The sequence below is a fragment of the Streptomyces parvulus genome (genome assembly GCF_014648855.1).
GTDB classification, from domain to species: Bacteria; Actinomycetota; Actinomycetes; order Streptomycetales; family Streptomycetaceae; genus Streptomyces; species Streptomyces parvulus.
Genome location: NZ_BMRX01000010.1, coordinates 313,521 through 368,403 on the forward strand (window position 1 = coordinate 313,521; position 54,883 = coordinate 368,403).

General features: G+C 73.6%; 55 protein-coding genes (1 of these 55 running past the window's edge). 26 read left to right on the top strand and 29 right to left on the bottom strand.

Going from position 1 to position 54,883, the window contains the following annotated elements:
* Positions 1–10 precede the first annotated feature (10 nt).
* Positions 11–955, bottom strand: a complete 945-nt coding sequence (locus tag IE108_RS21740) for a hypothetical protein (RefSeq protein WP_064727070.1) — start codon at positions 953–955, stop codon at positions 11–13.
* A gap of 255 nt (positions 956–1,210) precedes the next feature.
* Between IE108_RS21740 and IE108_RS21745 the strand changes: the two genes are divergently transcribed.
* The 6 genes from IE108_RS21745 (at position 1,211) to IE108_RS21770 (ending at position 5,741) form a co-directional block, all read left to right on the top strand.
* Positions 1,211–2,104: a DMT family transporter gene (locus IE108_RS21745; protein WP_064731684.1), complete on the top strand. Its 894-nt coding sequence runs from the start codon at positions 1,211–1,213 to the stop codon at positions 2,102–2,104.
* A gap of 24 nt (positions 2,105–2,128) precedes the next feature.
* Complete coding sequence (locus IE108_RS21750; RefSeq protein WP_064727071.1) at positions 2,129–2,665, top strand: NUDIX hydrolase; 537 nt, start codon at positions 2,129–2,131, stop codon at positions 2,663–2,665.
* 9 nt (positions 2,666–2,674) lie between these two features.
* Entirely contained in the window at positions 2,675–3,067 is a 393-nt protein-coding gene (locus IE108_RS21755; protein WP_064727072.1) for a YidH family protein, read from the top strand.
* A 2-nt stretch (positions 3,068–3,069) separates the two neighbouring features.
* On the top strand, positions 3,070–3,381 hold the full coding sequence (locus IE108_RS21760; protein WP_079163460.1) for a DUF202 domain-containing protein: 312 nt from the start codon (positions 3,070–3,072) through the stop codon (positions 3,379–3,381).
* Between the two features lie 113 nt (positions 3,382–3,494).
* A complete protein-coding gene (locus IE108_RS21765; protein WP_064727073.1) occupies positions 3,495–4,520 on the top strand; it encodes a phosphotransferase family protein in 1,026 nt (341 codons plus the stop codon).
* A 6-nt stretch (positions 4,521–4,526) separates the two neighbouring features.
* On the top strand, positions 4,527–5,741 hold the full coding sequence (locus IE108_RS21770) for an acyl-CoA dehydrogenase family protein (protein ID WP_064727074.1): 1,215 nt from the start codon (positions 4,527–4,529) through the stop codon (positions 5,739–5,741).
* 52 nt (positions 5,742–5,793) lie between these two features.
* Here IE108_RS21770 and IE108_RS21775 read toward each other — a convergent pair whose 3' ends face one another.
* Genes IE108_RS21775 through IE108_RS21785 form a run of 3 tightly spaced genes read right to left on the bottom strand, consistent with a single transcriptional unit; the run spans position 5,794 to position 8,869 of the window.
* Positions 5,794–6,387 (bottom strand): TetR/AcrR family transcriptional regulator, encoded by a 594-nt coding sequence (locus IE108_RS21775; RefSeq protein ID WP_064727075.1) that lies wholly within the window; start codon positions 6,385–6,387, stop codon positions 5,794–5,796.
* A 35-nt stretch (positions 6,388–6,422) separates the two neighbouring features.
* Entirely contained in the window at positions 6,423–8,102 is a 1,680-nt protein-coding gene (locus tag IE108_RS21780) for a class I adenylate-forming enzyme family protein (protein WP_064731686.1), read from the bottom strand.
* A complete protein-coding gene (locus IE108_RS21785) occupies positions 8,099–8,869 on the bottom strand; it encodes an SDR family oxidoreductase (RefSeq protein WP_064727076.1) in 771 nt (256 codons plus the stop codon). The genes IE108_RS21780 and IE108_RS21785 overlap by 4 nt, the downstream gene beginning before the upstream one ends.
* Before the next feature lie 187 nt (positions 8,870–9,056).
* Between IE108_RS21785 and IE108_RS21790 the strand changes: the two genes are divergently transcribed.
* The gene (locus IE108_RS21790; RefSeq protein ID WP_189397728.1) at positions 9,057–10,313 is read left to right on the top strand and encodes an exo-beta-N-acetylmuramidase NamZ family protein; all 1,257 of its coding nucleotides are present in this window, start codon (positions 9,057–9,059) and stop codon (positions 10,311–10,313) included.
* Positions 10,314–10,329: 16 nt separating this feature from the next.
* On the opposite strand, the gene IE108_RS21795 is transcribed toward IE108_RS21790, so the two are convergent.
* A complete protein-coding gene (locus tag IE108_RS21795; RefSeq protein WP_064727078.1) occupies positions 10,330–13,137 on the bottom strand; it encodes a penicillin acylase family protein in 2,808 nt (935 codons plus the stop codon).
* Positions 13,138–13,358: 221 nt separating this feature from the next.
* Here IE108_RS21795 and IE108_RS21800 point away from each other — a divergent pair, with 221 nt between their 5' ends.
* Positions 13,359–13,964 carry a hypothetical protein gene (locus tag IE108_RS21800; protein WP_064727079.1) on the top strand — a complete coding sequence of 202 codons (606 nt, stop codon included), beginning with the start codon at positions 13,359–13,361 and terminating at the stop codon, positions 13,962–13,964.
* A gap of 105 nt (positions 13,965–14,069) precedes the next feature.
* Entirely contained in the window at positions 14,070–14,807 is a 738-nt protein-coding gene (locus IE108_RS21805) for a 3-keto-5-aminohexanoate cleavage protein (protein WP_064727080.1), read from the top strand.
* Positions 14,808–14,832: 25 nt separating this feature from the next.
* Here IE108_RS21805 and soxR read toward each other — a convergent pair whose 3' ends face one another.
* Positions 14,833–15,342, bottom strand: a complete 510-nt coding sequence (gene soxR / locus IE108_RS21810) for a redox-sensitive transcriptional activator SoxR (protein ID WP_064727081.1) — start codon at positions 15,340–15,342, stop codon at positions 14,833–14,835.
* Between the two features lie 113 nt (positions 15,343–15,455).
* On the opposite strand from soxR, the gene IE108_RS21815 reads away from it, so the two are divergent.
* A complete protein-coding gene (locus tag IE108_RS21815) occupies positions 15,456–15,917 on the top strand; it encodes a MaoC family dehydratase (RefSeq protein ID WP_064727082.1) in 462 nt (153 codons plus the stop codon).
* Here IE108_RS21815 and IE108_RS21820 read toward each other — a convergent pair.
* The 3 genes from IE108_RS21820 to IE108_RS21830 all read right to left on the bottom strand — a co-directional run bounded on the left by IE108_RS21820 (position 15,908) and on the right by IE108_RS21830 (position 18,153).
* Positions 15,908–16,552, bottom strand: coding sequence for a TetR/AcrR family transcriptional regulator (locus tag IE108_RS21820; RefSeq protein ID WP_064727083.1), 645 nt, complete (start codon positions 16,550–16,552; stop codon positions 15,908–15,910). The two genes, IE108_RS21815 and IE108_RS21820, sit on opposite strands and share 10 nt — an antisense overlap.
* 60 nt (positions 16,553–16,612) lie before the next feature.
* Positions 16,613–16,927 carry a YiaA/YiaB family inner membrane protein gene (locus IE108_RS21825; protein ID WP_064727084.1) on the bottom strand — a complete coding sequence of 105 codons (315 nt, stop codon included), beginning with the start codon at positions 16,925–16,927 and terminating at the stop codon, positions 16,613–16,615.
* A gap of 74 nt (positions 16,928–17,001) precedes the next feature.
* Positions 17,002–18,153 (bottom strand): acyl-CoA dehydrogenase family protein, encoded by a 1,152-nt coding sequence (locus IE108_RS21830; protein WP_064727085.1) that lies wholly within the window; start codon positions 18,151–18,153, stop codon positions 17,002–17,004.
* Between the two features lie 103 nt (positions 18,154–18,256).
* On the opposite strand from IE108_RS21830, the gene IE108_RS21835 reads away from it, so the two are divergent.
* The 3 genes from IE108_RS21835 to IE108_RS21845 all read left to right on the top strand — a co-directional run bounded on the left by IE108_RS21835 (position 18,257) and on the right by IE108_RS21845 (position 20,752).
* Positions 18,257–18,898, top strand: a complete 642-nt coding sequence (locus IE108_RS21835; RefSeq protein WP_064727086.1) for a TetR/AcrR family transcriptional regulator — start codon at positions 18,257–18,259, stop codon at positions 18,896–18,898.
* A gap of 47 nt (positions 18,899–18,945) precedes the next feature.
* Entirely contained in the window at positions 18,946–19,659 is a 714-nt protein-coding gene (locus tag IE108_RS21840; RefSeq protein WP_064727087.1) for an ArsR/SmtB family transcription factor, read from the top strand.
* Positions 19,660–19,774: 115 nt separating this feature from the next.
* Positions 19,775–20,752 (top strand): DMT family transporter, encoded by a 978-nt coding sequence (locus tag IE108_RS21845; protein ID WP_064727088.1) that lies wholly within the window; start codon positions 19,775–19,777, stop codon positions 20,750–20,752.
* Here the strand turns inward: IE108_RS21845 and IE108_RS21850 are convergent.
* The 10 genes from IE108_RS21850 to IE108_RS21895 all read right to left on the bottom strand — a co-directional run bounded on the left by IE108_RS21850 (position 20,744) and on the right by IE108_RS21895 (position 33,165).
* Positions 20,744–22,069, bottom strand: coding sequence for an MFS transporter (locus tag IE108_RS21850; protein WP_064727089.1), 1,326 nt, complete (start codon positions 22,067–22,069; stop codon positions 20,744–20,746). The two genes, IE108_RS21845 and IE108_RS21850, sit on opposite strands and share 9 nt — an antisense overlap.
* A gap of 261 nt (positions 22,070–22,330) precedes the next feature.
* On the bottom strand, positions 22,331–23,428 hold the full coding sequence (locus IE108_RS21855; RefSeq protein ID WP_064727090.1) for a Zn-dependent alcohol dehydrogenase: 1,098 nt from the start codon (positions 23,426–23,428) through the stop codon (positions 22,331–22,333).
* 20 nt (positions 23,429–23,448) lie between these two features.
* On the bottom strand, positions 23,449–24,837 hold the full coding sequence (locus tag IE108_RS21860; protein WP_064727091.1) for an aldehyde dehydrogenase family protein: 1,389 nt from the start codon (positions 24,835–24,837) through the stop codon (positions 23,449–23,451).
* Between the two features lie 123 nt (positions 24,838–24,960).
* Positions 24,961–26,298, bottom strand: a complete 1,338-nt coding sequence (locus IE108_RS21865; RefSeq protein WP_064727092.1) for an ABC transporter ATP-binding protein — start codon at positions 26,296–26,298, stop codon at positions 24,961–24,963.
* 201 nt (positions 26,299–26,499) lie between these two features.
* Positions 26,500–26,691 carry a hypothetical protein gene (locus IE108_RS21870; protein WP_064731687.1) on the bottom strand — a complete coding sequence of 64 codons (192 nt, stop codon included), beginning with the start codon at positions 26,689–26,691 and terminating at the stop codon, positions 26,500–26,502.
* Positions 26,692–26,693: 2 nt separating this feature from the next.
* Positions 26,694–27,947, bottom strand: a complete 1,254-nt coding sequence (locus tag IE108_RS21875) for an MFS transporter (protein WP_064727093.1) — start codon at positions 27,945–27,947, stop codon at positions 26,694–26,696.
* A gap of 67 nt (positions 27,948–28,014) precedes the next feature.
* Complete coding sequence (locus IE108_RS21880; RefSeq protein ID WP_064727094.1) at positions 28,015–29,457, bottom strand: CitMHS family transporter; 1,443 nt, start codon at positions 29,455–29,457, stop codon at positions 28,015–28,017.
* A gap of 140 nt (positions 29,458–29,597) precedes the next feature.
* Positions 29,598–31,877: a molybdopterin-dependent oxidoreductase gene (locus tag IE108_RS21885; RefSeq protein WP_064727095.1), complete on the bottom strand. Its 2,280-nt coding sequence runs from the start codon at positions 31,875–31,877 to the stop codon at positions 29,598–29,600.
* 93 nt (positions 31,878–31,970) lie between these two features.
* Positions 31,971–32,588, bottom strand: a complete 618-nt coding sequence (locus IE108_RS21890; RefSeq protein WP_064727096.1) for a TetR/AcrR family transcriptional regulator — start codon at positions 32,586–32,588, stop codon at positions 31,971–31,973.
* A 7-nt stretch (positions 32,589–32,595) separates the two neighbouring features.
* Entirely contained in the window at positions 32,596–33,165 is a 570-nt protein-coding gene (locus IE108_RS21895) for a hypothetical protein (protein ID WP_064727097.1), read from the bottom strand.
* A gap of 209 nt (positions 33,166–33,374) precedes the next feature.
* Between IE108_RS21895 and hmgA the strand changes: the two genes are divergently transcribed.
* From hmgA to IE108_RS21910, 3 genes are read left to right on the top strand one after another with little or no spacing between them, the layout of a single operon-like run.
* Entirely contained in the window at positions 33,375–34,700 is a 1,326-nt protein-coding gene (gene hmgA / locus IE108_RS21900) for a homogentisate 1,2-dioxygenase (RefSeq protein WP_189397730.1), read from the top strand.
* Between the two features lie 26 nt (positions 34,701–34,726).
* Positions 34,727–35,476, top strand: coding sequence for a GntR family transcriptional regulator (locus IE108_RS21905; protein WP_064727099.1), 750 nt, complete (start codon positions 34,727–34,729; stop codon positions 35,474–35,476).
* Between the two features lie 22 nt (positions 35,477–35,498).
* The gene (locus tag IE108_RS21910) at positions 35,499–36,659 is read left to right on the top strand and encodes a type ISP restriction/modification enzyme (protein ID WP_064727100.1); all 1,161 of its coding nucleotides are present in this window, start codon (positions 35,499–35,501) and stop codon (positions 36,657–36,659) included.
* A gap of 279 nt (positions 36,660–36,938) precedes the next feature.
* On the opposite strand, the gene IE108_RS21915 is transcribed toward IE108_RS21910, so the two are convergent.
* The 3 genes from IE108_RS21915 to sigK all read right to left on the bottom strand — a co-directional run bounded on the left by IE108_RS21915 (position 36,939) and on the right by sigK (position 38,656).
* Positions 36,939–37,208: a hypothetical protein gene (locus tag IE108_RS21915; RefSeq protein WP_064727101.1), complete on the bottom strand. Its 270-nt coding sequence runs from the start codon at positions 37,206–37,208 to the stop codon at positions 36,939–36,941.
* A gap of 114 nt (positions 37,209–37,322) precedes the next feature.
* Positions 37,323–38,117, bottom strand: a complete 795-nt coding sequence (locus tag IE108_RS21920) for an anti-sigma factor (RefSeq protein ID WP_064727102.1) — start codon at positions 38,115–38,117, stop codon at positions 37,323–37,325.
* Positions 38,114–38,656, bottom strand: coding sequence for an ECF RNA polymerase sigma factor SigK (gene sigK / locus IE108_RS21925; protein WP_064727103.1), 543 nt, complete (start codon positions 38,654–38,656; stop codon positions 38,114–38,116). The genes IE108_RS21920 and sigK overlap by 4 nt, the downstream gene beginning before the upstream one ends.
* A gap of 242 nt (positions 38,657–38,898) precedes the next feature.
* On the opposite strand from sigK, the gene IE108_RS21930 reads away from it, so the two are divergent.
* Entirely contained in the window at positions 38,899–40,548 is a 1,650-nt protein-coding gene (locus IE108_RS21930) for a serine/threonine-protein kinase (RefSeq protein WP_064727104.1), read from the top strand.
* Here the strand turns inward: IE108_RS21930 and IE108_RS21935 are convergent.
* Positions 40,518–41,324 carry an SGNH/GDSL hydrolase family protein gene (locus tag IE108_RS21935; RefSeq protein ID WP_064727105.1) on the bottom strand — a complete coding sequence of 269 codons (807 nt, stop codon included), beginning with the start codon at positions 41,322–41,324 and terminating at the stop codon, positions 40,518–40,520. The two genes, IE108_RS21930 and IE108_RS21935, sit on opposite strands and share 31 nt — an antisense overlap.
* 553 nt (positions 41,325–41,877) lie before the next feature.
* Here IE108_RS21935 and IE108_RS21940 point away from each other — a divergent pair.
* The 5 genes from IE108_RS21940 to IE108_RS21960 all read left to right on the top strand — a co-directional run bounded on the left by IE108_RS21940 (position 41,878) and on the right by IE108_RS21960 (position 46,538).
* Entirely contained in the window at positions 41,878–42,762 is an 885-nt protein-coding gene (locus IE108_RS21940; protein ID WP_064727106.1) for a glycosyltransferase family 2 protein, read from the top strand.
* Complete coding sequence (locus tag IE108_RS21945) at positions 42,759–43,769, top strand: glycosyltransferase family 2 protein (RefSeq protein WP_064727107.1); 1,011 nt, start codon at positions 42,759–42,761, stop codon at positions 43,767–43,769. Before IE108_RS21940 ends, IE108_RS21945 begins: the two co-directional genes overlap by 4 nt.
* Positions 43,762–44,571: a polysaccharide deacetylase family protein gene (locus IE108_RS21950; protein ID WP_064727108.1), complete on the top strand. Its 810-nt coding sequence runs from the start codon at positions 43,762–43,764 to the stop codon at positions 44,569–44,571. Before IE108_RS21945 ends, IE108_RS21950 begins: the two co-directional genes overlap by 8 nt.
* Positions 44,572–44,692: 121 nt before the next feature.
* Positions 44,693–45,787 carry a DUF5925 domain-containing protein gene (locus IE108_RS21955; RefSeq protein WP_064727109.1) on the top strand — a complete coding sequence of 365 codons (1,095 nt, stop codon included), beginning with the start codon at positions 44,693–44,695 and terminating at the stop codon, positions 45,785–45,787.
* 16 nt (positions 45,788–45,803) lie between these two features.
* The gene (locus IE108_RS21960; RefSeq protein ID WP_064727110.1) at positions 45,804–46,538 is read left to right on the top strand and encodes a DUF72 domain-containing protein; all 735 of its coding nucleotides are present in this window, start codon (positions 45,804–45,806) and stop codon (positions 46,536–46,538) included.
* 71 nt (positions 46,539–46,609) lie between these two features.
* Here the strand turns inward: IE108_RS21960 and IE108_RS21965 are convergent, their stop codons facing one another.
* Positions 46,610–46,978, bottom strand: coding sequence for a GntR family transcriptional regulator (locus IE108_RS21965; protein WP_064727111.1), 369 nt, complete (start codon positions 46,976–46,978; stop codon positions 46,610–46,612).
* Positions 46,979–47,058: 80 nt separating this feature from the next.
* Between IE108_RS21965 and IE108_RS21970 the strand changes: the two genes are divergently transcribed.
* Together IE108_RS21970 and IE108_RS21975 are read left to right on the top strand one after the other, a co-directional pair.
* Complete coding sequence (locus tag IE108_RS21970) at positions 47,059–47,985, top strand: GNAT family N-acetyltransferase (protein ID WP_064727112.1); 927 nt, start codon at positions 47,059–47,061, stop codon at positions 47,983–47,985.
* Positions 47,966–48,466 carry a ribonuclease FAU-1 family protein gene (locus IE108_RS21975; protein WP_064727113.1) on the top strand — a complete coding sequence of 167 codons (501 nt, stop codon included), beginning with the start codon at positions 47,966–47,968 and terminating at the stop codon, positions 48,464–48,466. Before IE108_RS21970 ends, IE108_RS21975 begins: the two co-directional genes overlap by 20 nt.
* Before the next feature lie 33 nt (positions 48,467–48,499).
* On the opposite strand, the gene IE108_RS21980 is transcribed toward IE108_RS21975, so the two are convergent.
* Positions 48,500–49,129, bottom strand: a complete 630-nt coding sequence (locus IE108_RS21980; protein WP_064727114.1) for a class I SAM-dependent methyltransferase — start codon at positions 49,127–49,129, stop codon at positions 48,500–48,502.
* Positions 49,130–49,281: 152 nt separating this feature from the next.
* On the opposite strand from IE108_RS21980, the gene IE108_RS35135 reads away from it, so the two are divergent.
* A complete protein-coding gene (locus IE108_RS35135) occupies positions 49,282–49,416 on the top strand; it encodes a hypothetical protein (RefSeq protein WP_107420101.1) in 135 nt (44 codons plus the stop codon).
* A 31-nt stretch (positions 49,417–49,447) separates the two neighbouring features.
* Here IE108_RS35135 and IE108_RS21985 read toward each other — a convergent pair whose 3' ends face one another.
* Positions 49,448–49,906, bottom strand: coding sequence for a GNAT family N-acetyltransferase (locus IE108_RS21985; protein ID WP_064727115.1), 459 nt, complete (start codon positions 49,904–49,906; stop codon positions 49,448–49,450).
* Between the two features lie 178 nt (positions 49,907–50,084).
* Here IE108_RS21985 and IE108_RS21990 point away from each other — a divergent pair, with 178 nt between their 5' ends.
* Positions 50,085–51,173 (top strand): lytic polysaccharide monooxygenase auxiliary activity family 9 protein, encoded by a 1,089-nt coding sequence (locus IE108_RS21990; protein ID WP_064727116.1) that lies wholly within the window; start codon positions 50,085–50,087, stop codon positions 51,171–51,173.
* A 95-nt stretch (positions 51,174–51,268) separates the two neighbouring features.
* On the opposite strand, the gene IE108_RS21995 is transcribed toward IE108_RS21990, so the two are convergent.
* From IE108_RS21995 to IE108_RS22005, 3 genes are all read right to left on the bottom strand, one after another.
* The gene (locus IE108_RS21995) at positions 51,269–52,153 is read right to left on the bottom strand and encodes an esterase/lipase family protein (protein ID WP_064727117.1); all 885 of its coding nucleotides are present in this window, start codon (positions 52,151–52,153) and stop codon (positions 51,269–51,271) included.
* Between the two features lie 308 nt (positions 52,154–52,461).
* Entirely contained in the window at positions 52,462–53,466 is a 1,005-nt protein-coding gene (locus tag IE108_RS22000; RefSeq protein WP_064727118.1) for a DNA polymerase Y family protein, read from the bottom strand.
* Positions 53,463–54,883 carry the final stretch of a DNA polymerase III subunit alpha gene (locus tag IE108_RS22005; protein WP_189397733.1) on the bottom strand. Its footprint extends 2,059 nt past the window's final position, so 1,421 of the gene's 3,480 nt are visible here — the last part of the coding sequence; its start codon lies beyond the right edge, outside the window; its stop codon occupies positions 53,463–53,465. The genes IE108_RS22000 and IE108_RS22005 overlap by 4 nt, the downstream gene beginning before the upstream one ends.

The following is a 54,883-nucleotide window of genomic DNA, read 5'->3' on the forward strand; positions in this document are numbered from 1 at the left end:
GGGGGGGTGGTCAGGTGGTGCCGAGCGCGCTCGCGCGGGCCGCGCGGAAGGCCGCGGTCGGGTCCCGGTCCGGATAGGCCCAGGGGGCGGGCGTGACGTGCTCGCCGATGCGGTGGAACAGGGCGGCGGCCTCGGCGCCCCGGCCCTCGCAGCACTTGGCGTGGGCGAGGAAGTTGAGGTCGATCAGCCGCCGGGGGTGGCCGTCCTGCTCCCATTCGAGCCACCAGTCGAAGGCGGCCTTCATCACCAGCCGGGCGCGGCGCCCCACCCAGTGGCCGGCGGCCCGCGGGTCGGCGCTCTCGTGCCCGGCCCGGGCCAGGACGCGGTAGCGCTCGGCGTGCGCGACGACCGGGAGGATGGCCAGCGGGGAGTCGGCGGGGGCCTGCTCGGCGGCCCAGTTGGCGAAGTCGTACACCTCGTGCAGCGGGTCGGGGCCGGCGCCGCGTTCGGCGAGGCGGGCCACCATCAGGTGGTGGGCGTGGTGGTGGTCGGCGTAGCGCACCCGTACCTCGTCGAAGACCCGGACCACGTCCTCCTCCGCGCCCAGCGAGCGCTCCAGCAGGAGGAGCCCGAGCCAGGGTGTCGGGTCGCCGGGCACGAGGGCGGCGGCGTCCCGGCAGGCCTCCCGGGCCCGCGGCGGCTTGTCCTTGCCCCGCAGGGCGCGCCGGACCAGGGCGAGCGCGAGCAGCACCGTCGCGTCGGCGGAGTCGGGTTCGGCGAGCAGCCATTCGCGGGCCCAGGGGGCGCAGGAGGGCTCCTTGGCCAGGACGGTCATCCGGTGGCCCCGGCGGTCCCAGTCGTCACCCGTGTGGACCAGCAGGGACCGGGCGGACTGCCAGCGCCCCTGGGCCAACGCCGCGCGCGCTGCCACGAGTTCGGCGTCGTCGAGGGCCTCGTCGAAGGCCTGGGCCGCGCGTCTGCGGCCTCGGCCGAACGGAGGCGGGGGTGGGGACACCGCGGGAAACTTCCTCACGCGACGCGGGGGGTCGTCGTAGCCGGACTGCCATGAATCGATCACGCACAGCAAACCGGCCGCCAATGCTTGACGTCAAGAGGATTCCGTTCGTTACACGCGTCAACTGGGTTCCCACTGGCGGGACTTGACTCCGACTCCACCCCGAATGCCCCACTCGCCCGGCGGCCGGGTCCCGCCGACAGTAGAGTCGGCCCCGACGCACCCGTGACCCGACTGACGATCGAGGTACGCAGCGTGTCGGTTCTGGTTCTGGTTCTCGCCGTGAGCGCCGCGTGCTGCCTGGGCTTCGGTTTCGTCCTTCAGCAGAACGCCGCGCAGCGCGCTCCGCTGGGCGACTTCCTCTCGCCCCGGCTGCTGCTCGACTTGGTCCGGGTGCCCCGCTGGCTGGCCGGCATGGGGCTGATGGTGGCCGGCATGGCGCTGGGCGCGGTGGCGCTGGGCGGCGGCGAACTCACCCTCGTCGAGCCCCTCCTGGCGACCAACCTCCTCTTCGCGCTCGCCCTGTCCCGGATCCAGACCCGGCAGCCGCTGGGCCCGCAGGGCTGGGCCGGGCTCGCGCTGCTCGCGGGCGGGGTGACGGCGTTCATCCTGGCGGGCGAGCCGCGCGGCGGCAGTGCGGTGACCGACCCGCTGCGGCACTGGCTGATCATCGGCGTGATGGTGGGCGCGGCCCTCGTGCTCACGGCGTGCGCCGGCCGCTCCCGGCTGACCTGGGGCCCGACGCTGCTGGCCCTGGCCGCCGGGCTGCTGTACGGGGTGCAGGACGCGCTGACGCGGGTGAGCGGGCGGCGCTTCTCCGCGGGCGGTGCGGCGGAACTGCTGACCGGCTGGCAGCCCTACGCGGTCGTGGTCCTCGGGATCACCGGTCTGGTCCTGGTGCAGAGCGCCTTCGAGACGGCTCCGCTGCGCAGGTCGCTGCCCGCCCTGACGGCCGCCCAGCCGCTCGCCGGCATCGCCTGCGGGGTCGGATTCCTCGGCGACCGCCTGCGCACCGACGCCGGGTCGCTGGCGTGGGAGGCGGGCGGTCTGGCGTCGGTGGTGGCCGGCATCGTGCTGCTCGGGCTGCACCCGGCGATGCCGCAGGGCACCGGTGAGAGCGGGCGGGAGCGGGCCCTGCAGCGGCGCTGACCGGCCGCTGCTTGGATGGCCGGTATGAGCGCTGCTGACGAGATCCTCGACATCGTCGACGAGAACGACCGCGTGGTCGGACAGGTCCCGCGGGGCGAGGCCTACGCCCGCGGACTGCGCCACCGCTGCGTGTTCGTGTGGGCCAGGGACCCCGAGGGGCGCATCTTCGTGCACCGCCGCACCGCGACGAAGCTGGTGTTCCCCTCCCTGTACGACATGTTCGTCGGGGGCGTGGTGGGCGCGGGCGAGTCCTACGACGACGCGGCGCTGCGGGAGGCGGAGGAGGAACTGGGTGTCGCCGGGCTGCCGCGGCCGGACTTCCTCTTCAAGTTCCTGTACGACGACGGCGCCGGGCGCACCTGGTGGTCTGCGGTGTACGAGGTGCGCTGCGCGGGGCCGGTCGCGCCCCAGGAGGAGGAGGTGGCCTGGCACCGGTTCCTGCCGGAGGCGGAGCTGGATCGCCGGCTCGGGGAGTGGGAGTGGGTGCCGGACGGGTCGGCGGCGTACGCGCGACTGCGGGCCTGGCGGGGGTACGGGGGCGGGGCGGACGCGGCCCGATAGGGTCCCCGGGTGATCGAATTCGTGCGGAACGTCCGGCTCTGGTTCGTGCCCGGGGAGGTCCGGGAGGAGGGGCGGACGCCCGACTACCGCTTCTCCCTGGCGAACGAGCGCACCTTCCTGGCCTGGCTGCGCACCGCGCTGGCGCTGATCGGCGGCGGCTTCGCGGTGGACCAGTTCCTGCCCGACCTCCGCGGGAGCTGGCGGGTCGGGCTCGCGCTCGCGCTGCTCGCCTCCGGGGTGCTGTGCTCGCTGCGCGCCGTGAACCACTGGGTGCGCTGCGAACGCGCGATGCGCCGCGGCGAGGACCTCCCCGCCTCCCGCTTCCCCGCCCTGCTCGGCCTGGTCGTCGCGGTCGTCGCCGTGGCGATGGTGGTCGTCGTCCTGGTCGACTGGGAGGGCTGAGCGTGAGCACGGACCGCGATCCCGGGCTCCAGCCCGAGCGCACCCGGCTGGCCTGGCGCCGCACCACCCTCTCCGGCACCGTCGTCGCCGTGCTCGCCGCGAAGTCCGCGCTGCAGGACGGCGCCGGCCCCTCGTCCGTCCTCGCCGCCGCCCTCTGCTGCGCCCTCTGGCTGGCCTTCCTGTACATCGCCCACGGCCGCATCACCGGCCTCGCGGCGGCCCACCGCCCCCGGGCCCTCCCCCCGCCGCACGCCACCGCGGCGGCCCTGTGCACGGTCGCCGTCGCCGTGTGCGGCGCGTTCCTCGTGCTCTGAGCAGCCCCTGGCCGGACCCGTGGCGCCGATCACGTTGCGCCCGCCCACTGGACGGCATACCGACCGGTCGGCATCATGAGTCGGGTACTGTTCACCTGCCGCAGGGAGCGACGATGACCCCCGACCACCCGCCCGGACTCGACCTCGACCGGTTGCGCGTGCTGCTCGACCGCGAGCGGCCCGGCCTGGTCACCGGCGCGTTGTCCGGCCGGCTGATCGAGGGCGGACGGTCGAACCTCACCTACGCCGTCACCGACGGCACCGCCCGCTGGGTCGTCAGACGCCCCCCGCTCGGCCACGTCCTGGCCACCGCGCACGACATGCGGCGGGAGCACCGCGTCATCAGCGCCCTGCACCCCACGAACGTGCCGGTGCCCCGCCCCCTGCTCCTGTGCGAGGACGAGGAGGTCCTGGGCGCGCCGTTCTACGTCATGGAGTTCGTCGAGGGCACCCCGTACCGCACGGCGGAGCAGCTCGCCCCCCTCGGGCCCGAGCGCACCCGCGCCGCCGTGCTGAACCTCGTCGACACCCTGGTCGAGCTGCACGCGGTGGACCCCGCGGCGGCCGGCCTCGGCGACTTCGGCCGCCCGGAGGGGTTCCTCGACCGCCAGCTGCGCCGCTGGGCCAAGCAGCTCGACGCCTCCCGCAACCGCGACCTGCCGGGCATCGACGAACTGCACGCCACGCTCGGCCGGGAGCTGCCCCGCTCCCCCGCCCCGACCGTCGTGCACGGCGACTACCGGCTGGACAACGTCCTGATCGGCGGCGAGGACGACACGATCAACGCGATCCTCGACTGGGAGATGTCGACCCTCGGCGACCCGCTCACCGACCTCGGCCTGCTGGTGATGTACAGCAGCCCGCTCGGCATGCCGGACTCCCCCGTCTCCACCACGGCCCAGGCCCCCGGCCACCCCGCCCCCGCCGAGCTGATCGAGCGGTACGCCGCGCGCTCGGGGCGCGACGTGTCCGCCGTCGCCTGGTACACGGCGTTCGCCTGGTTCAAGCTCGCCGTGATCCTGGAGGGCATCCACTACCGCTACACGCTGGGCCAGACGGTCGGCCGCGGCTTCGACCGCATCGGCGACCTCGTCCCCGTCTTCATCGAGCACGGCCTGACCACCCTTCAGGAGGGCTGACCCGCCATGGACTTCGCGTTCGACGCACGCACCGAGGAACTCCGCGCCAGGCTGCTGGCCTTCATGGACGAGTACGTCCACCCGGCCGAGCAGACGGCCCACGAGCAGCGCGCCCGCCTCGCCTCCCCGTGGGACACGCCGCAGGTGGTCGAGGACCTGAAGACCGAGGCCCGCCGCCAGGGCCTGTGGAACCTCTTCCTCCCCGACGCCGAGTACGGCGCGGGCCTGACCAACCTCCAGTACGCCCCGCTCGCCGAGATCACCGGCCGCAGCCCGCAGCTGGCGCCGACGGCGACGAACTGCGCGGCGCCGGACACCGGGAACATGGAGGTGCTGGCCCAGTTCGCCGACGAGGCGCAGAAGAAGCAGTGGCTCGAACCGCTGCTCGCCGGGGAGATCCGGTCCGCTTTCGCGATGACCGAGCCGGAGGTGGCCTCCTCGGACGCCACGAACATCACCACGCGCATCGAGCGCGAGGGCGACGAGTACGTGATCACGGGCCGCAAGTGGTACATCTCCGGGGCGATGAACCCGGACTGCAAGATCTTCATCGTGATGGGCAAGACGGACCCGGACGGCGCGGACATCCGCCGCCAGCAGTCCATGATCCTGGTCCCGCGCGACACACCGGGCGTCAGCGTCGACCGGGCGATGCAGGTCTTCGGCTACGAGGACCACTACCACGGCGGCCACGCCGAGGTGACGTTCGACCACGCGCGCGTGCCGGTGGCGAACCTGATCGGCGCGGAGGGCGGCGGCTTCGCCATCGCGCAGGCCCGCCTGGGACCCGGCCGCATCCACCACTGCATGCGGCTGATCGGAATGGCCGAGCGGGCGATCGAGCTGATGTGCCGCCGCGCGGTCTCCCGCGACGCGTTCGGCAAGTCGCTGGCCCAGCAGGGCGTGGTGCACAACTGGATCGCCGACGCCCGCGTGACCGTCGAGCAGCTGCGGCTGCTGGTGCTCAAGACCGCCTGGCTGATGGACACCGTCGGCAACCGGGGCGCGCACACCGAGATCCAGGCCATCAAGATCGCGACGCCGCGCGCGGTGGTCGACATCATCGACCGGGCGATCCAGCTGCACGGCGCGGGCGGTGTGAGCCAGGACTTCCCGCTGGCCGAGCTGTACGCCGGGGCCCGGACGCTGATGATCGCCGACGGTCCGGACGAGGTGCACCAGCGCTCGCTGGCCCGCCGGGAGATCAAGCGGTACCTCTGACCGCGGGACGCCACGGACGGGCGCGCCCCCGGGGGGACCGGGGGCCGTCACCTCACGGGCGCAGGGACCGCAGCAGCAGGTCGGCCAGGTGGTCGGCGACCTCCTGCGGGCCGAGCGGCCCGTCGGGGCGGTACCACGTGGACAGGTGGTGGACGGAACCGAAGTGGTAGTCCACCACCAGGTCCGCCGGGGTCTCCTTGGTGAACACCCCGGCCCGCTGGCCCTCCTCGATCAGCGCGCGGAAGCGCTCGTGGTAGCGCCGCCGCTCGGCCCGCACCTGCTTGTTCTTCTCGGGGCTCAGCTGGTGCATCGAGCGGAAGAAGATCGACGCGTCGTCGAGGTTGTCGATGGTGGTGACCACGACGTCGGCCGCCGCGTCCCGCACCCGCTTCTCGACCGGCTCGTCCGAGTCCGCGAAGGCGTCCAGGCGCTCCTGCTGGAGGCGCAGCACGCGCGCGTACACCTCGTGCAGGAGGTCGTCCTTGGAGCCGAAGTAGTGGTACAGCGCTCCCTTGGTGACGCCGGCCGCCTCCACGATCTCCTGTACCGAGGTGCGGTCGTAGCCCTGCTCCGCGAAGAGCCGGGTGGCGGCGGCCAGGAGCCGCTGCGGCACCGGAGTGCCGTCCCCGTCCGTGGTCCTGGGCACTGCCGTCACCTGCCTTTCCGTTCAACTGTCCGTCTTCACTGTCCGTCGTCCTGCCTACGGGAACGCAGTTCCCGACGGAGGATCTTCCCACTCGCCGTCTTCGGCAGGTCGGGCAGGATCTCCACCTGACGCGGGTACTTGTAGGCGGCCAGTCTCTCCCTGCAGTACGAGGAGAACGCGTCCGGGGCGGTGTCGGCACCCGGACGGAGGCTGATGTACGCCTTGACGGTCTCCCCCCGGTACCCGTCGGGCACGCCCACGACCGCGGCCTCGCGCACCGCCGGATGCGTGTAGAGCACGTCCTCGACCTCGCGCGGCCAGACCTTGAACCCGGAGGCGTTGATCATGTCCTTCTTGCGGTCGACGACGTAGAGCCAGCCCCGGGCGTCCATGAAGCCGATGTCCCCGGTACGCAGCTCGCCCCCGGGGAAGGTCTCGGCGGTGGCGTCCGGGCGCCGCCAGTAGCCGGGGACGACCTGCGGCCCGCTCACGACTATCTCGCCCTGCTCCCCGAACGGCACCTCGGCGCCCAGCTCGTCGACGATCCGGACGACGGTCTCGGGGCCGGGGGCGCCGACCGCGAGGGTCCCGGACACGGGGTCGACGGGCGCCTCCAGGTGCGGCGGGACCGAGGCGCACGGCGCGGTGCACTCGGTGAGCCCGTAGCCGTTGCGGATGTACGGCCCGAATCCCGCGCGGAACTTCTCCACCAGGGCCGGCGGCAGCGGGGCGCCGCCGGAGGAGATGACGGTGAAGGACGCGAAGTGCTCGCGGGTCGCGGACGGCCGGGCGGCCAGGGCCATGAAGGCGGTGGACGGGCCGACCATGTAGTGCGGGCGGTGCTCGGCGAAGGCGTCGAGCACGACGTCCGCCTCGAAGCGGTACGCCAGGACGAGCGTGCCCGAGCTGTTCAGGCAGGCGCCGAACTGGCAGACGATGCCGGTGATGTGGAAGAGCGGTGCCAGCGCGAAGTAGACCGGCGCCGCCGGCAGGCCGAGGCCGGTGCGCTGGCGTTCCGCGTTGTACATGATGTTGCGGTGGGTGTTGGTGGCGCCCTTGGGTGTGCCGCTGGTGCCCGAGGTGTAGCTGATGAGCGCAACGTCCTGTGGTGCGGGGTCGCGGTCGGCGGGCGCCGGGTGGCCGGCGCGGGCGGCCGCCGTGAGGTCGTCGGCGTCGGCGGCGTCGGCGGCGTCGGGCAGCCGCTCGAAGGAGAGCACGCGCGCGTCACCGCGGGTCTGGAAGTCCAGCTCGCACGCGGTGAGCACGATCCGCACCGGCGAGCCGGCCGCCGTCTCGCGCAGGTACGACTCCCAGGCCCGGTCCGAGCAGACCAGCGCGGCGGCCTCGGCGTCCCGCAGCACGTGGCCGGCCTCCCCCGACTTGTACATGGGGTTGACCGGCACCACGACCGCCCCCGCCTTCCAGGCGCCGAGGACGGCGAGCACGAAGTGCGGGGAGTTCTGCAGCACGACCGCCACCCGGTCGCCCCGCTCCAGGCCGCGCGCCGCGAGATGCCCGGCGACCGAGTCGCTCAGCTCGTCCGCCTCGCGGTAGGTGAGGCGGCCGTCGAAGTAGGCGAGGAAGTCGCGGTCCGGAACGTCGGCGGCGACCCGGCGCAGGGCGTGCACCAGCGAGGCGTCCGGGCGCAGCGTCGCCTTCTGCGCGTCGGTCAGCAGGTCCAGCCAGGGCTTGTCGGCGTAGGACGGGACGGTCACCGCGCGGTCGCCTCCTCCCACTGGCGCTGGAGGCGGTTCATGCCGTGCAGCCAGCGGTCGGGGCCGGCGGCGCGGGCCTCGTAGTGCTCGGCCACCTCCGGGTGCGGCAGGATCAGGAAGCGGTCCTCCTCGATGCCCTTGAACAGGGCGTCGGCCACGTCCCGCGGCTCGATCGCGGTGGGCTGGAGCACCAGTTCGCCCGCGCTGCCGCTCGCGGTGAGCATGTCGGTGCGAACGCCCTGGGGGCAGATGGCGTGCACCTTGATGCCGCGGTGGCGGTACGTCAGGGACAGCCACTCGGCGAAGGCGTACGCACCGTGCTTGGTAACGCTGTAGGGGGCGGCGCCGATCATGGTGAGCAGACCGGCCGCGGAGACGGTGGAGACGAAGCGGCCGGTGCCGCGCTCCAGCCAGTCCGGGACGAGTTCGTGGGCCGCGCGGACGTGGGCCATCACGTTGACGTCCCAGGCGAGCGCCCAGACGGCCTCGTCCGCCGCCTCGGTGCCGCCGGAGCCGACGCCGGCGTTGGCGCAGTACACGTCGACCCTGCCGCCCAGCGCCTCGCGGGCCTCGCCGACGATCGCGGACGCGTCGCCGGGGACCGCGATGCCGCCGATCTCGTCGGCCACGGACCGCGCGCGGCCGGCGTCGAGGTCGTTGACGACGACCCGGGCGCCCTCGGCGGCGAAGCGGCGGGCCAGCGCGGCGCCGATACCTCCCCCGGCCCCGGTGACGACGACTCCCGCATCCTGCACGGCTTCCACCATCGGTCTCCTTCGACACGGCTGCGACATGGCTGCGACACCACGGCGGCGGCTCCGCCACAGCGCCAGACTAACCAGTCGGTATGTAGGACCGGAAGAGGTGAACCGCGGTCCGGGTCGTTCCGCGTGGCCCGGGCCGCGGGTTAGCGTGCGTGCGCATGACACCCGCCGCGATCACGGAGGTCACCGCATGACGCTGTCCAGACGGAACCTGCTCGCCACCACGGCCGCGGTGGCGGCCGGTACCGCCGCCGTCACCGCCGGCCCGGCCCGGGCCGCGTCCGGGGGGCATGGCGGACACCGGCTGCGCACCGGGTTCGAGCGCCTCGCCGAGGACGGCTACGCGCTGCTCGACGGCCGGAAGGTGGGCGTGGTCACCAACCCCACCGGCATCACCCGCGACGTCCGGCACATCGTGGACGTCATGCACGCCGACGACCGGGTGGACCTCACCGCCGTGTTCGGTCCCGAGCACGGGTTCCGCGGGACGGCGCAGGCGGGCGGCTCCGAGGGCCGTTACGACGACCCGGCCACCGGTCTGCCGGTGTACGACACCTACCTGAAGAGCGGGCAGCCGCTCGCGGACGTCTTCACGGCGTCCGGCGTGGACACGGTCGTCTTCGACATCCAGGACGCCGGCGCGCGCTTCTACACGTACATCTGGACGCTGTTCGACTGCATGGAGGCGGCCGGGCTCGCGGGGAAGCGGTTCGTCGTCCTGGACCGGCCCAACCCGGTGACCGGGCGGGCGGCCCTCGGGCCGGTGCTGCACAAGGAGTTCGCGACCTTCGTCGGGCGGCAGCCGATCTCGCAGGCGCACGGCATGACCGTCGCGGAGCTGGCGCACCTGTTCAACCACGAGTTCCTGCCGTCGCCGGTCCCGCTCCAGACGGTGGAGATGACGGGCTGGAGGCGGTCGGACTTCTTCGACGCCTCCGGGCTGCCGTGGGTGCCGCCGAGCCCGAACATGCCGACTCCGGAGACGGCCGTGGTCTACTCCGGCACCTGCCTGTTCGAGGGCACGAACCTCTCCGAGGGGCGCGGCACCACCCGCCCCTTCGAACTGCTCGGCGCCGAGGGGATCGACGGGGGCTGGGCGGCCGCCGTCAACGAACTGGACCTGCCCGGGGTGCGCTTCCGGGAGGCGTACTTCGCGCCGACCTTCTCCAAGTTCCAGGGGAAGACCGTCGGCGGCGTCCAGGTCCACGTGCACGACCGGGACGCCTTCGACCCGGTGCGCACCGGGATCGCCCTGCTGGTGACCGCCAGGCGCAGCTGGGACGGCTTCGCCTGGCGGCCGGACAACTGGATCGACAAGCTCACCGGCTCCACGCAGGTGCGCACGATGATCGACGCGGGCGCGGACACCGACGAGGTGGTGGCCGGCTGGCAGCGGGAACTGGCGGCGTTCCGCAGGACCCGCCGCCAGTACCTGATCTACCGCTGAGCCGGGGACCGGCCGGTCACCGGTGGGACGTGAACTCCACGACCTGCTGGTAGGTCGGCCGGTTCTGCCAGCCGATGCCGCCGTGCTTGATGCCTCCCAGGGTGCGGTGGATGACGGAGTCGGCGCACCACTGGTCGCCGGCCGAGCAGTTGTCGTCGCCGGGGTAGACCTGGGCGGCCGTGCGGCCGGACGCCTCCTTCAGGGTGCCGAGCAGGCTGTCCCGGCACTTCGCCAGGTCGCCGCCGCCGCAGTACTCGCGGGCGAGCGGCCCCTGGACGGACTCGCCGAGCACCGACCTGATGTCCTTGTCGACATAACTCCACCAGCCGTACTGGAAGGCGCTGCCGGCGTGGGCGCCGGTGGGGCCGTGGGCGGCGGACGGTGACTCGTCGACGGGGAGGTTGGCGGTGAAGGCGGTGTAGAGGCCGCTGCCGAGGCCGGGTTCGAACTCGGCCTTCACCAGGAGCGGCCACCAGGCGTCCAGGGTGCGGATCGCGTCGGCGTGGGCGTACTGCTTCGAGCCGGCCGAGGTCTCGGTGCGCAGGCCGCCCGCCGCGCGCCAGGCCTTGAGCCGGTCGACGGCCGTGCGCGCCTCCGGGTCGGTGACCGGCGCGGAGTCGATCACCTTCAGCAGGTCGGGCAGCACGTCCTCGGCCCGCAGGTCGGCGAGGCCCGCCTCGGCCATGGCCCGCACCAGCGCGGCCCGGGTGACGCCGCCCTCGGCGACCAGTTTCCCGACCCGGTCGTCGAGGAGGTTGCCGCGGTGGACGGAGCCGTTGCCCCAGCTTGCGGCCGGATAGTCCTCGGCCTGCTTGTTGTTCCAGGAGATGTAGTAGTCCTGGTCGACCGACTGCGGGTGCAGGGACGCCTCGGTGTACCGGGCCGTGTTGTGGTCCGGGTCCCAGTCCCGCCACTCGTAGTCGGTCCGCGCCCAGACCGGGAACTCCGCGTCGACGCCGTCCGCGCGTACCGGGTTGTCGCCGCTGTTGTAGTACGCGGTGTGCTCGGAGTCGGCGTAGAACCAGTTGAAGGTGTAGTTGATGTTCTGCACGGCGCTGCGGAAGCGCTCCGGGCCGTCGAGGTAGCCGGGGTCGTTCAGCATCTGGAAGCCGATGATCGAGTCGGCCTCGTGCAGGTAGGAGGAGCGCAGGCTGGTGTAGGCGACCTTCTTTCCGCCGACCGTGGCGCGGTACTCGACCGGGCCGTACTTGGTGCGCCAGACCCGCATCGTGTAGGAACCGGCCTTGGTGCCGTCGGCGACGGTCGGCTTCCAGGCGTTCTTGCGCTCCACCTTCTCCATCGGGGTGCAGGTGCCGCGGTAGAGGTAGTGGTAGTCGTCCTGGCAGAGTTCGACGGCGTAGGTGTCGATGATGTCCTGGCCGGAGGTGGTCGCGCTCCAGGCGTAGTCCTGGCCGCGGCCGAGTTCCACGTACATGCTCAGGCCGGCGAAGGAGGCACCCCGGGCGCTCAGGCCCGGCCCCTGGAGTTCCTGGAGCATGAGGAGCTGGGGCGCGAAGTAGCCGGTCTGGGGTCCGAAGACGGCGACCGGGTTGCCGCTCGCGGTGTGGTCGCCGCTGACGACGAGGGCGTTGGACATGCCCCGCCGGGCGGAGGTCACGGCGGCGCCGGCCGCCTCGGTCGAGGCGGCGGCCGCGCCCGCTGTGGCCGCGCTGCCGGTGCGGTCGTGGATCAGCGGCTCCTCCTGGACCGAGCCGGCGTCGGGCAGGGCGCGGCCCTGCGGGTCGTCGGGCCTCGGCAGGTAGGGGAAGCTGCCCTCGCGCTGGGTGAGGATGGCCTCCGGGTCGTTGCGCTGGCGGAAGGACTCCCAGACCTCGGTGCCCTCGGCCACGCCGTACTTCTCCTGGGCGGCCAGCAGGGAGCGCGCGTTGGCGACCTCGCCGCCGCCGCCGGCGCCGAAGAGGGAGCCGATGACCGAGGCCAGCGCGATCAGGTCGGAGCGCTTGAAGCGCTCGATGGTGCCGGCGTTGGTGATGGCGTTCTTGTGGCCGGTCAGCACGTACTCGCCGGGGAAGTAGCGGCCCCGGTCGGATGCGTCGATGTAGGCGTTGATGCCCGCGACGTAGGCGTCCACGTCGGCCAGGGCGAGTTCACCGCGCTCGCCGGCCTTGGCGGCGGCGCTCTCTATCTGCGCCTCCAGGTCGGCCTCGGTGTAGGGGGCGCTGCGCCAGAACTGCTGTTCCAGGCCCTGGTTGGCGGGGGCGCCGCCGGCGAAGGGGGTCAACTGGCCGCGTCCGACGTGCCGGAAGAGGTCCATGAGCCACAGCCGGTCCTGGGCCGCGGCGTAGCCGGCGCCGAACTCGGTGCCGTAGCGGGTGGTGCCGGTGATGTGCGGCACGCCGGTCTTCTTGTCCCGGACGATGGTCACGTCGCCGCGGCCGGCGGGGCGCACGGTGGAGGCGACCTGGCCGGCGGGGACGCCGAAGGAGGCGTCGTTGAAGAAGTCGTCGATCTTGTCGTTGGTGAGCGCGGAGTAGCCCGTGGCGAGGTTCGCGTAGGGGCCGAGCTGGTCCTCCGCGTGGGCGGGCTGGGTGCCGAACGCCTGGTTGAGGAGGATCTGGGCGAGGGTGGCGTTGCCGTTCTGGCCGGGCGGCAGGATGTCGGAACACTGTCCTCCGCAGTGGTCCTCGGCGGGTGCCGCGGCGGTGGCGACTTCGGCGGAATCCGTGTCGGAGGCCATCGCCGGGGAAAGCGGCGACAAGAGACCGGCTATCAGGGCGCATACGGAGGCGCCCTTCAGGAACCCGTGGAGGCCGCGGGGAGTTCTCAGTCTGTCGAGGGCGTTGCGTGGGGCGCTTCGTGGCATGGCAGCTCCTCCCGACGGGGGTGTGGCGGGACGTTACCGCCGGTATCCCCGAGTTGGAAGATGAACATGCGTCACTTTTTCCAGTGGGTGGATCGGCTTATGAGGGGCATCGGAAATCCGATGGAGCCGAATCGGTTGTCGATACGTCTATTCGGCGACGTCCGTACGACGACGCCGAAGTGACCCGAGTACAGGTGCAGGTGTGACGGAGGTGCAGGGCGATGGCCGGTTTCCGAAGTCTGGCGAGACAGGTCCGCGATCCACGGTGCGACCTGGCGCTGCGGCGTTATTCGCTGCGCAAGTGCCTTGAACGATTTGCCCCTTATGGGCACAGGGCTACCTGGGACCATCTCTGCTCTCGGGCGGGGTTCGGTCCCGAGGACCGCTCTCCGGACCCGGCGCGGCTCGTGGCCGCACTGGAGGAGCTGGAGGAGGCGCGTTCCGTGTGGCTGGCCTATGAGGACGAGTTCGCCGAGCGGCGCAGGAAGGAGAAGCACGACGGGCTGCGCAGGCCGGGCAGCGTGGACGACTGGCACCGGCTGACCTGGGGCGGCTTCGGCGTCGCCTGGTGCGACGATCCGCGGGTGCACCCCGACTGGCCGCTGGCGGAGGTGCTGCGCCGGCTGATCTCGGCGCTGGAGCGGGAGCCGGGATCCGTCTGCCCGGTGTGCGACGGGGAACGCCTCGTCTGGACCTACGACCTGGACCACGAGCCCTCGACGGGGCCCGTCTGCGCGGAGTGCGGGATCCTCGTGCCGCGTCCGGTCCTCACCCCGGACGCGCTGGCGGGGGCCCGGCGGGGGCGACGGCTGCTGATGTCGGCGTAGACACCCCGTCGGGGTCTCGCCGGTCGCGGGGGTGCGCAGGGGATGCCGTGCCCCCGGTTCCCGGAGTCCGCCCGGGGTGTCGGTGGGTCCCGGCACCATGGGGGGATGGTGCAGCTGTGTGCGAACGGGACCCGCGGGGCGGGCGACGGGGCGGTGGTGCCGCTGTCGCCGGAGGCGCTCGCGGACTCCGTGGCGGAAGCGGTCGCCGCCGGGGCGACGGACGTCCACGTCCACCCGAAGACGCCCTGCGGCGGGGACACGCTGTCGCCGCGGGTGCTCGCGGCCACGCTGGAGGCGGTACGCGCACGGCTGCCGGCCGCGGTCCCCGTGGGCGTCACGACGGGCGCCTGGGCGGAGCCCGAGCCGGCCGCCCGGGTGGCCCGGATCCGCGCCTGGACGGTGCTGCCCGACCACGCGTCGGTCAACTGGCACGAGCCGGGTGCCGAGGAGACCGCCGCCGCGCTCCTGGAGCGCGGGGTGGGCGTGGAGGCGGGCATCTGGTCCGGCACGGACGGGGCGGCGCGCTTCCTGCGCTCACCGCTGGGCCCTCGGGTGCTGCGGGTCCTGGCGGAGGTCACGGACACCGGCCCGGCGACCGCGCGCGACACGGCACGGGCCCTGCTGTCCACCCTCGGCACGGCGCACGGCCGCCCCGTCCTGCTGCACGGCGAGGACGCGGGCGCCTGGCCGGTACTGCGGCTGGCGGGCCGGCTGGACCTGCCGACGCGCATCGGCCTGGAGGACACCCTGCTGATGCCGGACGGCCGGCGGGCCCCGTCCAACGCGGAGCTGGTGCGGGCGGGCCTTGCCGAGTGGAGGGCCGGGCGGCGGGGCGGGGGGTGAGCGGACGCCCGGCCGTCCGGTCGGGTCAGTCGCAGTCCGCCGGGGCCGGGGCGCGGTCGCGGCGGGCCCGGCGGGTGCCGGGGCGTTCCACCAGGAGGCGGGAGCCCGCGCGGGTCTCGCCGAAGGCGTCGTCCGGGTTGGACAGGACGCAGGTGTCCAGGGAGAGGCATCCGCAGCCGATGCAGTCGGTGAGATGGTCGCGCAGGCGGTTGAGCTGCTTGATGCGCTCGTCGAGTTCGGAGCGCCAGGACGCGGAGAGCCGGGCCCAGTCCTCCCGGGTGGGGGTACGGCCCTCCGGCAGCTCCGAGAGCGCCTCGCGGATGGTGGCGAGGGGGATGCCGACCCGCTGGGCCGCGCGCACGAAGGCCACCCTGCGCAGCGCGTCACGGCTGAAGCGGCGCTGGTTGCCCGAGGTGCGGCGGCTGGTGATCAGGCCCTTGGACTCGTAGAAGTGCAGGGCGGAGACGGCGGCGCCGCTGCGTGCGGCGAGCTGGCCGACGGTGAGCTCGTGGATCTTCTCGGGAATCTGAGGCACCCCTCGAACCCTACCGACCCGCCCGCTCACCCGTCCGGTGCGTTGACAGACGCCCTCCGCGGCGACCATGCTAAGCAGTCGCTTAGAGTCGCGTCACACGGGAGGCCGGGAGCATGGCAGAGCCGAGGATCTTCACATCCGTCGACGAGGTGAAGGCGGCGGTGGGCGAGCAGTTGGGCCACACCGACTGGCTGGAGGTCGACCAGAAGCGGATCGACCTGTTCGCCGAGGCCACCGGCGACCACCAGTGGATCCACGTGGACCCGGAGAAGGCCGCCGCCGGCCCGTTCGGCACCACGATCGCGCACGGCTACCTGACCCTCTCGCTGCTGCCGCTGTTCGGACCGCAGCTGATGAGCGTCGAGGGCGTGAAGATGGGCGTCAACTACGGGACCAACAAGGTCCGTTTCCCCTCCCCCGTCCCGGTCGGCTCGCGGCTGCGCGCCACGGCGAGGATCACGGGGGTCGAGGACGTCACCGGCGGGATCCAGGTGTCCGTCGCCTTCACCGTGGAACGCGAGGGCGGCGACAAGCCGGTCTGCGTCGCCGAGTCCGTCGCGCGCTACTACGTCTGAGCCGGGCGGGCCCCCGCGGCCCCGACCATCCGCAGTACGAGGTCGGCGTAGAGCGCGCCGACCTCGTCGGGCGTCCGGGCGCCGTTCACGTTGAACCAGCGGGCCACGTCGATGCAGAGCGACAGCACGGCGAGCGTGGTGCCCTTGACGTCCGGCACGTCGAACTCGCCCGTCGCCACGCCGTCGTCGATGATGCCGCGCACCGCGGCGTCGCACTGCCGGCGCAGCGCCAGGATCTCCTCCCGGGCCTCGGGCCCGAGCGCGTCCAGCTCGTATTGGACGACCCGCGCCGTCGTGCGCCGGCCCGCGTGCCAGCGGACGAAGGAGCTGACCGCGTCGGCGAGCCGTTCGGTCGCGCCGCCCTCGCCCTGTGCCGCGGTGCGCAGGATGGCCACCGCGCGGGTGTGACCGATCCGGCTGATGCGGTGCAGCAGCTCTTCCTTGGTCTTGTAGTGGATGTAGAGCGCGGCCGGGCTCATACCGGCCCGGCCGGCGATGTCGCGGGTCGTGGTCGCGTGGTACCCGCGTTCGGCGAACGCCTCCACGGCGGCGACCAGGAGCCGCCGGGCCGCGTCAGGCGTGACCTCTTCCCACGGCTCGATGTCGCCGCCCGTCGTCTCGGCCGCCGTACTCATCGCTTGTTCGCCCCTCTCGGTGACAGGAGCACCACCATACCGCCCGAACTGAGCGGGCGCTTAGGCGCGCTGCTGGGCCGAGGGGCCGCCGGGCTTGTGGAAGGGGTCGTGCTCGACCAGGATCTTGTCCAGCCGCGCCTGGTCCACGCGGCTGACGATCTGCCCCACCTCCTGGCGGTCCCGGATGATCTTGGCCAGGGTGAAGGCCGAGGTGACGAGGTAGAGGACGGCGATGGCCAGGAAGGCGCGCACCCACGCGTCGGCCCGGAGCTGGTAGATGCCGATGGCGGTGGCGGCCATGGCCACGGAGAACGACGCCACGGCCTGGCCGTAGAAGGCCGCCGTGTTCTGCTGCTTGATCGGTGTGTCACTCATGGGTACAAGGATCGGCGGACGTGGCCCGCGCCACATCCGCCGCCGTACTCAGTCCGGGTACTCAGACCCGGCGCTCAGAAGGCCGAGACCCCCGTCAGCGCACGCCCGATGACCAGTTTCTGGATCTGGCTGGTGCCCTCGTACAGGGTCATCACGCGGGCGTCGCGCAGCAGCTTGCCGACCGGGTACTCGTCGATGTAGCCGTAGCCGCCGAAGACCTGGAGGGCGTTGTTGGCGGCGCGCACGGCGGCCTCCGAGGCGAACAGCTTGGCCTTGGAGGACTCGACGGCGAAGGGCTGCCCGCGGTCGACGAGGTCGGCGACCCGCCAGGTCAGCAGCCGGGCCGCGTCCACGTCGAGGGCGATGTCGCTGATCAGCTCCTGCACCAGCTGGTGGCGGGCGATCGGCTTGCCGAACTGCTCCCGCTCCCCCGCGTACCCCACCGCCGCGTCCAGCGCGGCCTGGGCTATGCCCACGCAGCCGGCGGCGACCGACATCCGCCCCTTGGCGAGGGCGGACATGGCGACCGAGAAGCCCTTGCCCTCGGGCGCGAGCATCGCGGAGGCGGGCACGCGGACGTCCTCCAGGACCAGTTCGGCGGTGGCCTGGCCGCGCAGCCCGAGCTTGCCGTGGATGGTGCGCCGGGTCAGCCCCGGGGTGTCGGTGGGCACCAGGAAGGCGGAGACGCCCTTGTGGCCGGGGGCGTCGGTGGAACGGGCGAAGAGCAGCACGACGTCGGCCCAGGTGCCGTTGGTGATGAACATCTTGGTGCCGTTGACGACGTAGTCGTCGCCGTCGCGCACCGCGCGCGTGGAGAGGTTCCCCGCGTCCGAGCCGGTGCCGGGCTCGGTCAGGCCGAAGCAGCCGACGTACTCGCCGGAGGTCAGCCCGGGCAGCCAGCGCCGCTTCTGCTCCTCGTCGCCCCAGGCGGCGACGGTCTTGGCGACCAGGCCGAGGGAGACGGAGACGATCCCGCGCACGGAGCTGTCGCCGCGCCCCAGCTCCTCCGTCACCAGGCAGTAGGCGAGGTGGTCGCCGCCGGAGCCGCCGTACTCCTCGTCGACGGTCAGGCCCAGGAAGCCGACCTCGCCGAGCTTCTTCACGATCGACCGGTCCACGTCCTCGGCGCGGTCCCAGGCGACGACGTGCGGGGCGATCTCGCGCTCCACGAAGTCCCGCGCGAGCCGCCGCACGGCGCTCTGCTCCTCGCTGAGCTCCAGATTCATGCCGAGTCACCCCACAGAAGACGGACCTTGACCGGTGGACCTTGAAAGACGGACCTTTAAATTAGCAGTGCTAGTTAAATGCCGCAGCCCTACTATGTGCGCCATGGCCCGACCGCGCAAGCCCCTCCTCAGCACCGACCGGATCGTCGACAAGGCCCGCGCGCTGGTGGACGCGGAGGGGCTCGCGGCCGTCTCCACCCGCCGGCTCGCCGCGGAACTGGGCGTCAGCGGGCCCTCGCTCTACAACCACTTCCGCACCAAGGACGAGATCCTTGAGGCCGTCGCCGACTCGGTGAGCGCGCAGGTGGACCTGTCGATGTTCGAGGACGGCCGGGAGTGGCGGACCGCGCTGCACGACTGGGCCGTCTCCTACCGTGCCGCCCTGCGCGACCACCCCAACATCGTCCCCGTCCTGGCCCACGGCCCCGGCCGCCGTCCGGCCGCGCTGCACCTCGCGGACGCCGTCTACGGCGCGATGGTCGCGGCCGGCTGGCCCCCGGCCCAGGCCACGTCCATCGGGGCGCTGATGCGGTACTTCATCATGGGCTCCGCGCTCGGCTCCTTCGCCGGGGGCTTCGTCGACGACGCGGGGGCCTACGATCCCGCCGACTACCCGCACCTCCAGCAGGCCCACCTCCTGGCCGAGCAGCAGGAGAAGATCGACGAGCGGGCCTTCGATACCGGGCTGACGGCCCTGCTGGACGGGCTGGCCCAGCAGTACGCGCAGGTGGCGCGGAGCGGCTGAGGACACTTCGGCGCCCGCCGAACCGTGCGTGCCCCATCCTGGAACGCATGACCGAGAAGGACGCCGGGGCGCCCGGCCTCGCGCGGCTGGCGGCGCTGATCGCGGACGAGACCCGCGCCGCCTGCCTGCTGGCGCTGCTGGACGGGCGGGCGTGGACCGCCGGCGAGCTGGCCCGGCACGCCGGGGTCGCCGCGTCGACGGTCAGCGAGCACCTGGGCAAGCTCGTCGCGGGCGGACTGCTCGCCGAGGAGCGCCAGGGCCGGCACCGGTACGTGCGGCTGGCGGACGAGCGGGTCGCGCACCTGGTCGAGGACCTGGCGGCGCAGGTCGCGCCGGAGGCCGCCGCCCGGCGGCCGCACACCCTGCGGGCGTCGGGCGCGGGATCGGCGATGGCCCGGGGGCGCACCTGCTACGACCATCTCGCCGGGCGGCTCGGCATCGCGGTCACCGACGCCCTGACGGGACGCGGGCTGCTGCGCCAGGACACCGGCTTCGCGCTGACCGACGCCGGGCTCGGCTGGTTCCGCGCCGCCGGCATCGCGCTGACGCCCACGGGCCGCCGTCCGCTGGCGCGCGCCTGCCTCGACTGGACCGAACGGCGCCCGCACCTCGCTGGCGTGGCGGGCGCGGCCCTGTGCCGGCACGCCCTGGACAGCGGCTGGTGCGTGCGCATCGGCTCGGAGCGGGCGGTGAAGGTCACGCCGGCCGGTGAGGCCGCGCTGTCCGGGCTGCTGGGCATCGATCCGGTGGCGCTGCGCTGAGCCGGCGGCGCCGTCGGCCGTCCGGAAGGGGCGACGTCCGACATCCGAGACGTCCGAATCCGCGAGGTCCGAAATCCGCGAGCCCGAGAGGCCGTCGCGTCCTACCGTCTGGAGCATGATGACCACCGCCCGCCCGTCCCCCTCCGCCGCCTCGGCCTCCGGCCGCCGTTCGCAACTGCTCGCCGCCGGAGCGGCCACGGTGACCGTCGTCCTGTGGGCCTCGGCCTTCGTCTCCATCCGCAGCGCCGGCGAGGCCTACTCGCCGGGTGCGCTGGCCCTCGGGCGGCTGCTGGCCGGCGCGGTGACCCTCGGCCTGATCTGCCTGGTGCGCCGGGCCGGACTGCCGCCGCGGCCGGCCTGGCGGGGGATCGCGATATCGGGGCTGCTCTGGTTCGGCTTCTACATGATGGCGCTGAACTGGGGCGAGCAGCAGGTGGACGCCGGCACCGCCGCGCTGGTGGTCAACGTCGGCCCGATCCTCATCGCGCTGCTCGGCGCCCGGCTGCTCGGCGACGCGCTGCCGCCGCGGCTGGTGGCGGGGATGGCGGTGTCCTTCGCCGGCGCCGTGACCGTGGGCCTGTCGATGTCGGGCGAGGGCGGTTCCTCGCTGTTCGGGGTGGTGCTGTGCCTGCTGGCCGCGGTGGCGTACGCGGGCGGGGTGGTCGCCCAGAAGCCCGCGCTGGGCCACGCCACCGCCCTCCAGGTGACGACGTTCGGGTGCCTGACCGGTGCGGTGCTGTGCCTGCCGTTCGCCGGGCAGCTGGTGCACGAGGCGGCCGAGGCGCCCGTCTCCGCGACGCTGAACATGCTGTACCTGGGCGTGTTCCCGACCGCGCTGGCCTTCACCACGTGGGCGTACGCGCTGGCCCGGACGACCGCCGGGCGCATGGGCGCGACCACGTACGCGGTGCCCGCCCTGGTCGTCCTGATGTCGTGGCTGGCGCTCGGTGAGGTGCCGGGCCCGCTCACCCTGGCGGGCGGCGCGCTGTGCCTGGCCGGGGTCGCGGTGTCGCGGTCCCGGCGGCGGGCGCGGACCGCGGCGCCGGACGGAGCGGTGGCGCCGCGGCCCAGGGACACCTCGCGGTCAGCGTGAACGCGCCCGGCCCGCCAGCACCTTGATGGAGACCAGGGCGATCACCGACAGCGCGATGATGTAGCCGGAGACGGCCAGCGAGGTCCCCGTCGCCTCCAGGAGCAGCACCATGACGAACGGCGCCAGCCCGCCCCCGCCCACGGCGGCGATCTGGTAGCCGAGGGAGGCGCCGGTGTAGCGCATCTCCGGCGTGAACAGCTCGGCGAACAGGGCGGCCTGGGGGCCGTACATGATGCTGAGGAAGCAGCTGGCGACGAAGGTGCCGACGGCCAGCCACACCAGCGAACCGGTGTCGATGAGCAGGAACAGGGGCACGGCCCAGACGGCGATTCCGGCCGCGCCGACGGTGTAGACCCGGATGCGGCCGAACCGGTCGGACAGGGCGGCGGAGACCGGGATCAGCACCAGCTGGGTGAGGCTGACGCAGAGCGAGACGGCGAGCACCGCGCCGTGCTCCATGTCCAGTTCGCGGGTCGTGTAGTCGAGGACGCCGGTGATGAGGATGTAGAACGTCGCGGTGTTCACGGCGAAGGAGCCGCCGGCCAGCAGGACGGTGCCGAGGTGATCGCGCACGATGACGCGCAGTGGCGAGGTCTGCTCGCCCTGCTCCTTCTTCGCCAGCGACCGCTCGGCCTCCCGGAACTCCGGGGTCTCCTCGACGCGGGTGTGGATGTACCGAGCGAGCCCCAGGACGAGCAGACCGACCAGAAACGGCACCCGCCAGCCCCAGGCCTCGAAGGCCGGCTCGGAGGTGAAGGCGCCTGCCAGCAGGAAGACGGTGTTGGCGGTGACGACGCCGATGGGCACACCGAGCTGGACGACGCTGCCGTAGATGCCGCGCTTGCCCTCGGGGGCGTACTCGGTGGCCAGCAGCATCGCGCCGCCCCACTGGGCGCCGACGGCGACGCCCTGGGCGATGCGCAGCAGGACGAGCAGGATCGGGGCGGCCACGCCGATCGTCTCGTACGTGGGCAGCAGCCCGATTCCGGTGGTGGCCACGCCCATCAGGGTGAGCGCGAGGACCAGCATGGGCTTGCGGCCCTTCTTGTCGCCGAGCTGCCCGGCGACGATGCCGCCGATCGGGCGGGCGAGGAAGCCGACGGCGAAGGTGGCGAAGGCGGCCAGGACACCGGCGGTGGAGCTGCCGGCCGGGAAGTAGAGGTCGCCGAGGACCAGGGCGGCGGCGATGCCGAAGACGAAGTAGTCGTACCACTCGACGGCCGACGCGAGGGCCGCCGCGGTGGCCACGCGCCGCCGGTTGGGGGCGGCCGCCGCCGTGGTGGCGGGGCGGGGCTGAGCGGAGGGGGTGGTGTCCATACGGGCACGCTCCGGTGGGTGCGGGGGGACGTGGGGCGTGGGACTTGGGGCGTACGCGGGGACGTCGGGGTGGGGAGGGGACGCCGGGGAAACGTTTCGGGGAACGTACTGACCGGACGGTATGGGGTCAACAGTCGTGCCGGATGTTCGTGGAACCGCCACCGGGACGGCACGGGAGCGCGCGGGCACGCGGAACGGGGCGCCGGGACGGATCCCGGCGCCCTCGGCGCGGTGCGGCTCTGTGCGGCTCCGCGCGGCGGCCTAGAAGACCACCAGCGCCCGGCCGCCCTTGCCCGCCAGCATGTTCTCGAAGGCCGCGGGGATGCCGTCCAGCGCGATGCGCTCCGTGACCAGGGCGCCGAGGTCGAGGCGTCCCGCGCGGACGTGTTCGGCCAGGACGGGGAGTTCGCGGGCCGGGTCGGCGTTGCCGTAGACGCAGCCGGAGAGGGTGCGGCCCCAGTGGAAGATCTCCAGGGCGTTGAAGGTGACCTGCTGGTCCTTGCCGCCGATGCCGACCACGGTGGTGCGCCCGCCGCGCCGGGTGGATTCCCAGGCGGTGCGGATGGTGGCCGCGCGGCCCACGCACTCGACGGCGACGTCGACGCCCTGCTTGCCGGTGAGGGCGCGGATCTCGCGGGCGGTGGTGTCGGAGGCGATGAGGTAGTCGGTGGCGCCGGCCGCGCGGGCCAGCTCCTCCTTCTCCGCGGACACGTCCACGGCGACGATCTTCGAGGCGCCCGCGATCCGGGCCGCCTGGAGGGCGGCGAGGCCCACTCCCCCGGCGCCGAAGACCGCGACCGTCTCGCCCTCGCGCACCTTGGCCGAGTGGTGGACCGCGCCGTAGCCGGTGAGGACGGCGCAGCCCAGCAGCGCGGCGTCGGTGAGCGGGATGCCGTCCGGGGCGGGCAGCACGCAGCCGGCGTCCACCACCGTCTCCTCGGCGAACGCGGCGACGTTCAGGCCGGGGTGCAGGTCGGTGCCGTCGTCCGCGCGGCGGGCGTGCACGTGCGCGGCGCCGGCCAGGGCGTTCGCGCACAGCCAGACCTCGCCGAGCGCGCAGGCGTGGCAGGAGCCGCAGGACGGCGCCCAGTTGAGGACGACGCGGTCACCGGGCGCGACGTGGGTGACGCCCTCGCCGACGGACAGGACGGTCCCGGCGCCCTCGTGGCCGAGGACGGCGGGGAGCGGCACGCGCATGGTGCCGTTGGACAGGGACAGGTCGGAGTGGCAGACCCCGGCGGCGGCGAGCCGCACCCGCACCCGGCCGGGGCCCGGTTCGGGCAGCTCGATCCCGGTGACCTCCAGCGGGGCGCCTACGGCGGGTACGACGGCGGCACGGACAGCGGTACGGACGGCCATGGCGTGGGCAACTCCCCTGGCTAGAACTGGAGGGACTTGGTCTGGAGGTACTCGGTGAGGCCGTGCGCGCCCAGTTCGCGGCCCACGCCGGACTGCTTGTAGCCGCCGAAGGGCGCCAGCGGGTTGAACCGGCCGCCGTTGATGTCGACCTGCCCGGTCTCCATCCGGCGCGCGAAGGCGACCGCCTCGGCCTCCTCCCCCGCCCAGACGGCGCCGGCCAGGCCGTACACCGTGCCGTTGGCGATCCGCAGGGCGTCCTCCTCGTCCTCGTAGCGCAGGACGGACAGGACGGGTCCGAAGATCTCCTCCTGGGCGACGGTCATGTCCTCGGTGACGTCGGCGAGGACCGTCGGGGAGACGAAGTAACCCTGCTCCTGCGGGGCTTCGGGGCCGCCCGCGACGATCCGCGCCCCCTCGGCGACGCCCTTCTCGATGTATCCGCGCACGCGCTCCCGCTGCTTGGCGTTGACGACCGGGCCGATCCGGTCGCCGTACTTCGCGGCGGCCTCGGCGGCCAGCGCCACCGCCTCGTCGTACTGGTCGCGGTGGACGAGCATGCGGGTCCAGGCGCTGCAGGTCTGACCGGAGTTGGACATGACGTTGGCGACGCCGACGTTCACGGCCTTGGCCAGGTCGGCGCTGGGCAGGATGACGTTGGCGGACTTGCCGCCGAGTTCGAGGGCGACGTTCTTGACGGCGGCGCCTGCGAGGGCGCCGATGCGCCGGCCGACGGCGGTCGAGCCGGTGAAGGAGACCAGGTCGACGCCGGGGTGCTCGGCGAGGGCCTGGCCGGCGACCGGGCCGAGGCCGGTGACCAGGTTGAAGACGCCCGCGGGGACGCCGGCCTCGTGGACCGCCTCGGCGAAGAGCTGGGCGGTGAGCGGGGTGTCCTCGGCGGGCTTCAGCACGACGGTGCAGCCGGCCGCGAGCGCCGGGGCGACCTTGGCGACGATCTGGTGCAGCGGGTAGTTCCACGGGGTGATGGCGCCGACGACGCCGACGGGCTCGTGGTGCACGACGGAGTTGCCGACCTTCTCCTCGAAGGCGTACGTCGCCGTCAGCTCGGCGTAGGAGCCCGCGACCGCGATGGGGGCGGCGGCGTGCACGGCCTGGGAGAACTTCAGCGGCGAGCCCAGTTCGGCGGTGACCGTCTCGGCCACCTCGTCCTTGCGGGCGACCAGGACGTCCCGCAGCGCGGCCAGCCGGGCCGCGCGCTCGGCGGGCGGGGTGGCCGCCCACCCCGGCAGGGCGGCGCGGGCCGCGCGCACGGCGGTGTCGACGTCCAGGGCGGTGCCGGCGGGGACCCTGCCGATCACCTGCTCGTCGACCGGGTTCACGACGTCGATCGCGTCCCGTCCGTCGGCGGGCCGCCAGGCGCCGTCGATGTACATGCCGTCGTGTGCCTTCATCGGGTTCCCTCCGGGCGGGCCTCGTCGTCCGGCCCCAAACTAGCGCCGATAGTTTTACGGCACCAGGGGCTGCCCCGATGGTGGCGCGGCTCACCCCTGTCCGGGGGGCCGGGCCCGGCGGGTTCACTCCTCCAGGTCGGGCAACCGGGCCGGCGCCGGGCAGATGCGGTCGCCGTGCTGGTCGAAGACGAACAGGTGGGCGAGGTCGACGAGGAGGGGGATCTGCATGCCGTGGCGCAGGTCGATGTCGGGGGTGGTCCGGACGATCAGGTCGCCGGGGAGCCGGCCGTCGGGGGCGGTGACCGCGGGGCCCGGCTCCTCCGCGTCGTCCACGACCGCCACCGGCCCGGCGCGCAGGGCGCCCGCCCGTTCCCGGAGCCGGTCCAGGACGGTACCGTCGCGGCGGCGGCGCCGGACCGGCCGGGCGGCGGGCCGCGGGGCCTCCAGGTCGGGCACGACGGCCGGCCTGGAGCCGGTGTTGAGATGGACGAGGATCTCGTGGCCCTGGAACTCGACGTGCTCGACCAGGCCGGTGAGCAGCACCTCGCCGGGGCGCGCCGAGGCCGGCTTCGCGATCCGGACCGCCTCGGAACGCAGGCCCACGATCACCTCCCGGCCCTGCTGGACGCGGAGCAACTGGTGGTCCAGACAGAGCGGTTCGGGCAGGCGCAGGGCCTGCTTGCCCAGGCCGATCGTCATCGCCCCGTCCAGCGGGGCGCGCACGACGCCGCGCAGCAGGTTGATGCGCGGGGTGCCGATGAAGGCGGCGACGAAGACGTTGCGGGGCAGCGCGTACACCGCGCGCGGGGTGTCGACCTGCTGGAGCACGCCGCCGCGCAGGACCGCGACCCGGTCGCCGAGCGACATGGCCTCGGACTGGTCGTGCGTGACGTAGACGGTGGTGACACCCAGTTCCCGGGTCAGCCCGGTGATCTCGGCGCGCAGGTGGTTGCGGAGCTTGGCGTCCAGGTTGGACAGCGGTTCGTCCATCAGGAAGGCGGACGGCCGGCGGGCGATGGCCCGGCCCATGGCGACGCGCTGGCGTTCGCCGCCGGAGAGCTGGGCGGGGAGGCGGTCGAGGAGGTCCTCGATGCCCAGCATGCGGGCGGTGGCGTCCACGCGGGGACCGGGGTCGGCCTGGGGGGCCTCGACGCGTAAGGGGAAGCCGATGTTCCCGCGGGTGGTCATGTTGGGGTAGAGGGCGAAGTTCTGGAAGACCATCGCCATCCGGCGCTCGGCGGGGAGCAGGTCGTTGGCGTACGCGCCGTCCAGCAGCAGTTCGCCCTCGGTGACCTCCTCCAGACCGGCGATCATGCGCAGCACGGTGGACTTGCCGCAGCCGGAGGGGCCGAGCAGGACGAGGAACTCGCCGGGCGCGATGTCCAGCGACAGCCGGTCCACCACGCGGACGCCTCGCGCGAAGGTCTTGCTCACGTCGTGCAGGGTGATGGCGCGTGTCATGGAGGTGCCCCCGGGGGCTCACTGGTCGCTGGTGCTCCGCGGTCGGACGCCCTCGTGCGGGTCGTACGGGGCGTATGAGTCACGGAAGTTAACGGACCGTGCGCGGCCGGGGGAAGACGGGCGACCGGATCGCCCGCCGGCGTCCAACTGGTGAGAAAGCGGACGATCGGGTTCCCTCACCGGGTTCCCTCAGGAGTTCCCTCAGTCGTCCCCGCCGCCACCGCTCCCGCCCCCGCGCGGACGCCGGTTCGCGTCGCGCATCAGCTCGCCCGCCAGCAGGGTCGCCCTGGAGACCCCGCGCGTCCAGCGCGGGCCTCCGCGGGCCGCCCACACGACGCAGGCGCAGCCGCCCACGACCAGGAGGAGGAGCGCGGACAGAAAGATGAGGATCATGCTCATCCCTTCGCTTCCCGGCACGGCCGGCCGTCACCGGCCCGGTCCGCGCCATCCTGCCCGATCGCCGTGCGCCGCCGCTCGCCCGCGGTCGCCGACGGGGAGCGCAGCGCGACCCCCGACGAGAGCAGCAGCAGCGCGCCCAGCATCACGAAGGGCGCGGCGACGCCGGCGACGCCGGCGATCAGTCCCGCCGCCGCGGGGGCGGCGACCTGGCCGAGACGGTTGCCGGTCAGCCGCAGGGCGAGAGCGGTGGAGCGCGCGTCGTCGGGGGCGGCCTGCACGACGGTCGTCATGGACAGCGGCTGGCCGACGCCGAGGCAGAAGCCGAGCACGGCCAGCATCAGCGCGAGCACCCACACCGGCACCGGCAGCGCGACCCCGGCGCACAGCAGCGCGGCCAGCAGGCAGGTGACCGTGAGCAGCGCCGTCCGGCCGAGCAGCCGCAGCAGGGGCGTCAGCACGAGCCGACAGGCGATGGTGGCGGCCGCGCGCAGGCTGAGCAGCAGGCCGATCACGGCCGGGGAGATGCCCCGGTGCTCGCCCACGACGGGCAGGTAGGCGGTGAGGATGTCGGTGGCCGACAGGACCGACAGGCTGATCAGGATGCCCGCCGGTACGCCCCTGGCCCGCAGGATGCTCCCCACGGGCACGCGGCCGCCACGCTCCGCGCCCGGTCCGGCGGCCCTCGGGTGCTCTATGCGCCACAGGGACGTGAAGGCCACCGCCGCGCCCGCGCCCGCCACGAGCAGGGCCAGCGCGCTGCTGCCGGCCATGTCGGGGCCCCCGATCAGGGCGCCGGCGGCGATGGGGCCGATCAGCTGCCCGAGCGAGGCGCCGATGGTGAAGTGGCCGAAGTTGCGGTCCTGTTCGTGCGGCGCGGACTGGCGGGCGACCAGCGACTGGGCGCCGATGACGAAGCACAGGTGACCGAGGCCCATGACGCCGCTCCACAACGCCATCGTCCCCAGGGACCCGGCGACGCCGCTGAGCGCGCAGCCGCCGGCGATGAGGACGACACCGGCGGGCAGCAGGGGCGCGCAGCGGCCGTGGTCGGTGCGGCGGCCCAGCGGAACGGCGGCGAACAGCGGCAGCAGCGCGTACACGCCGGCGATGACGCCGACCGCGCGTTCGTCCGCGCCGAGCGCGAGGGCCCGGTAGGAGACGGCGGGCCGCGCCATCGACACCGCCCCCTGCGCGAAGCCGAAGGCGATGACGAGGCGGAGCAGCCAGCCGCGGTTCCCACCGGGCGTCATGATCGTGTCCTTTCCCGACTGCGGGGTGTGCGCCCGGCGCCCGGGGAGCCGGGCGCCGGGCCGCTGGTCAGATGATGCCGAACAGGATGCCCGCCGCGAGGATCACCAGACTCGTCAGGACCGCCCACTTCACGACGAACTTCGTGTGGTCGCCGAACTCGACCCTGGCCATGCCGACCAGGACGTAGACGGCCGGGACCAGGGGGCTGGACATGTGCAGCGGCTGGCCGACGATCGAGGCGCGGGCGATCTCCAGCGTGGAGACGCCGTGCGCGTGCCCGGCTTCGGCGAGCACCGGCAGCACGCCGAAGTAGAAGCCGTCGTTGGACATGAAGTAGGTGAGCGGCAGGCTGAGCAGGCCGGTGACCAGGCCCATGTGCGGGCCCATGCCCTCGGGGATGGTCTCCACGAGCCAGTTGGCCATGCTGTCGACCATGCCGGTGCCGGTGAGGACGCCCGTGAAGACGGCGGCGGCGAAGACCATGCCGGAGACGTTGAGCACGTTGTCGGCGTGGGCCGCGATCCGGGCCTTCTGGTCCGGGATGTGGGGGAAGTTCACGGTGAGCGCGAGCGCGGCGCCGAGCAGGAAGAGCACCGGGATGGGCAGCAGTTCCATGATCATGGCGGTGAGCAGCGCGACCGTGAGCAGCGCGTTGAACCAGTACAGCTTGGGGCGCAGGGTGGGCCGGTTCGGGTCGAGGCCCTTGAAGTCGTCGTCCGACGCCTCGTCCGCCGCGCCGGAGCCGCCGGAGCCGGCGGAACCCCGGGAGCGGTCCGCTCCGCCCGGCCCGCCACGACCGGCACCCGCCTCAGCACCCGAACCCGCACCGACCAGCACCGTCTCGCTCTCCGGCTCCCGCTCCCGCTCCCGCACCAGCGCCTGGTCCAGCGTGAGCGTGCCCACCCGCCTGCGCTCGCGCAGACCGAGCACGTAGGCGAGGGCGACGACCGCGAGCAGACCGACGGCCAGGGCCGGGATCATCGGGACGAAGATGTCGGTGGCGTCGACCTTGAGGGCGGTGGCGGCGCGGGCGGTGGGCCCGCCCCAGGGCAGCGTGTTCATCACGCCGTTGGCCATCGCGGCGACGCCGGTCATCACGACCAGGCTCATCTTCAGCCGCTTGTACAGCGGGTACATCGCCGAGACCGTGATCATGAAGGTGGTCGAGCCGTCGCCGTCCAGCGAGACGATCGCGGCGAGCAGCGCCGTACCCACGACGACGCGCATCGGGTCGGCCTTGCAGAACTTCAGGATGGCCCGGACGATCGGGTCGAAGAGCCCGACGTCGATCATCACCCCGAAGTAGACGATCGCGAACATGAGCATCGCCGCGGTGGGGGCGAGGCTGGACACGCCGTCGATGACGTAGTCGCCGAGGTGGGCGCCCTTGCCGACGAACACGCAGAAGAGCGCGGGGATCAGCACGAGCGCCGCGATCGGCGACATCTTCTTCATCATGATCAGGACCAGGAAGGTCGCGATCATGGCGAAGCCGAGGATGGTCAGCATGTGTGAGTACCTAACGTTCGCCCTTGAACATTCCACCGGGGCAGGCGGTGCGAGCGACGTTAGGTGCCGCGAAGTCGCGTTAACAAGACGTTGACATGCGAGCAATAAGCGCAAAACTCCAGGTCACGGCTTTGCTCAGGTCAGGGCGAGGGCACGGGCGCGGCCGCGGCCGCGGTTGTGGTTGCGGGCAGGGGCACGAGCTTCACCGGTACGCCGTTGAGGACCGCGTTGCCGGAGAGCGGGTCGAGGAGGCTGCCGTCGAGGAGCTGGTTGACGTTGACGCCGGGCTCGGTGGCGGCGTGCGTCTGGCGGGTGCCGGGGCGGTCGTGGCCCCAGCCGTGCGGGAGGCTGACCACGCCGGGCCGGACGCTGTCGGTGATCTCGGCGGGGACGGTCACCTCTCCGCCGGGGCCCTGTACGCGGACGGGCTGCGCGGCGCTCACGCCCAGCCGCCCCGCGTCGTCGGGGTGGACGTGCAGGGTGCAGCGGTTGGAGCCGCCGGTGAGGGCCGGGATGTTGTGCATCCAGCTGTTGTTCGACCTGAGATGGCGGCGGCCGACGAGGACGAGCCCGGCGGGGCGCTCGGCCAGGGCCTGGCGCAGGCGGGGCAGGTCGCCGGCGATCGGCTCCGGCAGCAGCTCCACCTTGCCGCTGCGGGTCTTCAGCGGCTGCGGCAGGCGCGGGCGCAGCGGTCCGAGGTCGATGCCGTGCGGGTGGGCGAGCAGGCGCTCCAGGGTCAGCCCGTCGGGGCGCGCACCGAACCCGTCGCCGTAGGGGCCGAGGCGCAGCATCAGGTCGAGCCGCCGCTCGGGGCCGTTCTCGCCGGTGAGGCGTGCCGCCAGGTCGCCGGGGTCGCGGCCGTGCACGGGTGAGTGCGGGTCGCGGACGGACTTGCCGAGGGTCTGCTCGATCACCATGGCGTCGACGGTGGCGGGGTCGGTGCCGTGCCGGCCGGTGGCGGCCAGGGTGAGGCGGGCCAGGATCTCGGTCTCCGCCATCCGGCCGGGCTCCAGCGGGACGGCGGGGCGGGTGTAGCGGACCTGGTTGCGCACGGCGAGGGTGTTGAAGGCGAAGTCGTGGTGGGGGCTCTGCGCGGGCGGGGGCGGCGGCAGGACGACGTCGGCGTGGCGCGAGGTCTCGCCCAGGTACGGGTCGACGCTGACCATGAAGTCGAGCGAGTCCAGCGCCTTGTCGAGCCGGTCGCCGTCGGGCGCGGACAGCACGGGGTTGGCGGCGATGGTGATCAGCGCGCGGACCGGCGTGCCGGTGCCGGGACCGGTGGCGGTGTCGATCTCCTCGGCGAGGGCGGACAGGGGCAGTTCGCCCTTGGCCTCGGGGTGCCCGCCGACCCGGGATGCCCAGCGGCCGAGCGCGAATCCGCGGCCGGGTCCGGCAGGGCGCGGGGTCCGGTCGGTCGCGGCCTGCGGGAAGAGGGCGCCGCCGGGCCGGTCCAGGTTGCCGGTGAGGATGTTGAGGACGTCCACGAGCCAGCTGGCGAGGGTGCCGTGCGGGACGGTGCAGCTGCCGATGCGACCGTACACGGCGGCGGTGGGCGCGGCGGCCAGTTCCCGGGCGAGGGCGCGCGTCACGCCGGCCTCCACGTCGCAGACGGCGGCCACGGCCTCGGGGGTGAAGTCGCGTACGGAGGCGCGGACTTCGTCGACGCCGAGCACGTGCGGGGCGAGGTCTCCGAGGTCGACGAGGTCCTCCTCGTACAGGACGTGGACCATGGCGGCGAGCAGCAGGGCGTCGGTGCCGGGGCGGATCGCGACGTGCCGGTCGGCGAGCTTCGCGGTGCGGGTGCGGCGGGGGTCGACGACGGTGAGGGTGCCGCCGCGGGCGCGCAGGGCCTTGAGGCGGCCGGGGAAGTCGGGGGCCGTGCACAGGCTGCCGTTGGACTCCAGCGGGTTGGCGCCGATGAGCAGCAGGTGGTCGGTGCGGTCGAGGTCGGGCACGGGGATGGCGTTGGCGTCGCCGAAGAGCAGCCCGCTGGAGACGTGCTTGGGCATCTGGTCGACCGTGGAGGCGGTGAAGAGGCTGCGGGTGCCCAGGGCGGCGAGGAGGACGGGCGGGTAGAGGCCGCCGGCCACGGTGTGGACGTTGGGGTTGCCGAGGACGACGCCGACCGCGTGCGGACCGTGCCGGTCGGCGACGGCGCGGAGGCCGGCGGCGACCGCGTCGAAGGCCTCCTCCCAGCCGGCCTCGCGCAGTTCGCCGTCCTTGCGCACCAGGGGGGCGCGCAGTCGGTCGGGGTCGGAGTCGACGGCCCCGAAGGAGGCGCCCTTGGGGCAGATGAAGCCGTGGCTGAAGACGTCGTCGCGGTCGCCGCGGGCGGCGGTGACCTCGGTGCCGTCGATGGTGAGGGCCAGGCCGCAGGTGGCCTCGCACAGGGGGCAGATACGCAGGGCGGTGCGGGGCACGGGTCCTCCCGGAGGGCGGCGTGGCTCTTGACGCGAGCATACCGACCGGTAGGCATGTTGGGGAGCCCTCGCACGGGCGTCCGCACGGGAGGGTCAGTCCAGCACGCGGCCCAGATAGGCCCGGAGCAGCTCGCGCGCCTCCTCTATGATCTTCGCGTCGCCGTCCGGGGCGACCCGGAAGGCGAGCTGCACGAGGGTGTCGGCGGTCTCCACGGCGACGAGGAAGACCCGGCGCAGATCGTCGTCGGGGCGGCGGCCGAGGTAGCCGGAGAGCAGTTCGGTGAGCCGCTCGGCGACCCGGTGGTTGGGGACGGCGGCGCGGTCGCCGACCGGGATCTGGTTGCCGAAGTCGATCAGGGAGAAACCGGGGGCCGTCCGCTTCATCGCGAGGTACTCGTCGAGCACCGCGTCCAGGGCGCCGCGCCAGCCCTCGTCGGCGCTCTCCGTGAGGCGTTCGGTCACGCGTTCCGCGTAGCGTTCCAGGTTGCGCTGGGCCAGGGCGTCGGCCATCTGCCGCTTGTTGCCGAAGAAGCGGTACACCGACCCGATGGGGACGTCGGCGCGCAGCGCCACGGCCCGGGTGCTCAGCGCGTCGTAGCCCACCTCGTCGAGGAGGTCGGCGCAGGCGTCCAGGATCCTGGTGAGCCGTTCGGCGCTGCGCCGCTGCACGGGGGCGCGGCGGAGGGGGGTCGGGTGGGGCACGGCCTTCATGATGCCCTCACGGCGCCGTCTCGCGAAGGGGCACCGTCCGGCCCTCGATCTCCTCCGGGCCGGTCGCCTCCGTGGGTTCGGCGTCGGACGCCGTGATGTCCGCCGTGCTCTCCACGGGCTCGCCGTCGACGGCCCAGACGGTGTCGTCGTCGGCGTAGAGCCTGACCGTGACCTGGTGGGTGCCGCGCGGGACGAGGTCGGCGGTGAGCCGGTACTCCGGGCCGCGCAGGCGGGTGAGGAGGTCGCCGTCGAGGAAGAGGTGGGCGACGCCGCGGCCGGGCACCGCCTCGGCCTCGGTGCCGTCGGGCGAGAACCTGAAGTCGCGCACGCTCAGGCGCACGTCCCAGCTGTCGTCGTCCTCGGGCTGGACCTCGATGCCGACCTCGGGGGCCTGCTCGGCGTCGACCTCACGGAAGCGCCGGCCCTGCTCGTCGGTGGTGTCGAGCAGCCTGCCGACCGGACGGGCCGACTCCCCGGCCTCCGGCTTCCCGTCGCCGCCGGAGCCGCAGCCCGCGGCCCCCGTCAGCAGCAGGACGCAGACCGCGGGCACGGCGAGCACTCCCCGCGTCCACGACATGACGCGAGACTAGAACACGGGTCCGACACTCCGGATCCCCCGGGGGCCGTGTTCCGGTCATCCTCCGGGAGGAGGCGCGTCCCGACACGGAGGGCCCGGACGCGCGCGGAGGGGCCCGGACGCGCGCGGAAGAGCCGTATGCCCTCTTGCGCGCGGGAAACCGCAATCCTACGGTATGCCATAGGAATCGGGCTACGAGGGAGCGATCAATGAGCGGGGACGCGCGGAAGACCGCGGAGGGGCTGGCCTATCTGTCCGGTTTCGGCAACGAGCACAGCTCGGAGGCCGTCACGGGCGCCCTCCCGGAGGGCCGGAACTCGCCCCAGCGGGCGCCCCTCGGGCTGTACGCCGAGCAGTTGAGCGGCACGGCGTTCACCGAGCCCCGCGCGCACAACCGGCGCTCCTGGCTGTACCGGATCCGCCCCTCGGCCGCCCACCCGGCGTTCACCCGCGCGGGCAACGGCGCGATCCGCACGGCGCCCTTCGCGCAGGCCGTGCCGGACCCGAACCGGCTGCGCTGGAACCCGCTGCCGGAGCCGTCCGCCGGGACGGACTTCGTCGCCGGCCTGTGGACGCTCGGCGGCAACGGCGACGCGACCCAGCGCACCGGCATGGCCGTGCACCTGTACCACGCGAACGCCTCCATGGAGCGCGTGTTCAGCGACTCCGACGGGGAGCTGCTGATCGTCCCGGAGCGCGGCGGCCTGCTGCTGCGCACCGAGTTCGGGATGCTGCACGCCGAGCCGGGCCACGTGGCGCTGATCCCGCGCGGGGTGCGCTTCCGGGTGGAGCTGCTGGACGCCGACGCGCGCGGTTACGTCTGCGAGAACTACGGCGCCCCGTTCCAGCTGCCCGACCTCGGCCCGATCGGCGCCAACGGCCTGGCGAACGCGCGGGACTTCATGGCTCCGGTCGCCGCCTACGAGGACGACGGGGACGTGCCGGGTCCGGTGGAGGTGGTCAACAAGTTCTGCGGCAACCTCTGGACGGCCGAGTACGACCACTCCCCCCTGGACGTCGTCGCCTGGCACGGCAACCACGTGCCGTACGTCTACGACCTGCGCCGCTTCAACGTCATCGGCACCATCTCGTACGACCACCCGGACCCGTCCATCTTCACGGTGCTCACCTCCCCGTCGGACACCCCCGGCCTCGCGGGCGTCGACTTCGTGGTCTTCGCGCCCCGCTGGCTGGTGGGCGAGGACACCTTCCGGCCGCCGTACTTCCACCGGAACGTGATGAGCGAGTACATGGGCCTGATCGAGGGCGCCTACGACGCCAAGGCGGAGGGTTTCGTGCCGGGCGGCGGCTCGCTGCACAACATGATGTCGGCGCACGGCCCGGACCGGGAGACCTTCGACCGGGCGAGCGCCGCCGAGCTGAAGCCGCAGCGGATCGACGACGGCCTGGCGTTCATGTTCGAGACGCGCTGGCCGGTGACCCTCACCCCCCAGGCGGCCCGCGCCGAACACCTGCAAGCCCGCTACGACGACGTCTGGCAGGGCCTGGAGCGTCACTTCCGCCCCTTGCACTGAGGTTTCCCGACCGGTACGGATGGCCCGTGACCTCCTTCGCCCCGGACTCCATCGTCCTGAACCGCAAGCTGCCGCTGTGGTACCAGGTGTCGCAGTCGCTGCGCGCCTCGATACTCGGCCGCTCGCCCCGGGACCCGCTGCGGCTGCCCACCGAGGAGCAGTTGGCCGGCCACTACGGGGTGAGCGTGCTGACCATGCGGCAGGCGCTGAAGGAGCTGGAGGACGAGGGGCTGATCACCCGGCACCGCAGGCGCGGCACGTTCATCGAGCCGGACGCGCGGCGCGGGGCGCCGGTGCGGCTGCTGGGCTCGGTGGACGCGATCGTGGCGCAGCAGTCCGGCATGAAGGCCGAGCTGCTGGGCCACGGTACGGTGCCGGTGCCCCCCGAGGTCGCGGAGTACTTCCCGGGGGCGTCCGAGGTGGGAACGTACCACCGGCTGCGCTGCGACGAGACGACGGGCGAGCCCACCAACCACGCCCGCAACTACGTCCGGCCCGAACTGGCCGCCCGCATCGACGTGGACGACCTGGCGCGGTGGCCGATGACCAAGGTGCTGCGGGACGTGGTGGGGATGGACATCAGCCGGATCACGGACACCGTGGAGGCCCGGCTCGCCGACCCGGAGACGGCCCGGCTGCTCGAAGTCCCGCTGCTCAGCCCGATCCTGCACTACACCGGCGTCACCTACGACACCGCGGGCCGGGTGCTGGACGTGGCGGTCATCCACTACCGGGGCGACCGGTTCTCCTTCACGGTCACCCTGGACGCCACGTGAGGCCGTGCCGTCCCGTCGTACGATGCCCGGCGTGACGCACGACGACGCCCCGCCGCTGGCGGACCTCATGCCGTGGTCCGTCGCACCGCCACGGCTCGGCCGGGGGTGGCCGGCGGCGCCCGACGCGGCATCCCTGAAGGCCCGCTGGGACGCGCTGGTCAAGGCCGAGGGAGCCGACCGCGAGGCCCTGTTCGAGCCGACCCGCTCCCGCACCCCGCACTCGGCGGTCGGGCGGCTGCCCGGCGGCGCCGGGGGCACCGAGCGGCTGGCGCGCGCCTCGGGGCCGTGCCCGGAGCCGCTGCGGGTGCTGCGCGCGCCCTTCGACGAGCAGTGGCTGATCCCCGATCACCGGCTGATCGACGCGGCCCGCCCGGAGCTGTGGCGGGTGGCGGACGAGCGGCAGGTGTTCGTCGTGGAGGTGCCCGAGGCCGCCGGCCCGCCGCGGCTGCTGGCCGGCTCCCGGCTGCCGTTGTTCGGCCCCGCCCGGATCCGTCCGCTGTACCGCAGGCCGGGCGGCGCGGGGCCCAATCTGGCTCCCGGCCTCCTGGACCACCTCGCCGGCCGGCTCGGCCTGCCGGTCGCGGCGCCGGACGTGCTGGCCTGGTCGGTCGCGGCCGTGCGGCCCGGGGCGACCGTCCCGCTCACCGCGGACCCTGAGCTGTGGGAGCACGGGGTCGGCCTGGGCCGGCGGGCGCTGCGCCTGATGCTGCGGGACGGCGAGCGCCCCAAGCTGCCCGGCGGACGCCGCCCGTACGTCCGCGCCCCGCTGCCCGCGCGCCCGCTGACCCTGCGCTACGACGCGGAGGAGGAGGCGCTGCACCTCGACGAGGGCCGTGTCTCCCCCGTCCCGCCCGCCGCCCGGGAGTTCGAGGCGGGCGGCGTCCGGGTCCTGGACCAGTGGTTCGCGGCCCGCACCGCCGAGGGCGACCCGGGCACGCTGACCGCGATCCGCCCGGCCACCTGGCCGCAGACCTGGACGTCCGAACTCCTGGAGCTGATCACGGTCCTCACCCTGCTCGCCGAAGTGCGCGCCGAGTGCGCGGAGTTGACGGTGACGACGCAGATCACGGCGACGGACCTGCGCGCGGCGGGCGTACTCCCGGTCCCGGGGACGTCCCGCCGGCCGGCCTCGGTACTGGACGAACGGGAGGAAGGGCCGGAGGGGCAGCTGGCGCTGCTGTAGGCGCCGTGGCCGGCGCTTCGGGGGGGGCGCACTCGCGCCGCTCACCCGGAATGAGGACGACGCCGGTCAATCCGGCGGCACGGTCTTCTGTCCCGCGTCACCACGGCTCGGTGTGTCCGCCGGGCGGGGAGGCGGCGGAGCACGGGGCCGGGGATGCGGGGCAGGGGTGGGTGCGGTGCCCGCGGTCGGGAACGCACCGGGGCGCCGGGGCGTACCGGGGGGACGGCGGGCGGGTGTGCGGCGCCGCGCCGGGACGGTGTGACGTCCGGGGCGCGGGCCTCAGTTGCCGCCGAACAGCGAGCGGCGCAGTCGGCGCAGCGGCGCGAACAGCGAGACACGGCGCACCCTGGCGCCCCTGCTGCTGCGCTTGTGCGCGGGCTCGCGCGCGGTCAGCTCCCGCATCAGGGACGTCGCCTCCACGGTCTCCCGCTGCGGGAGGGCAGGCCCTCCGAGCACCGCGAGATGCCGGTCGAGGCGCGAGCTGCTCGCGCTGCTCTTGCAGGTGATCGCAGGGACCCTCGCCCTGCTGCGCACCGTTATCTGTTCCATGTCACTCCCCACCCGTACGAGTCCACCGGCCCGGGCAGGGTAACCCTATCGCCCCGGTACGGCATGCGTGTATCGCGGTCACAGGATTCACCTTCCCCGTAAGGGCGTTGCCGATTACTCTCCGAATCCGACAGATTCCAGGGTGAGTTGGACAACCGGGCTGCTGGTCGGCCGGACCGAGCCGCCACCGGGTTCGACGGTCACTGCGAGTGACGTCGAGGACCGGTCGAGACCGGAGACGGTCAGGGGCGTGTCGCCGTCCAGGAGCCCGAGGGAGCGCGGCACGGCGCCGGGGCGCACGAGCCACAGTTGGTGCACGCGGTCGCCCGGCGGCTCGCCGTACCCGCTCAGGGTGATCACCGCGCGCCCCTCAGCCGCGGAGGCGACCATCCCGATGCCGCGGCCCCGTTCGTCCGCGCGGCTCGTCGCGCGGGCGTCCGGCGCGGCGAGAACGTGGGCGATCTCACGTGCCCGGTCCCGCGCACCGTCCAACTCGTCCCGGGTCCGGTCGGCCTGCACGGCGAAGAGCGAGGCGACCACGAGCGCCGCCGCGGCCGTCACCGTGGCGAAGGGGACGAGGAGCGGGCGCGGTCCGCGCGGCCGACAGCGCCGCGGCGTCCGACGGCCGTCCCCCACATCGGCGGCCGGCCGTGGCGCCGGCTCCTGCGGGGTCGTGCGTACGGCGGCCAGGACCCGTTCGCGCAGGGCCGCGGGGGCCGGGGCGGCCGTGGACCGGGCCAGCCGGACGGCGTCCTCGGACAGGTCGCGGACCTCGGCACAACAGTGGCCGCAGCGGTCCAGGTGGCGTTCGAAGCGCATGCGTTCGGCGCCTTCCAGGGCGTCCAGGGCATAGGGGGCTGCGAGGGAGTGCGGGTCGCCGCCGCCGGAGAGCCGGCCGAGGAGGGTCACGCGGTACCTCCGAGGCAGTCGCGCAGGCGGCCGAGGCCGTCCCGCATCCGCGTCTTCACGGTGCCCAGCGGAAGGGAGAGGCGTTCGGCCACCTCCCGGTAGGTGTAGCCGTCGTAGTAGGCGAGGGTGACCGACTGGCGTTGCAGGGCGGTCAGCCGGTCCAGGCAGCGGCGCACCCACTCGCGTTCCAGCCCGGCCTCGACCTCCTCGGAGACCTGGTCGAAGGCGGGGTGGTGGGCGCGCCGGGCCTCGCGCCGCTCGCGTTCGCCGGCCGCGCGGGCGGCGCGCACCCGGTCGACGGCTCGGCGGTGGGCGACGGTGAGGACCCACGCCAGCGCACTCCCCCGGCGCGGGTCGAACCGCGCCGCGGAGCGCCAGAGTTCGAGCAGCACCTCCTGTGCCACCTCCTCCGACTGGGCGGGGTCGCGCACCACCCGCCGTACGAGTCCGAACACCGGGCCCGAGACCAGCCCGTACAGCTCCTCGAAGGCCTTCTGGTCGCCGTCCGCCACGAGCGCCATCAGCTCGTCCGCCTCCACCCCGCCCCCTCTCCACCGGGCCGTGCCCGGCCCGTCCGCGTCGACGAGGGCGCGCACGCCGGCGCGCCCTTCGCAGGGGTTACGGATCGGCGGCCCGAAATCGCCAGTCGACGAGGGGGAGAGACCGGATCGGTGTTCAGGGGGCACGATCCGTGGTCGGCTGGGCTACTTTTGGGACAACGCGGCAGACGGCCGGGTCCGTCCCCGGCACGGGTCCGCGCGAGACGTCATAGGGGGCGCCGGTGTTCGAGGAACCCGGCGGTGAGCGCGTGATCGCCGGCCGCTACCGCCTCTTGTCCCCGCTCGGCGAGGGCGGCATGGGCACGGTGTGGCGCGCCCGCGACGAGGTGCTGAACCGCGAGGTCGCCGTCAAGGAGGTGCGCGCGCCGTCCGGTCTGCCGGAGAGCGACGTGCGGCGGATGTACGCGCGGCTGGAGCGCGAGGCGTGGGCCGCGGCCCGGGTCGCCCACCACAACGTCGTCACGGTGTACGACGTGGCGACCGACGGCGACCGGCCCTGGATCGTGATGGAGCTGGTGCGCGGGCTGTCCCTGGCCGATCTGCTGGACGCCGAGGGCCCGCTGGAGCCGCGGCGGGCGGCCCGGATCGGCGTCGAGGTGCTGGCCGCGCTGCGGGCGGCGCACGCGGCCGGGGTGCTGCACCGGGACGTGAAGCCGGCCAACGTGCTGCTGTCGAACGACGGCCGGGTGGTCCTCACCGACTTCGGGATCGCCCGGGTCGAGGGCAGCTCCGCGCTGACCATGACCGGCGAGGTCATCGGCTCGCCCGAGTACCTCGCCCCGGAACGGGCGCTGGGCCGCACCCCCGGCCCCGAGTCCGACCTGTGGTCGCTGGGCGTGCTGCTGTACACGGCGGTCGAGGGCGCCTCGCCGTTCCGCCAGGACACTCCGCTGAGCACCCTGCGCGCCGTCGTCGACGAGGAGTTGCCGCCGCCGTACCGGGCGGGTGCGCTCACGCCGGTCGTCGAGGGGCTGCTGCGCAAGGACCCGGCCGAGCGGATCCCGGCCGACCGCGCCGAGCGGGAACTGCGGCTGGTGGCCGCCGGGGGGACCGCCGCGTCCGGGGACGGCCCGCCCGGGGCACTACCGGCGGGCGGCCACGACCCGACGGTCGCGGGACACCCGGACGCGGAGGCCGCCGCGACTCCCCCGCCTTCCGGACCGGCGACGGCCGTCGACTCCGGCCCCGCGTCCGCCGCGAACCGGGACCGGCGCGCGCGTGCCGTGCTGGTCGCCGGCGTGGCCGTGCTGGCACTGACGGCGGCCGGACTGACGTACGGACTGCTGGACGACTCGGACGGCGGGGACGGGACGGAGGGCTCGGGAGGCGGCCGGGGCCCCTCGGCCGGTGCCACGGCCACGGGACCGGGCGGGAGTGCCGAGCCGAGTGCGTCGCCGTCGTCGGAATCGGACCCGGAGGACGACGGTTCGGCGAGCGGTGCGCCGCGGCAGTCGGTGAAGGTGTCCGTCGCCGGATCGCACGCGCACTACGCGGGACCCTGTCCCCCGCCGCACGACCGGGCGCCTTCCTTCACGGCGACGTTCACGGTGGGGCGGCTGCCCGCCGAGGTGGGCTACCGCTGGGTCACGGACGACGGGTCGGTCTCGGACCCGGGGTGGCGGACGCTGTCCTTTCCCGCGGGCGGCGACCGCTCCGACGAGGACACCGTCGTGGTCACGACCCGCGAGGACGAGGGCGCGTTCGAGGGCGCCGTGCGGGTGGAGGTGCGCTCGCCGGTGCGGGCCACTTCGGACGCGGTGGCGTTCTCCGTGACCTGCGCGACGCAGACGGAGACGGAGGCCCCGACGGGCGGGGCCTCCCCCTCCGCTTCCGCTTCGGATCAGGCGGCGCCGTTGAGGACCGGCAGGTAGCCGCCGGACTGACCGGCCGCGGTCGGGTGGTACGACTCGCCGATGTTCAGCCAGTTGACGCTGTGCAGCCACGCGGAGCCGGAGCACAGTTCGTGGCCGGTGAAGGTGGTGCGGACGTCGCCGAAGGTGAATCCGTGGTCGGCGGCACGCTTGGCGATGGCGGTGTTGAGGTGGTCGGAGGCGTCGTTGATCGCCTTCCGCTTGGTCTCCGAGAGGCCCAGACAGGAGGTGCCGAGCTTGTAGAAGCGCGGGTAGCCGATGACGACGACGTGGGCGTTGGGGGCCTTGCCGCTGATCGCCGAGTACACGCTGTCGAGGTTGCCGGGCAGCGTCGAGTCGACGTACGCCTTCGCGGTGGCGATCCGCGAGAGGCAGGTGCTGTCGGACTGGAGCACACAGGTGGTCATGACGTCGGCGAAGCCGGCGTCGTTGCCGCCGATGCTGATCGAGACGAGGCCGGTGGAGGCGGAGAGCGGGCCGAGCTGTCCGGAGAGAACATCACCCGTTCGGGCGCCGGAACAGGCCGTGAAGTCGAAGGTCGTGGGGGAGTTGGCGGCCGCCCAGAGGTACGGGTGGGCCTTCGTGCTGCGCTTGCAGTCGCCGCTGGAGCTGATGTAGCTGCCCGCTCCGACCCCGGAGGAGTAGGAGTCGCCGAGGGCCACATAGCCACCGGCCGCGGCGGGTTGGGCCGCCTGGGCGGTCGCGGACCCGGTGAGGGCGGCGCCGGCGGCGAGGAGGACGGAACTCAGGAAGCCGACAAGTCGGAGACGTCTCATGGAACCTCCTTTAGCAGGATCTCTGCCGCAACGGTGGTAACAGTTACGCGCGTTGACCGGAAGTGTCCATGCCAAGGAATGGCTGACAGTCATTCAAATTCGGACGAAAGCCAGTGGGAACGTCAGTGCGCCCTTGACGCTCCGTGGCGGGCTGGGCCAGATTGAGGCGCGAAAGAACAGATGACGGCAAAACCACAAAAACGTGAGACCTGCTTCCAGGTCTTGCCATACGGTTTCAACCGTCAATACCGTCATACATCTCCCGCATCGGTACGTCGGCAAGCGGCTCAGGGGAGGGCTCGAGGCCGCGGCGCACCGGGGCGGGACGCGCGGTAGGGGGGTGCCGTGCTCGGTGACCGCATCGGTGACCGGGCCGTGCCGCGCGGTCGGCTGCCGTTTTTCTCGCGGCGCCGGCAAGTTTTGCCAGTCCGACCGGCCCGCACGGAGTGCCACTTCGTCGCGCGCCGCCGGACGAGAACCCCCCTTTCGAACCGGATACAGAGCCGGACCGCCCCTGGGGCGGGCGGTCCGCCGGACGAGAGGGACCAGACTCATGAGCTCAGTGCTCCAGCCTGCTTCGACGGGCAATGACCCGTCGGCCGATCCGACACCCGCCGGCGCCTACCGGCCCGTCTCCTCGCACCTGGCGATAGCGCCGCCGGTGAGCGTGGTCATTCCCGCCATGAACGAGGCGGAGAACCTTCCCTACGTCTTCAAGACCCTGCCCGACTGGATCCACGAGGTCGTCCTCGTCGACGGCAACTCCACCGACGACACCATCGAGGTCGCCCGGTCGCTGCGGCCGGACGTCAAGGTGGTGGAGCAGCGCGGCAAGGGCAAGGGGGACGCGCTGATCACCGGCTTCGAGGCGTGCACCGGGGACATCATCGTCATGGTCGACGCCGACGGCTCGGCCGACGGCCAGGAGATCGTGTCGTACGTCTCCGCGCTCGTCTCCGGCGCCGACTTCGCCAAGGGCTCCCGCTTCGCCAACGGCGGTGGCACCGACGACATGACCTTCATCCGCAAGCTCGGCAACCGCGTCCTGTGCGCGGTGGTCAACCGGAAGTTCGGCGCCCGGTACACCGACCTGTGCTACGGCTACAACGCGTTCTGGCGGCACTGCCTCGACAAGATCGACCTCGACTGCACCGGGTTCGAGGTGGAGACCCTGATGAACATCAGGGTGGTCAAGGCGGGCCTGAAGGTCCAGGAGATTCCCAGCCACGAGTACCTGCGCATCCACGGCGTGAGCAACCTGCGCGCCGTCCGGGACGGGCTGCGGGTGCTGAGAGTCATCCTCGACGAGCGCTCCAACCGCCGTGCGCTGCGCGGCCGTACGCGCTCGGCGACCATCGGCCCGGTGGGTTCCGTCACCGCCGTCGCCCCGGCGGTCCCCGTGAGCGCGGTGGCCCCCGCCCGCGGGAAGGCGTCTTGAGCGGTACCCGCGCCTCGCTCACGGTCTCCGTGGTGATCTGCGTGTACACCGAGGACCGCTGGGAGGACATCCTCGCGGCGGTCGCCTCGGTGGGCGCGCAGTCCCACCCGGCCCGGGAGACGCTGCTGGTCGTCGACCACAACGAGGCGCTCCGGGAACGGCTGGCCGAGGAGTACGGGGGACGGCCCGAGGTGCGGGTGCTCGCCAACGCGGGCCCCCGCGGCCTGTCGGCCGGCCGCAACACCGGCATCGCGGCCTCGCGCGGCGAGGTGATCGCCTTCCTCGACGACGACGCCGTGGCCGAACCCGGCTGGCTCGGGCACTTCGCCGAGGCGTACACCGATCCGGCGGTCGTCGCCGTCGGCGGGCGCACCGAGCCCGTCTGGGCGTCGGGGCACCGGCCCGTCTGGTTCCCGGAGGAGTTCGACTGGGTGGTGGGCTGCACCTACCGCGGCCTGCCGCCCGGCCGGGTCCGGGTGCGCAACGTGCTGGGCGGCAACGCCTCCTTCCGGCGGGAGGCGTTCGACGCCGCGGGCGGCTTCGCCACCGGCATCGGACGCGACGGCGACAAGCGGCCGCTGGGGTGCGAGGAGACCGAGCTGTGCATCAGGCTCTCCCGCGCCCGGCCCGACGCCGTACTCCTGATCGACGACCGCGCGGTGATCCACCACCGGGTGCCGGCGGCGCGCGAGCGCTTCGGCTACTTCCGCACCCGCGCGTACGCCGAGGGGCTGTCCAAGGCCCTGGTGGCGCGCAGCGTCGGCGCGGACAAAGGCCTGGAGTCGGAACGCCGGTACGCCACCCGGGTGCTGCCGGCCGGGGTGGCGCGCGGGCTGCGCGACGCCGTGCTGGCCCGGCCGGGCGGCGCGGGCCGGGCGGGAGCGATCGTCGCCGGGGTGCTGACGGCGGCCGGCGGCTACGTCGTGGGGAGCCTGCGGGCCCGGCGCGGCGGGGCCGCCTTCTCGGTGGCGCCGCTAGCCCCCGCCGAGGGAGGCGCGCATGGCTGAGCAGGACGACGCCCGCGTACCGGTGCTCATGTACCACGCGGTCGCCGCCGACCCGAACGACGCCACCCGCGCCCTGTCGGTGACCCCGGAGGCCTTCGCGGAGCAGCTGGCGGCGATCGCCGACCGGGGCCTCACCCCGGTCGGCACGGCGGAGCTGGCCGCCGCCTGGCGCTCGGGGCGTCCGCTGCCGAGGCGGCCCGTCCTGATCACCTTCGACGACGGCTACGAGGGGGTGCACCGGCACGCCCTGCCCGCCCTCGCCAAGCACGGCTTCCCGGCCACCCTGTTCGTCTCGACGGGCTGGCTGCGCGGTCCGTACGAGACCGGGGGCGCCCCGGACACCATGCTCGACTGGGACCAGGTCCGCGAACTGGCCGCGGCCGGTGTGGAGATCGGGGGGCACAGCCACACGCATCCGCAGCTCGACCAGCTCGGCGAGGAGCGGCTGCGGTTCGAGCTGATCCACTGCAAGGAGATCGTCTCCGACCAGCTGGGCACCGTGCCGGCGTCGTTCGCCTACCCGTACGGGTACTCCGACCGGCGGGTGCGGCGGGCGGTGCGCGAGACGGGGTACGGGCAGGCGCTCGCGGTCGGCAACGGCCTGGCCCGCCGCGCCCAGGGGCCGTACGCCCTGCGGCGGGTCACGGTGCGCCGCCGGACGGGGCCGGAGGAGTTCGCCCGGCTGATCGAGGGCCGGGCGATCGCCCGGACCTTCGCCGGGGACCGCGCGCTGACCAAGGGGTACGCCGTGCTCCGCAGGACGCGGCAGGCGCGCGGGCGGGTGCTGGGGGCCGGTGCCTGAACCACCGACCGCCCGCACGCGCCGGCCGTCCGCACCGCCGGACGGGCGGCGCGTGCCGTCCGTACCGCGTGCGCCCGGGAAACCGGGTGCACGCGGCGGCCGGGTGCCGGATCATGACGGCATGTCCGTGAACCCGCACGACGCCCTGCCGATCCGGCTCAACGTCGACGACAGCGACTCCCCGTCCGACGTCGTCGACGCGCTGTTCCTCGGCCGTTTCGCGACGGGCGAGCAGCCTTACTCGCACGCGGCGAACATCGACCGCGTACGCTCCGCGGCCACCCTGCTGCCGCAGGGCGCGCGGGTGCTGCGGACCGCCCGCGACGACGACCGCAGCGCCGTCCTGGCGGAGGGCGACGGCTGGACGGTGCTCGTCTCGCGGTGGAACCGGGGCGCCGACGTCACCGTGACCGCGACCAGCGCCGAGCTGGCCGAGAAGGTCCTCGGCGAGGCGACGGACGGCGCGGCGGACGAGCCCGAACCGCAGCCGGAGAACGTCACGATGGGCTTCTGGTACGTCTCCCCGCGCCGCGGCCCGCACCGCACCACCCGGCAGATCTCCGCCGGCACCTGGGAGGAGGTCCGCGCCAACTACACGGCGCCGGTCGCCGAGGCGATGGACGGCCTGATGAAGACGACCCCGGAGGACATCGCGGGCCGCCTGCTGCTCCTGCACGGGCCGCCCGGCACCGGCAAGACGTCGGCGCTGCGGACGCTGGCCCGGTCCTGGCGGGACTGGTGCCAGGTGGACTGCGTCCTGGACCCGGAGCGGCTCTTCTCCGACGTCGGATACCTGATGGACATCGCCATCGGCGAGGAGGACGCGTCGGGCAAGGGCCGGTGGCGGCTGCTGCTCCTGGAGGACTGCGACGAGCTGATCCGCGGCGAGGCCAAGCACACCGCCGGGCAGGCGCTCTCCCGGCTGCTGAACCTCACGGACGGTCTCCTGGGCCAGGGCCGCAACGTGCTCGTCGGCGTCACGACCAACGAGGACCTCGAACGCCTCCACCCCGCCGTCGTCCGGCCCGGCCGCTGCCTGGCCCGCATCGAGGTCGGCCCGCTGACCCGCGCGGAGGCGGCCGGGTGGCTCGGCACCGAGGAGGGCGTCGGCCGCGAGGGGGCCACCCTGGCGGAGCTGTACGCGCTGCGCCGGGGCACCTCGCCGACCGCGCTGCCGGAGCCCCGGGCCGGTGCGGACGCCGGGCTCTACCTGTAGATGCTTTGATGGGGGTATGCCCCTGTTCGTCGGCACGTCGGGCTGGCAGTACCGGGACTGGCGGGAGGCCTTCTACCCGCCCGGTCTGCCCGTGCGGCGCTGGCTGGAGCGGTACACGGACGTCTTCCCGACGGTCGAGATCAACAACGCCTTCTACCGGCTCCCGGCGCGCGAGACGTTCGAGGCGTGGCGGGAGCGGGTGCATCCGGACTTCGTGGTCGCGGTCAAGGCCAGCCGCTACCTCACGCACGTCAAACGGCTGCGGGACCCGGCCGAGCCGGTAGAGCGCCTGATGAGCCACGCCGCGGGCCTCGGTGACCGTCTCGGCCCGGTCCTGCTCCAGCTCCCGCCGACCCTGCGGGCCGACCCGGGCCTCCTGGACGCCTGCCTCGCCCGCTTCCCCTCCGGCACCCGGGTCGCGGTGGAACCCCGGCACGACTCGTGGTGGACGCCGGAGGTCCGCGAGGTCCTCACGTCCCGGGGAGCGGCCCTGTGCTGGGCGGACGTCCGGGCCCGCCCGGTCACCCCGCTGTGGCGCACCGCGGACTGGGGCTACGTCCGCTTCCACGAGGGCCGGGCGACACCGTGGCCCCGCTACGGCCGCCGCTCACTGTCGACCTGGTCCGACCGCATCACGAGCACCTGGTCCCGCGACCAGGACGTCTACGCGTACTTCAACAACGACCAGCACGCGGCGGCGGTGGCGGACGCCCGGACCTTCGCGAGACTGGCCCGGGGGACGCACCCCTGAAGGGCGCGGGGAACTGCGCGACCAGCGACGACGCACCGGCGGACAACAGCCGGCCCCAGGAACGACGGGGCTCATTCCCCGTAAGCCGCCCGCAGGGCATCCCCCACGGCGGCCGATGCCTGCGCCTGCGTCAGACCGAGCCGTCGAGCCCGCTCGGCATAGAGCCGCGCGGCGGACGCGACCTCCCGCTCCGCCGCGGAGCCCGCCGCGGCGACGAACGTTCCGTTGCGCCCCCGCGTCTCGATCACCCCGTCGCCCTCCAGCGCCCGGTAGGCCTTCGCGACGGTGTTCGCGGCGAGCCCCAGGGACTCGGCCAGGCCGCGCACGGTCGGCAGCCGGTAGCCGACCGGCAGGACGCCCGAGCGGGCCTGGTCGGAGATCTGCGCGCGCACCTGCTCGTAGGGCGGCGCGCCGTCGTCGATGTGGATCTGCAGGGTCACGGGTCGATTGTCCCGTATCCCCGGTGCCCCCGCGAAAATAGGAGGCACCCGGTGCCCCACCCGCCGTAGCGTGCGCCCACATGACCGTTCTTGTGCGCGACCTGCGCAGCGACGATCCGGCCGATGTCGCGGCCTTCGCCCATGTCCGCCACCTCGCCGTGCCGTTCATCCTGTGGACGCCGGAGGCCGTCGTGCACCGGCTCGTCCACACCCCTCCGGACGCCCGCAGCCGCTCCCTGGTCGCGGAGGAGGACGGTGAGGTGATCGGCACGGCGCAGATCGGTCTCGTCCACGACAGCCCGGAGCCGGGCCAGGCCTACCTCAACGTCTACGTCCACCCGGACAGGTTCCGGCGCGGGGCGGGCGGGCTGCTGGTGCGCACGGCCGAGGAGTACCTGACCGGCGAGGGCGCGACGAAGCTGTACTCCTGGGTGCTGGACGGGCCCGCCAACCTGGCCTTCGCCGAACGGCACGGTTACCGGCGGCGCCGCTCGGCGCACTTCCTCCGGCTGGACCTGGCCGGTGCCGGGCTGCCGGAGCTGCGCACCCCTCCCCCGGGCGTCGAGCTGCGCACCGCCGCCGACTTCGCGGACGACCCCCGGCCCCTGTTCGAGCTGGACGCGGAGACGGTGGCGGACGAACCGAGCGACGTCGACGTGGAGTTCACGGACTACGAGGCGTGGCTCGCGGACACCTGGCGCAACCCGCTGCTGAACCGCGACCTGACCACGGTCGCCGTCGTCGACGGACGCCCGGCCGCCTTCAGCGTCGCCTACACCGACGGCACCCGGTACGCGACCGCGATGACCGGCACGGTCCGCGCCCAGCGCGGCCGGGGCCTGGCCAAGCTCACCAAGACCGCCTCCCTGCACCGGGCCCGCGCGGCCGGCTGCACGGTGGCCTTCACCGGCAACGACGCCGACAACGGCCCGATGCTCGCCATCAACAAGTGGCTCGGGTACGAGGTCTGCGGAACGGAGGTCCGCCATGTCCGCGAACTCGGCTGAGCCGCCCGCCCGGGTGGACGTCGTCCTGGTCAAGGCCGGCCGCACGAAGATCCGGTACGCGGCCGAGCTGCTGCACGACGACGGGACCCGCCTCGCCGTCCGCGCGCCCTGGGCCGGCGCGGGTGTCCGCGACTTCGGCTTCACCCGCTTCGAGTCCGGCGACGTCTTCACCGAGTACTACTGGCGCGAGCGCTGGTACTCGGTGAAGGAGGTCCGCACGGCCGCCGGAACGCTGAAGGGCTGGTACTGCGACGTCACCCGCCCCGCCGTCCTGACCGGCACGGAACTGGTCGTCGAGGACCTCGACCTGGACCTGTGGCGCTCGGCCGACGGCACGGACGTACGCCGCCTGGACGAGGACGAGTTCGCCGAGAGCGGCCTGGCCGAGCGCGACCCCGAAGCCGCGGCGGCGGCCGTGGCCGCGCTGGACGAACTCGAACACCTGGCCCGCGGCGGCGGATTCACGGACCTGCTCGCCTAGGGCCCGGCAGGTCCCGGCCCGGCCCTGGGCGGCTCAGCCGGGCAGCGCGACCACCGCGTACCGCTCGTCCGCCACCTCCCTCCCCCACAGCGCGGGGTCGTCCGACAGCCGCTCCACGCGCACCCGGGCGGCGAGCGGGGCGAGGAGGGCGGTGAGCGCGCCGGAGGGTATGCCGACCGGGGTGACGGTCCCCCACACGCCCTCGACCAGCACCAGGCGGCCCCCGGGGCGCAGCAGCTGCCACCAGTGGCGCAGGGCCCGCCCCGGATCGGGCAGCGTCCACAGAACGTGACGGACCAGCACGGTGTCGAAGCGCTGCTCCCCCACGGGCGGTGCCGCCGCGTCACCGGCGAGGAACACCGCGTCACGACCGGCGAGTTTGGCGCGGGCCCGCTCCACCATGGCCCGGGAGAGGTCGACGCCGGTGACTCGGTGTCCCTGCTCCGACGCGAGGAGCGACAGGCTGCCGGTGCCGCAGCCCAGGTCGAGGAGGTCGCCGGGCCGCGCGGGCAGCCAGGAAGCCAACCGGGCGGCCCAGGCCCGGCGTACGCCCGGGTCGCGCAGTCCGTGGTCCGGTTCGTCGTCGAAGTCGGCTGCCGCCGCGTCCCAGTCGATGCGCGGCCCGGCACCGGCGGTGGTCGTCTCGTCACCGTTCTCGTTCATGCACCCAGCGTGACACCCGCCTCTGACAACGGAGTCGGGGCGGGGGTGACGTGACAACCGCCACTGACACGGATGCTTCGATGAGTGAGTCTCGGGGAAAGGGTCTACCTCCGTGAGAACGCGGAACCCGGTGGATCCGTAAGGAGGCAGCCATGCGCCGTCTGACCGTGCAGAAGCCCCTGAAGAAGTCCGACGCCCGCCGAGTCCGCGAGGAGGTCGACGAGCGGCCCGCGGGGCGCCCCGAGGTGCGTGCGGACATCGCGCGCACGTGGTGGCCGGAGAGCTGACCGGGCGGCCGCGTCATGAGACGCAGACGTGTCAGGACAGCCGCTTGCGGTAGTGGAGGCGGTCGTAGGGCCCGTCCACTCGGCGTTCCACGAGTTCGTACCCGTACTTCGGGTAGATCTTCTGGTTCTCCCACATCATCGCGTTCGTGTAGAGCCTGACCTCGGGCAGGCCCAGCGCACGCGCGTGCGCGTCCACGAAGTGCAGCAGCCGCCGCCCGACGCCCCTTCCGTGGGCGTCGGGCCGGACGGCGATGCTGTCGAGGAGGAGATGGTCCGGGTGCGCCTCCAGCACGACGAGGCCCACCGGGTCCCCGCCTGGTCCGCACACGACGAAGACCTTCCCCGCGGCCACGTTCGCCGCGTGGTCCGCCTCCATGGGCTGGGGCACCACCCCGATGCGCTCGACGTAGGGGCGGTACGCGGCGTCGGTGACCGCCTTCACGGCGGGTACGTCGTCGGTGACCGCCTGGCGTACGGGTTCGTCTTCCATACTCCGAACGGTAGCTACCTCAGCTCAGCCTGAGCACTCCCTTAACGCGACCATAAGGATCTCCACCACCCCTCTCCAGCAGGCGATTTCACGGTTTCTTGGGGCTAGTTTGCTGATCACCCCCACGGGTTCCGGCCCACGTCCCCCCGTCCACCGTGACCGTCTCCAGGAGATCCCCATGCCCGCTTCCCCCGTGTCCCGCAGGGCCGCCGCCGTCGCCCTCGCCGGTCTCGCCCCGCTCGCCCTGACCTCGCTCGCCGCCGCGCCGGCGTCGGCGCACGGCTCCATGGGCGACCCGGTCAGCCGGGTGTCGCAGTGTCACGCCGAGGGCCCCGAGAGCCCGCGGTCGGCCGCGTGCAAGGCCGCGGTCGCGGCCGGCGGCACCCAGGCGCTCTACGACTGGAACGGCATCCGCATCGGCAACGCCGCCGGCAAGCACCAGGAGCTGATCCCGGACGGCAAGCTGTGCAGCGCCAACGACCCCGCCTTCAAGGGCATGGACCTGGCCCGCGCGGACTGGCCCGCGACGGGCGTGAGCAGCGGCTCGTACACCTTCAAGTACCGGGTGACGGCGCCGCACAAGGGCACGTTCAAGGTGTACATCACCAAGCCCGGCTACGACCCGGCGAAGCCGCTCGGCTGGGGCGACCTGGACCTGTCCGCGCCGGTGGCGACGGTGACCGACCCGGCGGCCTCGGGCGGCTTCTACACCTTCGCGGGCAAGCTGCCCGAGCGCTCCGGCAAGCACCTGCTGTACGCGGTGTGGCAGCGCTCGGACAGCCCGGAGGCCTTCTACTCGTGCTCCGACGTCTCCTTCGGCGGCAGCGGCGGCAGCGGTACCGCCTCGGAGGGCGGCGCCGCCGGTGACGCGGCGGACGGCGACACGGCGGCCGGTGCCGCGGCCGGTGGCACCGCTCCGGCACCCGAGGCCTCCGCGCCGACCGACGAGCAGCTCGCGGCCGCGGCCGACAAGTCGACGATCGAGCACCAGGGCCACGGCGACCAGGACGCCGCCACGACCACCGACCCGACGGACCCGGCGGCCGGCCCGGAGGAGGCACCCGCCCCGGCCGGTGGGGCCGTCGCGGAGCCCAATGAGGTCAAGGCCGCCGGCGGGGGCACCGAGAACCTCGCCGAGACCGGCGGGGACAGCACCACGCCGTACATCGCCGTCGGCGGTGCCGCCGCCCTGGCCCTCGGCGCGGCCGCGCTGTTCGCGTCGGTCCGCCGCCGGGCGCTGACGACCGGTGGCCGGCACGGCCGCTGACCGGCGGCACCGGGACACGGGGGGACAAGGGGGGCGCGGGGTCCGTGCGGCGGCTCAGGCCGGACGGACCCCGCGCGGCGTGCCGGGCGGCCCGGTCAGCCGAGGACCGAGGCGCAGGTGGTGGGCGTGGCGCGGGCCGGGTCCAGGGCGTTGGCCACCTCGTGGAAGGCGATGCGGTCGAACAGCCCGATCGCGAGGTGCTCGGAGAGGTCGAGGGGGCACAGGTCCTGCAGCCGGACGTTGCGCACCCCGGGACCGCTCAGGTACTGGCTGCGGTACGGCGTCACCACCTCGTCGTACTTCGTGGCGAGGACGGTGTAGCGCACGCCGGGCACGGTGTCGCCGCCCGCGTTGAGCTTGGTCAGGACGTCGGAGCCGACGACCTGGTCGGCGAGGGCGGGGGTGTGCTCGTTGAGCAGGTCCTCGACGCCGGGGAAGTACGGCAGCAGGTTGGTCAGGCCGGCCAGGGTGGTGCCGTGGTTGCTGGGCGCGATGCCGACCAGGGCGTTGACCTCGGCGGCGCCGCCGAGGAACTTCAGGTAGTAGCGGGGCATCATGCCGCCCTGCGAGTGCCCGACGAGGTCGGCCTCCGCGGCGCCGGTCGCGGCGAGCACCCGGTCGACGTAGGCGTCCAGTTGCTCCGCCGACTTCTCGACCGGGCCGAGGCCGTGGAAGAACGGGACGCCGGGCAGTTGGCCGTAGTCGAGGGAGAAGACGCAGTAGCCGCGGTTCTTCAAGTAGGGCGCGAGGCCGAGCCAGTTGTCGACGGAGTTCCCGAAGGTCCCGTGGACCAGGACGACGGGCCGGGGGTGGGCGGCGGAGGGCTTGCAGGTGTAGTCGTTCCAGCCGGCGGCGGGCCGTGCGTCGGCGGCGGCGGTGGCGGCGGTGGCGGTGGCGGCGGTGGCGGCGGGGAACACGGCGACCGCGGCGGTCAGCAGCAGCGCGGCCAGCGGTCTGAGCACTCGTCTCCAGGGCAGCATCGGGTGATCTCCTCGCGGCTCAGGGGAGTTGCGACAGGGAGGTGCGATGACGGGACGCCCTGTGATCCGGATCACGGGATGCTGTTCACTCGTCAAGTTACGGGCGAGTAGCGCAGGTGTGAAGTTACGCGTCAGTAAAAACTTCCAGTGGCAACTGCTGCGGGTGGCACCGCAGGTGAGAGCGGGTCAGCCGCCGCCGGTCACCATGCGGGCCGCACCGGCAGCGCCCCGAGCGCGTCGTCGCGGGTGACACCGTGATCGTCGGCGGGAGGGCCACGCTCGCCCTGGGCCAACTGACCCGCGAGACCTCACGCCGCCAGCGACCCCGGCATCACCGCCCGTGGGCCGAACTTCGCCCGGGCCCGGTCCGCGACCTCCTCGATGCGGCGGACCTTCTCGTCGACGGGGTCGAAGGTGAGCTGGTGGGATGCGCGTTCCGCCGGGGTCAGGCCCTCGGCGCGCAGGAGTACCGACCTGACCCGGGCACGCTGGAGGCCCAGCGCCTCGTACATGCCGTAAGCGGGCCGCGTCAGCGCCGCCGAGTGCGCGGTCGGCTCCTTCAGGGTGCGGCTGCGGGTGGTGGCCGAGCGGTCGGCGTAGCGCACGGTGAGGGTGAGGGTGCGGCACACCTTGTCGCCGGCGCGCAGCCGGGCGCCCAGTTCCTCGGCGGCCGAGAGCAGGGCGCGGCGGTGCCGGCCGGGGTCCAGCTCATCGCGGTCGAAGGGGCGTTCGGCGGCCAGGATGGGGGTCCCCCCGCTCGAGCGAAGCCGAGAGTGGGGGAGGGAGATCCCGTTGGGGACGACCCGGCCGCGGTCGATGCCGTTGGCCTTCTCGTGCAGTTCGCGGCCGGTCCGCGCGCCGAGCAGGCGCTGGAGCGTGGACAGCGGCGCGGCGGCGACCCGGCCGAGGGTGTCGAGTCCGTACTCGCACAGCGTGCGGGCGGTCGCGGTGCCGACGCCGGGCAGCGCGGCGACGGGCTTGCCGGCGAGGTACTCCCGCACCCCGCCCTCGGGCACCGCGCGGGTCAGCCCCGGCCGGGCGTCCCGCAGGGCCATGCGGGCCGGCATCGGCCCCGGCCCGGCGCCGATCACGCAGTCGACGCCGTACAGCGCGAGGGCGCGGACGCGGATCACCGAGGCCAGTTCCACGGCGTCGCGCCCGAAGTAGCGCTCGGCGCCGCGCAGGTCGGCCAGCGCGCCGTCGGGCGGCAACGCCTCGACGACCGGCGTGAACTCCTCCAGGAGCCCCAGCAGTTGGGGCAGGGCCGCCTCGTACATGGGCGGCAGCTGGAAACGTACGCAGAGAATGGTCATCCCGCACTCCCCGGGCTCTGGTGCCACAACTTCCTTCCGACCGCGGGCCCTTCGCCCGCGGGGCGCAGATCGGCCCAGGGGTGCATCTCGTACCCCGTGGACATGCGGATCCTCCGCTGCTCCCCGTCGCCGCCGGCCGTCCCGGGACCGGCGCCGGGGGCGTCGGCCAGCCGGGCCGCGACGCCTTCGAGGCCCTCCTCGGCCCGCACCTGAAGCAGGTCGGCGAGGTTCCAGGCGGCGGAGCCGACCACGCTGAGGCTGCGCGGGCCGCGCCGCTGGACCACCCCGCGCACCAGCAGCAGCCAGGAGTGGAAGACGGTGTGCGCGCAGGCGTCGTGGGAGTCGTCGAAGAACGCGAGGTCGACCAGGCCGGTGCCGTCGTCCAGGGTGGAGAAGATGACCCGGCGCCCGGAGCGGATCGGCGGGGTCTGCGTGGCCGCCTTGGCGCCGGCGACCAGCACCGTCTCCCCGTGCCTCGCCTCGCGCAGCCGCTTGGCCGACACCACGCCCAGTTCGCGCAGGAAGGTGCGGTGGTCGTCCATCAGGTTGCGCGAGGCGTCCATGGACAGCACGCCCAGTTCGGCGCTGAGCCGCTCCGCCGAGGTGAGGTCGGGCAGTCCGGCGGAGGCGGTCTTCCGCCCGCCGGCCAGGGGCAGTTGGTCACCGCGTCCGGCCCGGGCGCCGCGGTGCAGTTCGGTCAGGTGCAGTTGCAGGTCGCGGCGGTTGGCGCCGAACGCGTCGAGCGCGCCGACCTGGGCGAGCCGGCCGGCCAGCGGCCTGCTGGGGCGGGCCCGTTCCCAGAAGTCGAGCAGGGAGGCGTACGGCTGCCCGGCGGCGGTCCGTTCCGCCTCGGCCTCGCTGATGCCGTGCACGTCGGAGAGGGCGAGGCGCAGGCCCCACACGGGCTCCCGTCGCTTACTTTCGGACACCAGTTCGATCCTGTGTGCGACCCCGGACTTGTTCACGTCCAACGGCAGGATCGGCACCCCGCGCCGCCGCGCGTCCGCCAGCAGCAGCCGCTTGGGGTACATGCCGGGATCGTGGGTGAGCAGGCCCGCGTAGAAGGCGGCCGGGTGGTGGGCCTTCAGCCACGCCGACTGGTACGTCGGCACCGCGAAGGCGACCGCGTGCGCCTTGCAGAAGCCGTAGGACCCGAAGGCCTCGATGATCTCCCAGGTGCGCTGAATCGTTTCCGCGTCGTACCCGTGCGCAGCGGCGTGCTGGGCGAACCACACCTTGATCCGACCCTGCGACTCCGGGTCGGAAAGACCGCGCCGCACCCGGTCCGCCTCACCCCGTCCGCAGCCGGTCATGATGTCGACGATGTCGATGATCTGCTCGTGGAAGACGACGACCCCGTAGGTCCCCTCCAGCGGCTCCGCCAGGTCCTCGTGCGGGTAGCGCACCGGCGCCCGCC

What these genes read in the sequence shown, in the direction of transcription:
- IE108_RS21750 (WP_064727071.1), top strand. Translation starts at nt 2,129, where the DNA reads ATGAGCGCTGCTGACGAGATCCTCGACATCGTCGACGAGAACGACCGC.
- IE108_RS21765 (WP_064727073.1), top strand. Translation starts at nt 3,495, where the DNA reads ATGACCCCCGACCACCCGCCCGGACTCGACCTCGACCGGTTGCGCGTG.
- IE108_RS21770 (WP_064727074.1), top strand. Translation starts at nt 4,527, where the DNA reads ATGGACTTCGCGTTCGACGCACGCACCGAGGAACTCCGCGCCAGGCTG.
- IE108_RS21785 (WP_064727076.1), bottom strand. Translation starts at nt 8,869, where the DNA reads ATGGTGGAAGCCGTGCAGGATGCGGGAGTCGTCGTCACCGGGGCCGGG.
- IE108_RS21790 (WP_189397728.1), top strand. Translation starts at nt 9,057, where the DNA reads ATGACGCTGTCCAGACGGAACCTGCTCGCCACCACGGCCGCGGTGGCG.
- IE108_RS21795 (WP_064727078.1), bottom strand. Translation starts at nt 13,137, where the DNA reads ATGCCACGAAGCGCCCCACGCAACGCCCTCGACAGACTGAGAACTCCC.
- IE108_RS21800 (WP_064727079.1), top strand. Translation starts at nt 13,359, where the DNA reads ATGGCCGGTTTCCGAAGTCTGGCGAGACAGGTCCGCGATCCACGGTGC.
- IE108_RS21805 (WP_064727080.1), top strand. Translation starts at nt 14,070, where the DNA reads ATGGTGCAGCTGTGTGCGAACGGGACCCGCGGGGCGGGCGACGGGGCG.
- IE108_RS21815 (WP_064727082.1), top strand. Translation starts at nt 15,456, where the DNA reads ATGGCAGAGCCGAGGATCTTCACATCCGTCGACGAGGTGAAGGCGGCG.
- IE108_RS21820 (WP_064727083.1), bottom strand. Translation starts at nt 16,552, where the DNA reads ATGAGTACGGCGGCCGAGACGACGGGCGGCGACATCGAGCCGTGGGAA.
- IE108_RS21825 (WP_064727084.1), bottom strand. Translation starts at nt 16,927, where the DNA reads ATGAGTGACACACCGATCAAGCAGCAGAACACGGCGGCCTTCTACGGC.
- IE108_RS21830 (WP_064727085.1), bottom strand. Translation starts at nt 18,153, where the DNA reads ATGAATCTGGAGCTCAGCGAGGAGCAGAGCGCCGTGCGGCGGCTCGCG.
- IE108_RS21835 (WP_064727086.1), top strand. Translation starts at nt 18,257, where the DNA reads ATGGCCCGACCGCGCAAGCCCCTCCTCAGCACCGACCGGATCGTCGAC.
- IE108_RS21840 (WP_064727087.1), top strand. Translation starts at nt 18,946, where the DNA reads ATGACCGAGAAGGACGCCGGGGCGCCCGGCCTCGCGCGGCTGGCGGCG.
- IE108_RS21845 (WP_064727088.1), top strand. Translation starts at nt 19,775, where the DNA reads ATGATGACCACCGCCCGCCCGTCCCCCTCCGCCGCCTCGGCCTCCGGC.
- IE108_RS21850 (WP_064727089.1), bottom strand. Translation starts at nt 22,069, where the DNA reads ATGGACACCACCCCCTCCGCTCAGCCCCGCCCCGCCACCACGGCGGCG.
- IE108_RS21855 (WP_064727090.1), bottom strand. Translation starts at nt 23,428, where the DNA reads ATGGCCGTCCGTACCGCTGTCCGTGCCGCCGTCGTACCCGCCGTAGGC.
- IE108_RS21860 (WP_064727091.1), bottom strand. Translation starts at nt 24,837, where the DNA reads ATGAAGGCACACGACGGCATGTACATCGACGGCGCCTGGCGGCCCGCC.
- IE108_RS21865 (WP_064727092.1), bottom strand. Translation starts at nt 26,298, where the DNA reads ATGACACGCGCCATCACCCTGCACGACGTGAGCAAGACCTTCGCGCGA.
- IE108_RS21870 (WP_064731687.1), bottom strand. Translation starts at nt 26,691, where the DNA reads ATGATCCTCATCTTTCTGTCCGCGCTCCTCCTCCTGGTCGTGGGCGGC.
- IE108_RS21875 (WP_064727093.1), bottom strand. Translation starts at nt 27,947, where the DNA reads ATGACGCCCGGTGGGAACCGCGGCTGGCTGCTCCGCCTCGTCATCGCC.
- IE108_RS21880 (WP_064727094.1), bottom strand. Translation starts at nt 29,457, where the DNA reads ATGCTGACCATCCTCGGCTTCGCCATGATCGCGACCTTCCTGGTCCTG.
- IE108_RS21890 (WP_064727096.1), bottom strand. Translation starts at nt 32,588, where the DNA reads ATGAAGGCCGTGCCCCACCCGACCCCCCTCCGCCGCGCCCCCGTGCAG.
- IE108_RS21895 (WP_064727097.1), bottom strand. Translation starts at nt 33,165, where the DNA reads ATGTCGTGGACGCGGGGAGTGCTCGCCGTGCCCGCGGTCTGCGTCCTG.
- hmgA (WP_189397730.1), top strand. Translation starts at nt 33,375, where the DNA reads ATGAGCGGGGACGCGCGGAAGACCGCGGAGGGGCTGGCCTATCTGTCC.
- IE108_RS21910 (WP_064727100.1), top strand. Translation starts at nt 35,499, where the DNA reads ATGCCCGGCGTGACGCACGACGACGCCCCGCCGCTGGCGGACCTCATG.
- IE108_RS21915 (WP_064727101.1), bottom strand. Translation starts at nt 37,208, where the DNA reads ATGGAACAGATAACGGTGCGCAGCAGGGCGAGGGTCCCTGCGATCACC.
- IE108_RS21935 (WP_064727105.1), bottom strand. Translation starts at nt 41,324, where the DNA reads ATGAGACGTCTCCGACTTGTCGGCTTCCTGAGTTCCGTCCTCCTCGCC.
- IE108_RS21940 (WP_064727106.1), top strand. Translation starts at nt 41,878, where the DNA reads ATGAGCTCAGTGCTCCAGCCTGCTTCGACGGGCAATGACCCGTCGGCC.
- IE108_RS21950 (WP_064727108.1), top strand. Translation starts at nt 43,762, where the DNA reads ATGGCTGAGCAGGACGACGCCCGCGTACCGGTGCTCATGTACCACGCG.
- IE108_RS21955 (WP_064727109.1), top strand. Translation starts at nt 44,693, where the DNA reads ATGTCCGTGAACCCGCACGACGCCCTGCCGATCCGGCTCAACGTCGAC.
- IE108_RS21960 (WP_064727110.1), top strand. Translation starts at nt 45,804, where the DNA reads ATGCCCCTGTTCGTCGGCACGTCGGGCTGGCAGTACCGGGACTGGCGG.
- IE108_RS21970 (WP_064727112.1), top strand. Translation starts at nt 47,059, where the DNA reads ATGACCGTTCTTGTGCGCGACCTGCGCAGCGACGATCCGGCCGATGTC.
- IE108_RS21975 (WP_064727113.1), top strand. Translation starts at nt 47,966, where the DNA reads ATGTCCGCGAACTCGGCTGAGCCGCCCGCCCGGGTGGACGTCGTCCTG.
- IE108_RS21980 (WP_064727114.1), bottom strand. Translation starts at nt 49,129, where the DNA reads ATGAACGAGAACGGTGACGAGACGACCACCGCCGGTGCCGGGCCGCGC.
- IE108_RS35135 (WP_107420101.1), top strand. Translation starts at nt 49,282, where the DNA reads ATGCGCCGTCTGACCGTGCAGAAGCCCCTGAAGAAGTCCGACGCCCGC.
- IE108_RS21985 (WP_064727115.1), bottom strand. Translation starts at nt 49,906, where the DNA reads ATGGAAGACGAACCCGTACGCCAGGCGGTCACCGACGACGTACCCGCC.
- IE108_RS21990 (WP_064727116.1), top strand. Translation starts at nt 50,085, where the DNA reads ATGCCCGCTTCCCCCGTGTCCCGCAGGGCCGCCGCCGTCGCCCTCGCC.
- IE108_RS21995 (WP_064727117.1), bottom strand. Translation starts at nt 52,153, where the DNA reads ATGCTGCCCTGGAGACGAGTGCTCAGACCGCTGGCCGCGCTGCTGCTG.
- IE108_RS22000 (WP_064727118.1), bottom strand. Translation starts at nt 53,466, where the DNA reads ATGACCATTCTCTGCGTACGTTTCCAGCTGCCGCCCATGTACGAGGCG.